At 70.6% G+C, this 48,669-nt stretch carries 35 protein-coding genes, 8 tRNA genes, 1 other RNA gene and 2 pseudogenes; 19 read left to right on the top strand and 27 right to left on the bottom strand.

Features of this window, described 5'->3' with window-relative positions; genetic code table 11:
* The 7 genes from IE198_RS16905 to IE198_RS16875 all read right to left on the bottom strand — a co-directional run.
* Positions 1–2,449 (bottom strand): FlgD immunoglobulin-like domain containing protein (locus tag IE198_RS16905; protein ID WP_189887266.1); only part of this gene is annotated, 2,449 nt, incomplete at its 3' end.
* Between the two features lie 193 nt (positions 2,450–2,642).
* Entirely contained in the window at positions 2,643–6,080 is a 3,438-nt protein-coding gene (locus IE198_RS16900; protein WP_189887265.1) for a FlgD immunoglobulin-like domain containing protein, read from the bottom strand.
* Between the two features lie 224 nt (positions 6,081–6,304).
* A complete protein-coding gene (locus tag IE198_RS16895) occupies positions 6,305–8,428 on the bottom strand; it encodes a DEAD/DEAH box helicase (protein WP_189887264.1) in 2,124 nt (707 codons plus the stop codon).
* 229 nt (positions 8,429–8,657) lie between these two features.
* Positions 8,658–9,290 (bottom strand): hypothetical protein, encoded by a 633-nt coding sequence (locus IE198_RS16890; protein WP_189887263.1) that lies wholly within the window; start codon positions 9,288–9,290, stop codon positions 8,658–8,660.
* A 108-nt stretch (positions 9,291–9,398) separates the two neighbouring features.
* Positions 9,399–9,761, bottom strand: a complete 363-nt coding sequence (locus IE198_RS16885; protein WP_189887262.1) for a fluoride efflux transporter FluC — start codon at positions 9,759–9,761, stop codon at positions 9,399–9,401.
* A complete protein-coding gene (locus IE198_RS16880) occupies positions 9,758–10,261 on the bottom strand; it encodes a fluoride efflux transporter FluC (protein WP_189887261.1) in 504 nt (167 codons plus the stop codon). The genes IE198_RS16885 and IE198_RS16880 overlap by 4 nt, the downstream gene beginning before the upstream one ends.
* Positions 10,258–10,608, bottom strand: a complete 351-nt coding sequence (locus IE198_RS16875) for a metallopeptidase family protein (protein ID WP_189887260.1) — start codon at positions 10,606–10,608, stop codon at positions 10,258–10,260. Before IE198_RS16875 ends, IE198_RS16880 begins: the two co-directional genes overlap by 4 nt.
* A gap of 74 nt (positions 10,609–10,682) precedes the next feature.
* Between IE198_RS16875 and IE198_RS16870 the strand changes: the two genes are divergently transcribed.
* The 4 genes from IE198_RS16870 (at position 10,683) to IE198_RS16855 (ending at position 12,701) form a co-directional block, all read left to right on the top strand.
* Positions 10,683–12,305, top strand: a complete 1,623-nt coding sequence (locus IE198_RS16870; protein ID WP_189887259.1) for a metallophosphoesterase family protein — start codon at positions 10,683–10,685, stop codon at positions 12,303–12,305.
* Between the two features lie 80 nt (positions 12,306–12,385).
* Positions 12,386–12,458: transfer RNA gene (locus IE198_RS16865), tRNA-Glu, on the top strand.
* 38 nt (positions 12,459–12,496) lie between these two features.
* A tRNA-Asp gene (locus IE198_RS16860) sits at positions 12,497–12,571 on the top strand.
* Between the two features lie 53 nt (positions 12,572–12,624).
* Positions 12,625–12,701 (top strand) — tRNA-Phe (locus IE198_RS16855).
* A 263-nt stretch (positions 12,702–12,964) separates the two neighbouring features.
* Here IE198_RS16855 and IE198_RS16850 read toward each other — a convergent pair.
* Genes IE198_RS16850 through IE198_RS16840 form a run of 3 tightly spaced genes read right to left on the bottom strand, consistent with a single transcriptional unit; the run spans position 12,965 to position 14,996 of the window.
* Positions 12,965–13,792, bottom strand: a complete 828-nt coding sequence (locus tag IE198_RS16850) for a cytochrome c biogenesis CcdA family protein (protein ID WP_189887258.1) — start codon at positions 13,790–13,792, stop codon at positions 12,965–12,967.
* Complete coding sequence (locus tag IE198_RS16845; protein WP_189887257.1) at positions 13,789–14,556, bottom strand: DsbA family protein; 768 nt, start codon at positions 14,554–14,556, stop codon at positions 13,789–13,791. The genes IE198_RS16850 and IE198_RS16845 overlap by 4 nt, the downstream gene beginning before the upstream one ends.
* A 56-nt stretch (positions 14,557–14,612) precedes the next feature.
* Complete coding sequence (locus tag IE198_RS16840; protein WP_189887256.1) at positions 14,613–14,996, bottom strand: hypothetical protein; 384 nt, start codon at positions 14,994–14,996, stop codon at positions 14,613–14,615.
* A 120-nt stretch (positions 14,997–15,116) separates the two neighbouring features.
* Between IE198_RS16840 and hrpA the strand changes: the two genes are divergently transcribed.
* From hrpA to IE198_RS16825, 3 genes are all read left to right on the top strand, one after another.
* The gene (hrpA, locus tag IE198_RS16835) at positions 15,117–19,067 is read left to right on the top strand and encodes an ATP-dependent RNA helicase HrpA (protein ID WP_189887255.1); all 3,951 of its coding nucleotides are present in this window, start codon (positions 15,117–15,119) and stop codon (positions 19,065–19,067) included.
* Between the two features lie 94 nt (positions 19,068–19,161).
* A tRNA-Asp gene (locus tag IE198_RS16830) sits at positions 19,162–19,236 on the top strand.
* A gap of 156 nt (positions 19,237–19,392) precedes the next feature.
* A complete protein-coding gene (locus tag IE198_RS16825) occupies positions 19,393–19,620 on the top strand; it encodes a DUF6274 family protein (RefSeq protein WP_189887254.1) in 228 nt (75 codons plus the stop codon).
* Between the two features lie 342 nt (positions 19,621–19,962).
* Here the strand turns inward: IE198_RS16825 and bldC are convergent, their stop codons facing one another.
* Complete coding sequence (bldC, locus tag IE198_RS16820) at positions 19,963–20,169, bottom strand: developmental transcriptional regulator BldC (protein ID WP_003949541.1); 207 nt, start codon at positions 20,167–20,169, stop codon at positions 19,963–19,965.
* A 480-nt stretch (positions 20,170–20,649) separates the two neighbouring features.
* Positions 20,650–21,489 carry a DUF8083 family protein gene (locus IE198_RS16815; protein WP_189887253.1) on the bottom strand — a complete coding sequence of 280 codons (840 nt, stop codon included), beginning with the start codon at positions 21,487–21,489 and terminating at the stop codon, positions 20,650–20,652.
* Between the two features lie 182 nt (positions 21,490–21,671).
* Here IE198_RS16815 and IE198_RS16810 point away from each other — a divergent pair, with 182 nt between their 5' ends.
* Together IE198_RS16810 and IE198_RS16805 are read left to right on the top strand one after the other, a co-directional pair.
* Positions 21,672–22,763: a Leu/Phe/Val dehydrogenase gene (locus IE198_RS16810; RefSeq protein ID WP_189887252.1), complete on the top strand. Its 1,092-nt coding sequence runs from the start codon at positions 21,672–21,674 to the stop codon at positions 22,761–22,763.
* 279 nt (positions 22,764–23,042) lie between these two features.
* Positions 23,043–23,297 carry a DUF3073 domain-containing protein gene (locus IE198_RS16805; protein WP_100107975.1) on the top strand — a complete coding sequence of 85 codons (255 nt, stop codon included), beginning with the start codon at positions 23,043–23,045 and terminating at the stop codon, positions 23,295–23,297.
* A 92-nt stretch (positions 23,298–23,389) separates the two neighbouring features.
* Here IE198_RS16805 and purM read toward each other — a convergent pair whose 3' ends face one another.
* From purM to purS, 7 genes are all read right to left on the bottom strand, one after another.
* On the bottom strand, positions 23,390–24,493 hold the full coding sequence (gene purM / locus IE198_RS16800) for a phosphoribosylformylglycinamidine cyclo-ligase (protein ID WP_189887251.1): 1,104 nt from the start codon (positions 24,491–24,493) through the stop codon (positions 23,390–23,392).
* A 33-nt stretch (positions 24,494–24,526) separates the two neighbouring features.
* On the bottom strand, positions 24,527–26,044 hold the full coding sequence (gene purF, locus IE198_RS16795) for an amidophosphoribosyltransferase (RefSeq protein WP_189887250.1): 1,518 nt from the start codon (positions 26,042–26,044) through the stop codon (positions 24,527–24,529).
* A gap of 328 nt (positions 26,045–26,372) precedes the next feature.
* Positions 26,373–27,191 carry an META domain-containing protein gene (locus IE198_RS16790; RefSeq protein WP_189887249.1) on the bottom strand — a complete coding sequence of 273 codons (819 nt, stop codon included), beginning with the start codon at positions 27,189–27,191 and terminating at the stop codon, positions 26,373–26,375.
* 53 nt (positions 27,192–27,244) lie between these two features.
* On the bottom strand, positions 27,245–28,036 hold the full coding sequence (locus tag IE198_RS16785; RefSeq protein ID WP_189887248.1) for a maleylpyruvate isomerase family mycothiol-dependent enzyme: 792 nt from the start codon (positions 28,034–28,036) through the stop codon (positions 27,245–27,247).
* Between the two features lie 332 nt (positions 28,037–28,368).
* The gene (gene purL / locus IE198_RS16780; RefSeq protein WP_189887247.1) at positions 28,369–30,618 is read right to left on the bottom strand and encodes a phosphoribosylformylglycinamidine synthase subunit PurL; all 2,250 of its coding nucleotides are present in this window, start codon (positions 30,616–30,618) and stop codon (positions 28,369–28,371) included.
* Positions 30,615–31,295 carry a phosphoribosylformylglycinamidine synthase subunit PurQ gene (purQ, locus tag IE198_RS16775; RefSeq protein WP_189887246.1) on the bottom strand — a complete coding sequence of 227 codons (681 nt, stop codon included), beginning with the start codon at positions 31,293–31,295 and terminating at the stop codon, positions 30,615–30,617. Before purQ ends, purL begins: the two co-directional genes overlap by 4 nt.
* The gene (gene purS, locus IE198_RS16770; protein ID WP_189887244.1) at positions 31,292–31,537 is read right to left on the bottom strand and encodes a phosphoribosylformylglycinamidine synthase subunit PurS; all 246 of its coding nucleotides are present in this window, start codon (positions 31,535–31,537) and stop codon (positions 31,292–31,294) included. The genes purQ and purS overlap by 4 nt, the downstream gene beginning before the upstream one ends.
* A gap of 291 nt (positions 31,538–31,828) precedes the next feature.
* On the opposite strand from purS, the gene IE198_RS16765 reads away from it, so the two are divergent.
* From IE198_RS16765 to IE198_RS16730, 8 genes are all read left to right on the top strand, one after another.
* Entirely contained in the window at positions 31,829–32,167 is a 339-nt protein-coding gene (locus IE198_RS16765; RefSeq protein WP_308426815.1) for a histone-like nucleoid-structuring protein Lsr2, read from the top strand.
* 110 nt (positions 32,168–32,277) lie between these two features.
* Positions 32,278–32,349: transfer RNA gene (locus tag IE198_RS16760), tRNA-Gly, on the top strand.
* A 95-nt stretch (positions 32,350–32,444) separates the two neighbouring features.
* Positions 32,445–32,517 (top strand) — tRNA-Gly (locus tag IE198_RS16755).
* A 135-nt stretch (positions 32,518–32,652) separates the two neighbouring features.
* Positions 32,653–33,585, top strand: a complete 933-nt coding sequence (locus IE198_RS16750; RefSeq protein WP_189887243.1) for an ABC transporter ATP-binding protein — start codon at positions 32,653–32,655, stop codon at positions 33,583–33,585.
* On the top strand, positions 33,582–34,400 hold the full coding sequence (locus IE198_RS16745) for an ABC transporter permease (RefSeq protein ID WP_189887242.1): 819 nt from the start codon (positions 33,582–33,584) through the stop codon (positions 34,398–34,400). Before IE198_RS16750 ends, IE198_RS16745 begins: the two co-directional genes overlap by 4 nt.
* A gap of 117 nt (positions 34,401–34,517) precedes the next feature.
* Positions 34,518–35,648, top strand: coding sequence for a sensor histidine kinase (locus tag IE198_RS16740; protein ID WP_229834014.1), 1,131 nt, complete (start codon positions 34,518–34,520; stop codon positions 35,646–35,648).
* A complete protein-coding gene (locus IE198_RS16735) occupies positions 35,645–36,280 on the top strand; it encodes a response regulator transcription factor (RefSeq protein ID WP_189887237.1) in 636 nt (211 codons plus the stop codon). The genes IE198_RS16740 and IE198_RS16735 overlap by 4 nt, the downstream gene beginning before the upstream one ends.
* Before the next feature lie 22 nt (positions 36,281–36,302).
* Positions 36,303–36,375, top strand: a tRNA-Gly gene (locus IE198_RS16730).
* Between the two features lie 114 nt (positions 36,376–36,489).
* On the opposite strand, the gene IE198_RS16725 is transcribed toward IE198_RS16730, so the two are convergent.
* From IE198_RS16725 to ffs, 6 genes are all read right to left on the bottom strand, one after another.
* Entirely contained in the window at positions 36,490–37,389 is a 900-nt protein-coding gene (locus IE198_RS16725; RefSeq protein WP_189887235.1) for a phosphoribosylaminoimidazolesuccinocarboxamide synthase, read from the bottom strand.
* 114 nt (positions 37,390–37,503) lie between these two features.
* Positions 37,504–38,964, bottom strand: a complete 1,461-nt coding sequence (locus IE198_RS16720) for a N,N-dimethylformamidase beta subunit family domain-containing protein (RefSeq protein ID WP_189887233.1) — start codon at positions 38,962–38,964, stop codon at positions 37,504–37,506.
* Positions 38,965–39,196: 232 nt separating this feature from the next.
* On the bottom strand, positions 39,197–40,852 hold the full coding sequence (locus IE198_RS16715) for a M48 family metalloprotease (protein ID WP_189887220.1): 1,656 nt from the start codon (positions 40,850–40,852) through the stop codon (positions 39,197–39,199).
* Between the two features lie 292 nt (positions 40,853–41,144).
* Complete coding sequence (gene purD, locus IE198_RS16710) at positions 41,145–42,395, bottom strand: phosphoribosylamine--glycine ligase (protein ID WP_189887218.1); 1,251 nt, start codon at positions 42,393–42,395, stop codon at positions 41,145–41,147.
* Between the two features lie 61 nt (positions 42,396–42,456).
* Complete coding sequence (locus IE198_RS16705) at positions 42,457–44,691, bottom strand: DNA polymerase III subunit gamma and tau (RefSeq protein WP_189887216.1); 2,235 nt, start codon at positions 44,689–44,691, stop codon at positions 42,457–42,459.
* Between the two features lie 63 nt (positions 44,692–44,754).
* An RNA gene (ffs, locus tag IE198_RS16700) (signal recognition particle sRNA small type) lies at positions 44,755–44,853 on the bottom strand.
* 96 nt (positions 44,854–44,949) lie between these two features.
* On the opposite strand from ffs, the gene IE198_RS16695 reads away from it, so the two are divergent.
* Positions 44,950–45,037, top strand: a tRNA-Ser gene (locus IE198_RS16695).
* Positions 45,038–45,116: 79 nt separating this feature from the next.
* Here IE198_RS16695 and IE198_RS16690 read toward each other — a convergent pair.
* Together IE198_RS16690 and IE198_RS16685 are read right to left on the bottom strand one after the other, a co-directional pair.
* Positions 45,117–45,443 (bottom strand): annotated as a pseudogene (locus tag IE198_RS16690) (tyrosine-type recombinase/integrase); the annotation flags it as partial.
* A gap of 552 nt (positions 45,444–45,995) precedes the next feature.
* Positions 45,996–46,392 (bottom strand): annotated as a pseudogene (locus IE198_RS16685) (DNA-binding protein).
* A 560-nt stretch (positions 46,393–46,952) separates the two neighbouring features.
* Here IE198_RS16685 and IE198_RS16680 point away from each other — a divergent pair.
* Positions 46,953–48,668, top strand: a complete 1,716-nt coding sequence (locus IE198_RS16680; protein ID WP_189887214.1) for a lysyl oxidase family protein — start codon at positions 46,953–46,955, stop codon at positions 48,666–48,668.
* Position 48,669 lies beyond the last annotated feature (1 nt).

Here is a 48,669-nt window from a genome sequence, read left to right as displayed (position 1 = left end):
GCACACCCAGACCCGTGCGCGTGTCCATCAACCGCGTCGGCTGCACCGGCTGGAACGTGCCGGTGACGGCCTCGGTCCCACCGGTGACCTTGAACGTGCCGGAGCCGGTCGCCGCCGGCCCCGTGCCGTCCGCCGGTAGCGCCTTCAGGGTCCAGCTGTACGTGCCGTCGACGACGGTCTTGCCGTCCGTGTCCCTGCCGTCCCAGTTCACCCGAACGGGTCCCCGGGTCTGACCGCCGAGCACGCTGTGCACGGCGGTGCCCGCCTTGTCGTGCACCGTCAGCCGCCAGGAGGAGGCGGGCCGGGAGACCTGCCACTGCGCCGCCCAACCGGCACCGCCGGCCAGGTCGACGGCCGTCGGAACGCCGACCGGCAGGGCCGCCAGGTCGGAGGGCGCCACACCGCCGGGGATGACGTGGCCCTGGAACTCGTCGTCCATGTACGCGATACCGCCACCGAAGCGGTCGACGGTCCAGGAGTACCGAATGGTGGCGTGCCCGCCGTTCCACCCGGGCCGCACCCCCATGTCACGGGTCTCGGCGGTGCCGTCCTGGAACGCGGTGAGCGCGAAGTTGCCGGGGACCGTCACGAAGTAGCCGTCGCCCAACAGGCCCCGGCCGTCCGGCAGCGCCACCTTGGTGCCGTTGTCCCGGTCGATCGCGCCCGAGGACCTGAAGTACGGGCAGGACCAGGAGAGCCAGCGGCCCGCCGTCTGCAGCTCGACCGGTACGCAGCTCGCACCGGTCTGCAGCGTGCCCGTCCTCGTCCCGGTGCGAAGGTCGGTCAGTTCCACCTCACCGGCCGTACCCGTCGCGGTGTACAGGGTGCTGCCCCAGATCGACGCCGCCGTACGGGGCCTGGTCAGGACGACGCCGGAGCCGGAGGGCGCGTCGAAGTCGGCGACGATCAGCTTCCCCTCCGCGTCGGGCTGGCCGACCGACACAGCACCGCTCACGAAGGCCGCGTACCGGCCGAAGACATCGACGATCTCACCGCCCGCCACACCCGTGTTCACGCGCGAGACCTTGTCCGTGGCGCCACGGGCGACGAGCTCGGCGGTTACCGTCCCCGTCGCGTTCGAACGGACCTCGTAGACGGCGCGTCCGTCACCGGAGGCGAAAACGGAATCGCATGCGATCTCGCCGCAGCTCGTGTTGTTGTAGCGGCTCGTCTCTCGGCCGAGCCACTCGGCCTTGCCGGCGGTGGTGGGCGACGTCAGCGGGGCGAGGTCACGGCGGTAGAAACCGGACGTCTCCCTGGCGCCGTTCTCCTCGATCGTGGTCACCGACCCGCCGGCCACGGCAATCGCGTCGACCTCGGCCGTCATCGGTTCGATGTGGTCCAGCTTCCGCAGCAGCGGTGCGCCGTTCTCGACCGTGACCCGGTGGACGAACCAGGCGTCGGACGACTCGCCGCCGATCGCGACCGCCCCACCGCCGGGGAACTGCTCGGTCTCGCGGTCCGCGTTCTCCAGCAGGACCTTGCGCTGCGCGCCGTCCACGGAGATCGCGACGAGGCTCCTTCCGAACGGAGCGGTCGTGCCGTCCTTCTCCGTCGCCATCAGCCAGTCGTCGTCGAGCAGGGCGAACTGCTCGAACTCGAGGTCCTCGGGGAACGGAACGGTCCGCTCGGCACCGCCGAGGTCGGCCCGGTCCCGGATGTGGACGCTGCGGTCTCGGTAGTCCCACCATGCGATCCGCTCGGGGTCCAGGACGGCGCGCGACGAGGCCTTGGCCTCGAAGGAGTGCAGCGCGCCGGTCGCCAGGTCGATGACGCCCAGCCTGTCCGCCTCGTCGTGCTCCTCCGGCGTGGTGTTGAAACCGACCACGACGGACCGGTGGTCGCCGCCGACGACCCGGGCGCCCTTGAGGTCGCTGTCCGTGGGCCAGCCCTCGACCGGCGTGCGGACGGTCGAGCCGTCCTCCCGCGGGCTCAACAGGTACCAGCCCGTGACCTGCGGGAACTCCTCGCCCTCGGGGTTCTCGACGAGTACGGTGGAGCCGAAGACACCCCGGTTGGTGTCGCCGCTCGGGACCTCGACGCGTGTCACCTCGCCGGTGGCCATGTTCTTGAGGTCGACGTTCTCGCTGCTGCCGCCCACACCGCCGAAGGCGACGACGTCCGACCCCTCACCAGCGGAGCCGAGAGCACCGCTACCCGGCCCCCTGCCCCCTCCGACGCCCACGAGCTCGGTGCTCTTGCCGGTCTCGTACGCCGTCCACACCGACGCGTCACCGCTGACGCTGCTGTGGCGCTCGGACCCGTGGAGGTAGCCGGTCGGTCCGAGGTTGTAGATCTCCTCCTCACGGGGCTGCTTGCGCGACGTGGGCGCGAAGTCCACCTGTCCCGCAACGGGTTCGGCGGTTGTGGCCGCGACAGCAGGGACCGTGAGGGGCCCGAGTCCGGCGAGCAGAGCGAAGGCCGCCGTGACGGACACGGCATGACGCATGGATGGGCGTCTGTGCACCCGGTTCCTCCCCAAGGCAGAGCTGGGAAGCGGAGCAGCATCACCCGACGGCTGTCTCCCGGCCAGATCCCCCCGGCCCCTCCCTCAGCACAAGTAGGCGGATCCTAGCAACAGGGCCCGCACGCCACCGAGGTGTCGTACGGGCCCTGCGCCCCGGATGTGCTCGACCTCCGGATCAGCCGGTGTAGTACCCGGCGACATCGGCGACGAGATTCACCGAGCCGGCGTTGTTGTAGAAGCTGACCTTGCCGTTCACCACCGGCACCACCACCAGGTTCGGAGCGGTCTGGCCCGCCACCAGGTTCAGGTTCGACGCACTGGTGCGGGTCGTGCCGTTCGGGTACACGGAGACGTAGGTCGTCCCCGTGACCGTCGTCCCCGTGACGTTCATGACCACGGCCGTGACCCCGGTCGCCGGCACGCCGTTCCTGCCGGTCACCTGGAGCGTGACCGTCTGACCTGCGCCCACCTTCGCCTGCGGCACACCCAGGCCCGTCCGCGTGTCCATGAACCGCGTCGGCGTCAGCGGCCTGTACTCGGAGCCGTCGCCGGCCGAGGTGAAGTAGCCCGCCACATCCGCGATCAGGTTCACCGAACCGGCGTTGTTGTAGAACGACACCTTCCCGTTCACCACCGGCACCACCACCAGGTTCGGGGCCGTCTGGCCCGCCACCAGGTTCAGGCTGGAAGCACTCGTGCGGGTCGTCCCGTTCGGGTACGCCGAGACGTAGGTCGTCGCCGTCGCCGTCGTGCCCGTCACGTTCATCACGACCCCGGTGACCCCGCTCGCGGGCAGACCGTGCTTGCCGGTCACCTGGAGCGTGACCGTCTGACCGGCACCGACCTTCGCCTGCGGCACACCCAGGCCCGTCCGCGTGTCCATGAACCGCGTCGGCGTCACCGGCTCGTAGGTGGAACCGGAGCCCTCCGCCGTGAAGTACCCGGCGACATCCGCGATCAGGTTCACCGAGCCGGCGTTGTTGTAGAAGGACACCTTCCCGTTCACCACCGGCACCACGACCAGGTTGGGACGGGTCTCACCGGCCGTCACGTTCAGGTTCGACGCGCTGGTCCGCTGCGTGCCGTTCGGATACACCGAGACGTAGGTCGTCCCCGTCACCGTCGTCGCCGTCACATTCATCACGACCGCCGTCACACCGGAGGCCGGGATGCCGCTCCTGCCGGTGACCTGGAGCGTCACCGTCTGGCCCGCTCCGACCTTCGCCTTGGGCACACCCAGGCCCGTCCGCGTGTCCATCGACCGCGTCGGCGTCACCGGCTCGTACGTGCCGGCGCCCACCTCCAGGGCCATGCTGCCCTTCAGCTCCAACTCGGGTCCGGCGCCGTCGGCCGGTGCGGCCTTCAGCGTCCAGTGGTACGTACCGGGGTCCGCGATCCGGCCCTCGGCGTCCTTGCCGTCCCACGCGGCGGCGATCACTCCACGGGCCTCGCCGCCCTGCACCGTACGCACCGGGCCGCCGGCCGGGTCCGTGATCTCCAACTGCCAGGAAGCGGCCGGCTTGGAGAGCCACCAGCGCGGTGTCCACGGGGACTTGCCACCGTCCGTGGCCTGCGCGACGGGTACGTCGGCGTCGATACGCGCCAGGGGTGAGGCCGGCACACCGAGGTCGACGACCCTGACATCACCGGCGGCGTTCTCCTGGTAGGCGAGACGGCCGGTGGCGGTGTCGACCGCGTAAGGGCCTGTCTCATGGTTGAACTCGCTGAGCTGATAGGTCCCCTTGGCCACGGGCTCGCTGCCGCGGACGTCGGTGACCGTCACCTCGGATCCGTCACCCTGCACCACATATCCGTCGCCGAGGTCGGAGAACGGCTCCGTGTAGGTGCGGTTGGTGTTCGTGTCGAGGTCGAAGACGCCGCCCCTGGCAGGCAGTCCGGCACAGTTCCAGCTCAGCCAGTGCGCCGTCACCTTGATGGCCTCGGCCCTGCAGCCGCTCTTCAGGTCCACGGTGCGCTTCGCGGCGCCGGTGCGGACGTCGTAGCCGACGACGGTGCCGTTGACCTTGCCCGCGGCCCAGAGGGTGTCGCCGTACAGGTCAACGTCCTGGGGGTCGTAGCCGACGGGAAAGGTACCCAGCCGCTTGCCCGTGTCGAGGTCGACGGCGGTGGAGGGCACATAGGTGTCGTAATCGGGCCCGGTGAATCCTGAACCGACGGCGTAGCGGCCGGACACGTCCGTCACCTGGAAGCTCTCGAAGCCCGGGGCGAGATCGACGCCGTCGGTGCCGTCGGGCGCGACCACCAGCGGCTTGCCCGCGCTCCCCGGCGCGGGCTGAACGACCGTCCGCCCGTCACCCGTGGCGAAGACCTCCGGGCAACCGCTGGACTCCGTGCACTCGTCGAGCGCGACGCCGAAGTCTCCGCGCTCCTTCGTCGCGCCCGCACTCAGCGCGCCCGTCACCGACACCGACCGCGAGAGGAACGAGTTGCTCTCGTCCGGCATGCGCTCCAGCGATTCGAGCTGCCCGTGGCTGAAGCCGAACCGCCGTGGCTTCGAGGTGAGCGGGGCGACGTCCACCAGCTCGGCGTCCGTCGTCCCCGCACCCTCGGGCCGGATGCGCTGGAGGCCCAGGTCGCCGGCGGACGAACCGGCGACGATCAGCAGACCGCCGTCGGGCGCCGCCAGCGCGTGCTTGCGGCCGTACGCGAAGAGGGTGGTCTCCTCCCCTCCCGCCTTGGGAAGGGAGACGACGCGGTACGGGGCCGAGCCGCCCTCGCCCGTGAGCCGCGCGACGATCAGCCGCTCTCCGACGACGCCGAGGAGGACATCGCCGTCGTTGTGGGGAAGCTCGGTCGTCGAGGTCAGTGTGAGCGGGCCGGACGAGCCGGCCTCGCCCTTCGCGTAGAACCGGACCTTGCCGTCCTTCGTCCACTCGACGACCTCGGTCGGGGTGTGGACGAAGTTGACGGTCTCGGCGGTCACGTCGGTGGGCACGGGCCGTGCCTGCCCCGAGGTCAGGTCGATCCAGACCGGGCGGGAGACGCCGTTCACCACATACCGGGTGAGTGCGCCGTCGGCGTCACCGGCCGCCGCCCTGGCGGGCCGGGCGGAACCCTCCGGCCAGCCGGTCACCAGGGTGTCCTGCACCGAGCCGTTCACCAGTCGGAGCACGTGCCACTCGTTGGGCGCTTCCAGGCTGCTTCGGGTGTAGGTGACCACCTTGTCGCCGAAGGTGCCGACGTAACGGTGCTGGTCCGGGATGGTGAGATAGCGGTTCGTTCCTGCGGTGACGTCCCACAGCCGGACATCGCCGTAGATGCTGGGCCCGTCGAAGTCGAGCGCCGCGACGATGTCGGAGCCGGCGCCGTGGACACCGCCGGCCTCCGGGCCTTCCTGGTCGTTGACGACCGGGGTGGTCCTACCGTCCCAGGTGGTCCAGAACTGTCCGGCGCCCTGCTCGTAGCGCAGATAGCCGTTCGGGCCGGCGGCGAGCGGGACGACGTCGCGCGGCTGCGCCGCGGCTGCCGCCGGGAGGACGATGCTGTCGCCGTCGGCGGCTGCCGCCACGGGTGCGAGTGGGCCGATGCCTGCGAAGAGCGCCGTCGCGGCGACGGCGGCGATGGAATGGCGTAGGAGAGCGCTGCGAGGCACTCGGGTCCTCCCCTGGATGCTCAGAGAAACACAGGGGATCAACGGTGCCTGTGACGACAGATGCGTCTGAAACGGCCCCCCGGCCGTGCCCCCCCCGTGCAAGTGGGGAGACTTTAACAGGAGCCACACAGGCGATGGAAGGTCGTTTCGAACTCGTTCAACGCAACAGGGCCCGTACGCCACCGAAGTGTCGTACGGGCCCTGTTTCAACAGGTCACACGGCGTCAGCCGTTGCGCTTCCAGCGCGGCTTGTCGTCGCGGCGGCCGCCGCCGAACGAGCCGGAGCCGGCGCCACCGCGGTGGTCGTCACGGCGGCCGGACGGGCGGTCGTGGCGGTCGCCACCGGAGCGGAAGCCGCCCGAGGGACGGTCGTCGCGGCGGTCGCGGTTGAAGGGGCGGTCGCTGCCGCGGTGACCGGCCGGACGCTCGTCACGGCGCTCGAACGGACGGCCGCCACGGTCGTCACGGCGCTCGAAGGAACGGCCACCACGGTCGTCACGGCGCTCGTCGCGACGGAAGCCGCCGCCCGAGGGGCGCTCGTCGCGACGGAAGCCGCCGCCCGAGGGGCGCTCGTCGCGACGGAAGCCGCCCGAGGGGCGGTCGTCACGGCGGAAGCCACCGCGGTCGCCACCGCGGTCACGGTCGTCACGGCGGTCGTCACGGCGGAAACCACCGCGGTCGTCACGACGCTCGAAGGAACGACCACCACGGTCGTCGCGGCGCTCGTCACGGCGGAAGCCGCCCGAGGGGCGGTCGTCACGACGCTCGAACGAACGACCACCACGATCGTCACGACGGTCACGGCGGTCGAAGTTGCCACGGTCGTCACGGCGGTCGTCACGGGATTCGCGCACCGGCTCGGCCTGGGCCAGGACCGCCGCGAGTTCGGCCTCCGCGGCCTCGGTCACCTCGGCGACCGCGGCCTCCGGGTCCTCGCCGCGCTCGCGGGCGGCGCGGGCGACCAGGCGGTCGGCCTCCTCGCGCAGCTCGGTCGCCCGGCGCTGGATGCGCTCGAGCTGGCGGGTCAGTTCGACGACCTCGCGCTCGGCCTGCTTGGCCGCGTTGTTCGCCGAGTCGGCCTGGACCTCGGTCAGCGAACGGGCGCCGGTGATCTCGGCGACCTCGGGGTCGAACGCGCCCGCTCCGCCGACGATGTGACGCGAGGCGTCGACGCCCGCGTCCTCCATCAGCCGGAAGATCTGGCGGCGCTGGTGCGGCAGCGACAGCGAGACGACGACGCCGGACCTGCCGGCACGGGCCGTGCGGCCGGAGCGGTGCAGGTAGTCCTTGTGGTCACCGGCCGGGTCCACGTTCAGGACCAGGTCGATGCCGTCGACGTGGATGCCGCGGGCGGCGACATCGGTCGCGACGAGCGCGTTGACGTAGCCGTCCTTGAAGTCGGCCAGCGTGCGGGTGCGCGCCCCCTGGGTCATGCCGCCGTGCAGCGCGTCCGCCTTCACGCCCGACTCGCGCAGCTGCTCCGCGATGCGGTCGGCGCCGAGCTGGGTGCGGACGAAGATGATCGTGCGGCCCTTGCGGGCGGCGATGGCGGCCGTCACCGGCGCCTTGTCCTTGGGCTTCACGACGAGCACGTGGTGGCTCATGGTCGTGACGTTGCCCTGGGCGCTGTCGACCTCGTGGCTGACCGGGTCGGTCAGGTAGCGCTTGACCAGGGTGGAGATCTCGTTCTCCATGGTGGCGGAGAAGAGCATCCGCTGGCCGCCGGCCGGGATCTGGTCGAGCAGTTCGGTGACCTCGGGCAGGAAGCCCAGGTCGGACATCTGGTCGGCCTCGTCGAGGACGGCGACCTGGACGGCCTCGAGGGAGCAGGCACCGCGGTTGATGATGTCGCGCAGGCGGCCCGGGGTGGCGACGAGGACGTCGACGCCACGCTCGAGTGCGTAGATCTGGTTGCCCATGGACGTGCCGCCGCAGACGACCTTCATCTTGAGGCCGAGCACGTCGCCGTAGGGCTGCAGCGCGTCCGCGACCTGCATTGCGAGCTCACGGGTCGGGGTGAGGATGACCGCGCGGGGCTTCTTCTTCTCGGTGTGGCCGCCGGCCAGCGTGGCCAGGGTCGGCAGACCGAAGGAGAGGGTCTTGCCGGAGCCGGTGCGGCCACGGCCGAGGATGTCCTTGCCGGCCAGGGCGTCCGGGATGGTCGCGGCCTGGATCGGGAAGGGCGTGGTCACGCCGTTCTGTGCGAGCTTGCGCACGACGCCCTCGGGGAGGCCGAGCTCCGCGAAGGTGACCTGGGGCTCTTCCGGAGCCTCTGCGGCCGCTACGGCCGTCTCGACAATCTCGTCGTTGTCGGGCATGACGGCGTGATCAGTGCTGAAAGTGGACATGCGAAATGCGAAACCTTCCGGAGTCTCGGCACGCGCCCAAACTCCGTGAATTCGCAAATCGACCGCCTCTATGCGGTCAGCCACGGTCAGGGAGAGTACGCGCCACGCGGCGCTCTTCTGTTTCGGCGCCGGGCAATGGGATCAAACGATCTACCACCATACGCACCCACCCCAGGTCGAGGCAAACCGCGACCGAGTGACCCCGCACACACGCCCCAACTCCCCGCCCCTACGCCGCCCACCGCTCGGACGGGCTCGCCTCATCCGGCTCACCCGCCTTGTCCGTCCCGTCCGCCGCGCCGGGACGCGCCTGCGGCGACACGGCCGGCTGCGACCGCGCGTCCAGCGGCTCCGCCCCCCGCCTCGGGCCCATGTGCACCTCGGGCGCGGACGAGGCGCTCGGCGGATCAGAGGGCTGCGACTCGGACGGCGACGGGCTCTCCGACGGCGGTTCCGGCGACTCCTCCGACGGAGTGGCGGACGACTGGGGCGGCGCGGGAGGAGACGCACCGCCGCCGGTGGGCACGGGCGGCTGCGGGGCAGCGGGCTGCCGGCCGGGCCGCATCCGTTTCGCATCAGCGGGCGCCGACCCGCTCGAGCTGGGCGAAGCACTCCGGTCCTTGTCGTCAAGGCCGCCGGAGGCTCCCTCGCCGCCGACCTCCCCGCGCCGTCCGTGCCCGCCCGGCAGCACCTGCCCGCCGTCCGGCTCGGCCGCCGCGCCGCCACGGTCGGCAGACGTGCTGGATGCGGGCTTCCTGCCCTCGTCGTCGCTGACGCTCATGCAGCCTGACGAGGCCAGGACGGCCAGCGAGGCGGCGATCCAGATGGCCGTACGGCGGCCGGGGGCTGAGAACTGGCGCACGGGGGCACCTCCGGGACAGGGACGGGACGCGGGTCGTAGTGCCCAACTCCCGTCACCCCGCCGGGGACACGCCCGCGATCCGGTACCGGAACGGGCCGGCAGCCCGTCTCACGCGGTGAGCGCCCGCGCCAACTCCAGGCCCAGGAAGACCGATCCGAGCCCCACCAGGAGCGAGGCCGCGACATTCGCCACGGCCAGGAACGGCCACCCCCGCTCGGCCAGCCGCAACGTCTCGTACGAAAACGTGGAGTACGTCGTCAGCGCCCCGCACAGCCCCGTACCGAGCAGCGCGTACGTGTGCGACGACACCGACGCCCCGGCTACGGCGCCGAGCACCAGGCTGCCCGCGGCGTTGACCACGAACGTCCCCCACGGGAACACCGAGTCGTGGCGTGCCTGGACCGCACGGTCCGTCAGATACCGCAGCGGGGCACCGACCGCGCCCCCCAGGATCACCAGCAGCCAGTTCACCGCGCCGCCGCCCTCTTCAGCGCGGCCCGGGCCGCCGACGCGGTCAACCACACCGCGCCCAGGGCGGCGACGACCGTGCCTCCCGCGTACGCCAGCGCGGTGCCCGCCTCCTCCCGTTCCAGCAGGTCCGAGAAGTCGAGCGCGTACGTCGAGAACGTCGTGAAACCGCCCAGCACGCCCACTCCGAGGAACGGCCGCAGCAGCGGCGGGGCCGACCGGCCGCCTTCGCTGACGAGCACCATCAGCACACCGATCAGACCGCAACCGACGACATTGACCCAGAACACCGCCCATGGAAAGGCGCCCCCGGGCGTCGGCCACAGCAGGGACGCGCCGTAACGCCCGGTCGCCCCCAGCGCCCCGCCCACCGAGATCGCGGCGAGCACCGGCCACTTGTGCGCGCCCTCGGTCTCCGCCCGCTGCACGGGCACATGGAGATCGACGTCCGGGTCGATCGCCTCCGCTTCTTCGCCGGGGCCGGCGCCCGGTCCACGGGTCACCCGTACCCCAGCTCGTGCAGCCGGGCGTCGTCGATGCCGAAGTGGTGGGCGATCTCGTGCACCACGGTGATCTCGGTCTCCGCGACGACGTCCTCGCGGGACTCGCACATCCGCAGGGTCGGCCCGCGGTAGATGGTGATGCGGTCCGGCAGCACGCCCGCGTACCACTCGCCGCGGTCCGTGAGCGGAGTCCCCTCGTAGAGGCCGAGCAGATCGAGGTCGTCCGCGGCGGGCTCGTCCTCCACGAACACGGCGACGTTGTCCATCAGCCGCATCAGTTCGGGCGGAATCCTGTCCAGGGCCTCGGAGACCAGTTCCTCGAACTCCTCACGCGTCATCTCCAGCACCCGGCCATTGTCACGTACGCCGTGCGAGTGGTCGCCCCGGCATGGCCGCGCGCCCGTGCGGGCATACGGGACCAATGGCCCGCGAAGCCCAGGAACCGCCCCGCTCGCCCATGTCGCCCTCCCCGATCCGCACCGCACTCGCCCGGCTCAGGCACCGCCTGCCGAAGCGCGGCAGCTCCGCGCACCCGGGAACCGCTCCGGCCGTCGCCCCGACCCGTCCGGCACGGCCGTGGGTGCGCGCGCTGGGCCTGACCGCCGTCGTGATGGTCGGTGCCTGGCTCGGGCTGTTGATCGTCGGCAATGTCCGTACGCCGGTCGGGCCCATGGACACGACCATGACGCTGCGCCCGTCCCTGACCGGCGGAACGAAGATCAACGTGTCGCCGCTGGGCGCTCTGGAGCTCGACTCCCACACCGCTCCCGTACGTCTCGACGTCGATGTCGACCGCCTCGACCCCGTCCGCTCCCAGAACCTCGTCGAGCATCCGGAGCTGATCTCCGGTCTTCAGGACGAGATCACCCGCGACGTCCAGGACGGCACCACCGAGCTTGCCGTGCGCTCCTGCGTCGCCGTCGTCTCCGGAGCGACCGCGCTGGGCCTCGCCGTCTACCGCCGCCCCCGCAGGGCACTCGCGGCGGGCGGTCTCGCGCTCGCCCTGCTGGCCGCATCCGGCGTCAGCGCGTACGCCACCTGGAACCCGAAGTCCGTCCTGGAGCCGAAGTTCTCCGGCCTGCTCACCTCGGCGCCGTCGGTCGTCGGCAGCGCACGTTCGATCGTCACCGAGTTCGACGTCTACCAACAGGAGTTGGCGCGCCTCGTCACCAACGTCACCAAGCTGTACGAGGCGACCTCCACCCTTCCCGCGTACCAGCCCGACCCGGGCACGATGCGGGTGCTGCACGTCTCCGACATCCACCTCAACCCGGCGGCGTGGCACATCATCGCCTCACTCGTCGAGCAGTACGACATCGATGTGATCATCGACTCCGGCGACACGATGGACCACGGGTCCGCCGCCGAGAACGGCTTCCTCGACCCGATCTCGGACCTTGGCGCGCCGTACGTCTGGGTGCGCGGCAACCACGACTCGCGCACCACGCAGAAGTACCTGTCCGGTCTGAAGAACGTGCATGTCCTCGACGACGGCAGGGCCGTGACGGTGGCGGGGCTGCGCATCGCCGGCAGCGGTGACCCGCAGTTCACCCCCGACCGGTCGGTCGTGGCCCTGGGCGACCCGGCCGAACGGATGACGGGCATCCGCCTCGCCTCCGCCCTGCGCGACCAGGAACGCGCCGGCACGCCCGCCGACATCGCCGTCGCCCACAACCCGGTCGCCGCCCGCGAGACCGACGGCACGGTCCCGCTCGTCCTGGCCGGCCACATCCACAAGCGCCACACGGAGATCCTCCAGCACGGCACCCGCCTGAAGATCGAGGGCTCCACGGGCGGCGGCGGCCTGCGAGCGGTTCAGAACCAGAAGCCGGAACAGGTCCGGGCGTCGGTCCTCTACCTGGACCGGAAGACCCGCCGGATGCAGGCCTGGGACGAGATCACGCTGGGCGGCCTCGGGCTGACGACCGCCGAGGTCACCAGGCATCTCGCCGAGCAGCCCGAGGCGGAGCCGTCCCCTTCGGCATCCCTGTCCGGCACACCGTCCCCCGGCGCACCCAGCCCCTCTCCCAACCCCACGCCGTAAACCGTTTTGGCGATAGCTCCCCCCATCCCATATGCTTCTCACGTCCCCGACGCGCTGCGAAGCGCCCAGGCGGGCCCTTAGCCCTCATCGTCTAGTGGCCCAGGACGCCGCCCTTTCAAGGCGGTAGCACGGGTTCGAATCCCGTTGGGGGCACGCATCACCGTGTGCGAGACTTGTCTCGCACATTGCTTGGTCCTGTGGAGCAGTTTGGAGTGCTCGCCACCCTGTCAAGGTGGAGGCCGCGGGTTCAAATCCCGTCAGGACCGCTGAGGCTCGAAAGGGCCTCTTCCTCTGGCTCTTCGAGCTGGGGACACCCCTCGGCTGGGTAGCTCAGTTGGTACGAGCGATCGCCTGAAAAGCGATAGGTCGCCGGTTCGACCCCGGCCCCAGCCACCATCGCCCGCAAGGGCGAACACCCCCTCCGGGTCACCGGAGGGGGTGTTCTCGTATCGGCCGGGCAGGGGAGGCTCCGTGATCATCACGCGCGCACAGCCGGACGATCTGCCCCGGCTGCTGACCTTCCGCGACGAGGCGGCGGCCTGGCTCGGTGAGCTCGGTACCGACCAGTGGCGCCGTCCCTACCCGGCAGACCGGCTGCGGGTCAGGGGACGGCGGGCCGCCCGCGCCCCGGGAAGTCCCGGCCCCGGGCGGCCGCGCGCTCAGGACTTCTCGCGCCCGGAGCGGCTGCGTCCGCGCACGGCAAGAGCCACCGCGGCCGCCACCACCGCCGTGAGCAGTGCCCAGTCCGGTACAGCCTCGCCCACCCCCGACACCCACTCCTCGACCGCGAACGAGTCGTCGACCGACAGCAGGCCCGGAAGAGCGGCCGTGCCGTCGAAGGCCAGGAAGAGCGTGCCGAGGACGATGAAGAACAGGCCCGACAGCAGCGATGTCGTGTGCACCTCGAACCGGCCCGCCCGCAGCGCCCGGCCGCGCAGCCACCCACGGCGGGCCAGGTCGAAGCGTTCCCAGAGCAGTGCCAGCGCAAAGAGGGGGACCGCCATGCCCAGGGCGTAGACCGCCATGAGCAGGCCGCCGTAGACCGGGCTGCCGCTCACCGCCGCCACCGTCAGCACGCTGCCCAGGATGGGGCCGGCGCAGAAGCCGGCCAGGCCGTGGACCAGGCCGAGGGCGTACACGGACATCGCCGTCGTCGGGCGGATGCGGCCGACGACCGAGGCGATGCGGCGCGAGGCGATGCCCATGCCGAGGATCTGGGCGACGCCCAGCGTGACGATCAGCCATCCGCCCACGGTGACCAGCAGGTCACGGTGGCCGTAGAACAGCCTCCCGGCGAACGACCCGGCCGCGCCGAGCGGCACGAGTGTGGTGGCCAGACCGGCGTAGAAGATCCCGGTGCGGGCCAGCAGTCCGCCCGCCGAGCCGATTGAGTACGCGAAGAAGGCGGGGAGCAGCAGCGCGCTGCAGGGGCTGATCAGCGCGAGCAGGCCGCCGAGAAAGGCGGCCAGGTAGCCGATGTCGCTCACCGGCCGGCCTCGCCCGCGGCCTTCTTCCCCGTCTTCTTCCCTGTCTTCTTCGCCGTCTCGATCGCGTCGGTGAACGTCTCCGTCGGCTGCGCGCCGGCGACGGGACGTCCGTTGATCAGGAAGGACGGCGTGGAGGTGGCGCCGAGCCCGTACGCCTCCTCCTGGTCCTTCTTCACGGCCAGCCGCGCGGCGTCACTGTCCAGGTCGCGGGTGAAGCGCTCGAGGTCGGCGACGCCCGCCTCGTCCGCAAGGGTCCGCAGCCGGTCCTTGCCGAAGCCCTTCTCCTTGGCGCCCTCCGCGTAAGCGGCGGCATGGAACTCCCAGAAGCGGCCCTGCTGCCCGGCCGCCCACGCGGCGCGCGCCGCGGACTCCGACTCCTCGCCGAAGATCGGGAAGTTGCGCCATTCGATGCGCAGGGTGCCGTCCGCGACGTACTTCTTCACCAGCTCGGGCTCGGTGTCGCGGGCGAACTTGCCGCAGTAGCCGCACTGGAAGTCCGCATATTCGATCATGACGACGGGTGCGTCGGTACGGCCCCGGGCCAGCGGGTCGGCGGCGTCGCGGCGGGCGAGCTTCTCGAGCTCGGGATACATGCCGGCCTGCAGGTCCGCGGAGGCGTCGGCCACGGGCGACGAGGGGCCGGCGGACGGTGCGTCCGGCTTGGTGGCCGTGTAGGAGGCGAAGCCGAGCAGCAGGGCCGCGACGAGGACGCCCGCCCCGACGGCGAGCGGCTTGCGCGAGGTACGTGCGGTGGAAGAAGGCATGGTGGTGCTCCTGAGCGAAGGTCTGACGGGTCCAACCGGATGAGGGGCCGTCGGGCCTAGACGCGCAGGACGGAGAGGTCGACCGGAGAGGGCGGTGCCGGCGGCGGCTCGGTCAGCGGCGACACGTCGAGGAATACCCGGCCGTGCCCTGCCGGGAGGGCGGGCCCGCCCGTCTGGTGCGGTGCGGGCAGCAGCTCGTACACGGAACCGCCGCGCGGCGTCGTCCCGGGGTGCGCGCCGCTGTCGTTGCCGGCCGCGCTCCTGCCGCAGCCCGGTGACTGCACCGGACCGGTGGCCGCGGCGACGACCGCGGCGTCCCAGTCGGCCGCGGTCGCGGCCGGCGCCGTCCCACCGAGGCACCCGAGAAGCGCTCCGAGAAGTCCCAGCAGCAGGCTCGCGGTCACCACAAGGCGGTGTCGGCGGTCGCGGCCGATCAGCATGGACGCGCTGTCCCTTCGGAGTCCGGGCGGGCGGAGGAGGAGGATCGCTCCATACTGCACCAGCTCGCGGGCGAAATGGGTTCGCCAGTCGTTTCCCGGGGGTGCGATCCTGGACTCCGTATGTCTACTTCCCTCGCCGAGATCCAGAGCCTGCTGGCCGGGGCGTCCCTGCGCGACGCCCACCGGCTCGGCCGTCGTCTCGAAGGCGCCCGCCGCATCCGTAAGCCCGAGGCACGGCAGGCCGTGCTGGACGAGATCGCCGTAGAGGCGGAGAAGTCCGCGGCCCGCACCACCCGGCGCGCCGGGTGCGTGCCCGAGATCACCTACCCCGCGCAGCTTCCCGTCAGTCAGAAGAAGGACGAGATCCTCAAGGCGATACGGGACCACCAGGTCGTGATCGTCGCAGGTGAGACCGGGTCGGGCAAGACGACCCAGATCCCGAAGATCTGCCTGGAGCTCGGCCGGGGCGTGCGCGGCATGATCGGCCACACGCAGCCCCGCCGTATCGCCGCCCGGACGGTCGCCGAGCGCGTCGCGGAAGAGCTGAACACCCCGCTCGGCGAGGCGGTCGGCTGGAAGGTCCGTTTCACCGACCAGGCGAGCGGCGACACCCTCGTCAAGCTGATGACGGACGGCATCCTGCTCGCCGAGATCCAGACGGACCGCGAGCTGCGCGCCTACGACACGATCATCCTCGACGAGGCGCACGAGCGGTCGCTGAACATCGACTTCCTGCTCGGCTATCTCGCGCAGCTGCTCCCGAAGCGCCCCGACCTCAAGGTCGTGATCACCTCCGCGACGATCGACCCGGAGCGCTTCTCCCGGCACTTCGGCGACGCCCCGATCGTCGAGGTGAGCGGCCGTACGTATCCGGTCGAGGTGCGCTACCGGCCGCTGCTGGAGGAGGACTCGGAGGCTGTCGACAGTCAGGAGAGCGACCGTGACCAGATCACCGCGATCACGGACGCCGTCGAGGAGCTGATGGGCGAGGGGAAGGGCGACATCCTCGTCTTCCTCTCCGGCGAGCGCGAGATCCGCGACACGGCGGACGCGCTCAACAAGAAGCAGTACAGATTCACCGAGGTGCTCCCCCTCTATGCGCGCCTGTCGCACGCCGAGCAGCACCGCGTCTTCCAGCCGCACACCGGCCGCCGGATCGTCCTCGCGACGAACGTCGCGGAGACGTCGCTGACCGTCCCCGGCATCAAGTACGTGATCGACCCGGGCAACGCCCGCATCTCCCGCTACAGCCATCGCACCAAGGTGCAGCGGCTGCCGATCGAGGCGGTCAGCCAGGCCAGCGCCAATCAGCGCAAGGGCCGCTGCGGCCGTACGTCGGACGGCATCTGCATCCGGCTCTACTCGGAGGACGACTTCAACGCCCGTCCCGAGTTCACGGACGCGGAGATCCTGCGGACGAACCTGGCGTCCGTCATCCTGCAGATGACAGCGGCCGGTCTCGGTGACATCGAGAAGTTCCCGTTCATCGACCCGCCGGACCATCGCAACATCCGCGACGGTGTGCAGCTCCTCCAGGAACTGGGCGCGTTCGACCCGGCCGAGAAGGACCCGCGCAAGAAGCTGACGCAGATGGGCCGCAAGCTCTCGCAGCTCCCGGTCGACCCGCGTCTGGCCCGCATGATCGTCGAGGCGGACAGGAACGGCTGTGTCCGCGAGGTCATGGTGATCGCGGCCGCGCTGTCCATCCAGGACCCGCGGGAGCGCCCGGCGGAGAAGCAGGCGCAGGCGGACCAGCAGCACGCCCGCTTCAAGGACGAGACGAGCGACTTCCTCGCCTTCCTCAACCTGTGGCGATACGTCCGCGAGCAGCAGAAGGAGCGCGGCTCCTCGAGCTTCCGCAGGATGTGCAAGCAGGAGTATCTGAACTTCCTGCGTATCCGCGAATGGCAGGACATCTACTCGCAGCTGCGCACGGTCGCCAAGCAGATGGGCCTCCATCTGAACGAGGAGGACGCCCCCGAGCAGTCCGTGCACGTCTCGCTGCTGGCCGGCCTGCTGTCCCACGTCGGCATGAAGGACGTGAAGGACGGCGCGAAGAACGAGTACCTGGGCGCCCGCAGCGCCAAGTTCGCGGTCTTCCCCGGCTCCACCCTCTTCAAGAAGCCTCCGCGGTTCCTCATGTCCGCCGAGCTGGTGGAGACCTCCCGCCTGTGGGCGCGGGTCAACGCCAAGATCGAACCGGAGTGGATCGAGCCGCTCGCGCAGCATTTGCTGAAGCGTACGTACAGCGAGCCGCACTGGGAGAAGGACGCCGCAGCGGTGATGGCGTACGAGAAGGTGACGCTCTACGGCGTGCCGATCGTCGCCCAGCGCAAGGTCAACTACGGGCGGATCGACCCGGAGGTCTCGCGCGACCTCTTCATCCGCAACGCACTGGTCGAGGGCGACTGGCGCACGCACCACAAGTTCTTCGCGGACAACCGCAGGCTGCTGACCGAGGTCGAGGAGCTGGAGCACCGGGCCCGGCGCCGCGACATCCTCGTCGACGACGAGACACTGTTCGACTTCTACGACCAGCGGGTGCCCGAACACGTCGTGTCCGGCGCACACTTCGACTCGTGGTGGAAGCACAAGCGCCGTGAGCAGCCCGAACTGCTCGACTTCGAGCGCGAGATGCTCATCAACGAGAAGGCCGGTGCGGTCACCAAGGACGACTACCCGGACTCGTGGCGGCAGGGCCGGCTGAAGTTCAAGGTGACGTACCAGTTCGAGCCGGGCGCGGACGCCGACGGCGTCACCGTCCACATCCCGCTGCAGGTGCTGAACCAGGTCACGGACGAAGGCTTCGACTGGCAGATCCCGGGCCTGCGGGAAGAGGTCGTGACGGAGCTGATCCGTTCCCTCCCCAAGCCCATCCGCCGCCACTACGTCCCGGCGCCGAACTACGCGAGCCGCTTCCTGGACACGGCGGCCCCTCTTCAGGAGCCGCTGCCCGTCACGCTCGCGCGCGAGCTCCAGCGGATGGTCGGGGTGCCCGTCACGGCGGACGACTTCGACCTCTCGCGCGTACCCGATCACCTGAAGGTCACGTTCCGGATCGTCGACGAGCGGCGCAGGAAGCTCGCGGAGGACAAGGACCTGGAAGCGCTGCGGCTCCGGCTGAAGCCGAAGGCCCGCCAGGCGCTCTCCATGGCCGCCGCGGCCGCCACTTCCGGCCCGTCCGGCTCCGGGGAGTCCCTGGAGCGCACGGGCCTCACGGACTGGACCATCGGCACGCTGACGAAGGTCTTCGAGACCCGGCGCGCCGGTCAGCCGGTCAAGGCGTTCCCGGCACTGGTCGACGAGGGGACCACGGTCTCGGTACGGCTCTTCGACACCGAGGCCGAGCAGGCGCAGGCCATGTGGCAGGGCACCCGCCGTTTGATCATGCTCAACATCCCGGTGAACCCGGCGAAGTTCGCCTCCGACAAGCTGACCAACCAGCAGAAGCTGGCGCTGTCCCGCAATCCGCACGGCTCGGTCCAGGCCCTTTTCGAGGACTGCGCCCTGGCCGCGGCCGACCGGCTGATCGCGGAGCACGGCGGTCCGGCCTGGGACGAGGAATCGTTCCGGAAGCTGTACGACAAGGTCCGCGCCGACCTCGTCGACCTCACCGTCCGCACGATCGACCAGGTGCAGCAGATCCTGGCGGCATGGCAGGCCTGTGAGCGCCGCCTGAAGGCGACGAACAGCCTGGTCCTGGTCGACAACGTCCGGGACGTACGCGAGCAGTTGGCGGCCCTCGTTCCGGCCGGCTTCGTGACCCGCACGGGGCTGCGCAGGCTGCCGGACCTGATGCGCTACCTGGTCGCGGTGGACCGCCGACTGCAGCAGATGCCGACGGCCGTCCAGCGCGACACGACGCGCATGGAGAAGGTCCACGAGATGCAGGACGAGTACGCGTGGCTGCTCGAGCAGCTGCCGCAGGGCAGGCCGGTGCCGCAGGCGGTCCTGGACATCCGCTGGATGATCGAGGAGCTGCGCGTGAGCTACTTCGCGCACGCGCTGGGCACGGCCTACCCGGTGTCCGACAAGCGGATCGTGAAGGCGATCGACGCGGCCGCGCCGTGACATGCCGGTCGCCAGGAGTGAGTTCGACCTGATGGTCGTACCTGCTGTACAGTCTCTCTCGCAGCCAAGAGAGTAGTCACCGGCTGCGAAACCTGGTCCTGTGGAGCAGTTTGGAGTGCTCGCCACCCTGTCAAGGTGGAGGCCGCGGGTTCAAATCCCGTCAGGACCGCGCGTATGACCGAAGGCCCGCATCACTCGATGCGGGCCTTCGTCGTGCCCGGGAACCGCGCCGGCGTCGGCCCCGTCGTGCCGGGCCGTCTTGACGGAGTCATCTGCCGCAGGTACCTAGTCATTAGGGGACGGCACACACCCGGAGGTGACGTGCATGGCGGCGTCCACGGCAAGGCGGTACGAGACCCGGGCGCTGCTGCGCGCCCATCTGTCGGCCATTTCCGGCTATCGGCACCTCACACGGTCCTGCCCCATCTGCCATCGCCTCCTGAGGCTGGCCATGGAGCGCCCGGAGCACGAACCCCGGACACAGCCGCCGAGCCCTCACGGGCAGGTGCCCGAGGGGCCGCCGGCCGAGGACAGCGGTCCCGCCGAGGAGTGACCAACAGCCGCTCGGCCGCGCTCTCTTGCGTCACAGGCCGGGCTTTGGCAAGTGGCCTGCAGTGTGACGGGTGTCACCGAACGGGTTTTCAGAACCGTCGCGCTCAACCCCTCCCTGCACCCGGCCGATTTAATATGTGCCATTGCACTCCCCTCGGGGCGGTCCGGCACAGGTCGGCACAAGGCACCCGCAACCGTCCCCGGGCAACGAAAATCGCGCTGGACCCGGCGGAGTCCAGCGCGATCGATGACGAGGGCCTGTTGGGGCAGACACCGTCGGTGGAGCTATGGGTGGGCGGTCCGAGGTGGGGGCCCCGGAAATGCCCGGTCAAACGGGGTGTGTTCAGGCCTCGCTGCGCTGCTGCGGGATTCCCGCAAGCAGTGCGCGGACCTCTGCCTCGCGGTACCGGCGATGTCCTCCGAGCGTGCGGATGGACGTGAGCTTGCCTGCCTTGGCCCAGCGAGTGACCGTCTTCGGGTCCACGCGGAACATGGTGGCAACCTCAGCCGGGGTCAGCAGCGGCTCGGCATCAGGGGTGCGAGCGGTCATGAGCGGCCTCCTCGGGAGAACCGAACCTTCTCGGTTCTTTCCTCTAAATTCTGCACCTTGACCCGCGTTGCCCGAAATGGGCGGACGCGGGCCGAGTCGGTTATAGGACGAACGGCTTGTCCTCGGCACTACAACTACACCATCTGTCCAGCCACGTCGGCCAAACCGATGGAATTGCCCTCTCAGGTGTCCATCAGCGGCCGAAGCCCGATGGACCATGCCATAACGGACAGTCACGTCACAGTAACGATCAGTCACAGAGCGATCAGGAGTCGCCAGACCCCCCATAGAGTGCAATGCTGAGCATTCCGCCCTTACTTGGACGGAAGGAACCCTCCCCGGACTCCTTGTCCTATTTTGACACGAGGGTGGGCGATGGACGCAAGGGCGTGGTTAGTGCTGTCCGTCACGCTTGAGGCAAGTGCCCGGATCGGGGCCTACGTCCTGTACCCGGTGCAGCCCGGACAACGAAGTCGGCCTTCAATTGGCGAACTGACGGTCCCTGACGGCCCGCCAGCGCTCGGTCAGCCGCGCGTACGCCTCGGCCGCCCCCTCCCCGTCACCGGCCCTCAGCGCCGCGATGCCCTCGGTCACATCGGCGGCCGACCGGTCGTCGGCGAGCTGCTCACCCGGAAGCGCGTGCACCAGGCCGCCGTAGTCGAGCTCGACGAGCGAGCGCGGGTGGAACTCCTCCAGCCAGCGCCCCACGTCCAGCAGCACGTCGGTCAGCGGCCCCTCGTCGATCGTCTCCCGCAGCGTCCGCAGCGCCCGCGCCACCCGCCGGCGGGCCTGGACCATGGGCGTCCGGTAGCGCAGCACGGGCGCGGCCGGGCCCTGCGCCTCGTACTCCCGCTCCTCGTCGGCGAAGAGTGTGAACCAGCCCACAGGCACATGCCAGACCGCCGTCCTGATCCACGGCCGCGCGTCCGGGTTGTGCACCCGCCACTGCTCGAAATCCGCCGCCGCCTGGCCCCGTACGACCGGCGGCAGCGCCGCGTCCAGCAGCGGCGCCGGCAGCTGCTGCGCGAGCTCCTCCAGGGCCAGCCAGCCGCGCAGCCGGGTCCGCCACGGACAGACGCAGACCACGCCGTCCACCTCCGCCACGAACGCGTCGGCGCTCTCGTGGACCGGGACGGGAACCGGCGGGGTCGGCAGCAGATCGGCCAGGGAGCGGCGCAGTTCGTCCTGCGCGGTCGGTGTGGCGTCCCGGCGGGCGTAGCGGGTCCAGTGGCCGCGCTCCGGCTCGGGGAAGGCCGCCAGCGGTTCGTAGATCCGCAGATAGGACGCGTAAGGGACGAGAACCGAGGACAGCGCTGGCATGCCGCGATCCTTCCACGCCGGTACTCCGCGAGAGGGTGATCCTCGGCACTGCGTCGGATCTACGCACGCGTAGGACTTAATCTCTTGCCCAACTGGACCTTCCCCGTCCCTCCCCTGCCAAAAGCGACCGGGAGGCCCGGGGGCGGCCCTCCCCCGCCGCTTCGTACTTGGGAGTCACCACCGTGACCGATGTGACCGGCGCCAATGCCGACGTTCTGCACACCCTGTTCCGATCGGAGCAGGGGGGCCACGAGCAGGTCGTGCTGTGCCAGGACCGCGCCAGTGGCCTGAAGGCCGTCATCGCCATTCACTCCACCGCCCTGGGTCCGGCCCTCGGCGGCACCCGTTTCTACCCGTACGCCTCCGAGGCGGAGGCCGTCACCGACGCGCTGAACCTCTCCCGCGGGATGTCGTACAAGAACGCCATGGCCGGCCTCGACCACGGCGGCGGCAAGGCCGTGATCATCGGCGACCCCGAGCAGATCAAGTCCGAGGAACTGCTGCTGGCCTACGGCCGTTTCGTGGACTCGCTCGGCGGTCGCTACGTGACCGCCTGCGACGTCGGCACCTACGTCGCCGACATGGACGTCGTCGCGCGCGAGAGCCGCTGGGTCACCGGCCGCTCCCCCGAGAACGGCGGCGCGGGCGACTCGTCCGTGCTGACCGCCTACGGCGTCTTCCAGGGCATGCGGGCCTCGGCCCAGCACCTGTGGGGCAGCCCGGCGCTGCACGGCCGCAAGGTGGGCATCGCCGGCGTCGGCAAGGTCGGCCACCACCTGGTCGAGCACCTGATCTCCGACGGGGCCGAGGTCGTGATCACCGACGTACGCGAGGAGTCCGTACGCCGGATCCGCGACCGGCACCCTCAGGTCACCGCCGTCGCCGACACCGCCACCCTGATCCGTACGGAGGGCCTGGACGTCTACGCCCCCTGCGCCCTCGGCGGCGCCCTGAACGACGCCACCGTCCCGGTGCTGACGGCCAGGGTCGTCTGCGGCGCGGCCAACAACCAGCTCGCACATCCGGGCGTGGAGAAGGACCTCGCGGACCGCGGGATCCTCTACGCCCCCGACTACGTGGTGAACGCCGGCGGCGTGATCCAGGTCGCCGACGAGCTGCACGGCTTCGACTTCGACCGGTGCAAGGCGAAGGCGTCCAAGATCTTCGACACCACGCTGGCAATATTCGCACGTGCGAAGGACGACGGTATTCCGCCGGCCGCGGCAGCCGACCGGATCGCCGAGCAGCGCATGGCGGAGGCGCGTCGTCGCTGACCGTGTGCGCACGGCCCGCCGACCGGGGGGAGACAAGACTCACCCCGGTCGGCGGGTCGAACGCCGGGAAGAGGTTAAAATCGCAGTTGACCAGCGAGGATGGGGCACCTCGCCGGTCCTGTGAAGTGGCACGTGATGCGGGCGGCGTACCGTATGGCCGCGGAAGCAGGTACCGTTGAAGCCCTACGGACCGGTCTCTCCGAGGAGAGCCCGTTCCGACTCATGAACGCGTGTCAAGACTCTGGGGCCGTCGAGCCCCGTCACCGAGGGGGTCGAGCCATGGGGCGCGGCCGGGCCAAGGCCAAGCAGACAAAGGTCGCCCGCCAGCTGAAGTACAACAGCGGCGGGACTGACCTGTCGCGTCTGGCCAACGAGCTGGGCGCTTCGACTTCGAGTCAGCCTCCGAACGGCGAGCCGTTCGAGGACGACGACGAGGAAGACGACCCGTACGCACAGTACGCGGATTTGTACAACGACGACGATGACGAGGACGACGAGTCCGGTCCGGCGTCGCAGCAACGCCGCGGCGCTTGACGCTGTACTGACACCGACCCGGTCCTGGGGCGACCCCGGACCGGGTTCTGTGCTGTCGGCTCCCAGCCGTGCCGCCCAAGGCGGCACGGCTGCTACGACGCGTAGTCGCCGGTCAGCTCGGCGCCCGTGCGCCCGTCACCGGTCCGCTCGACGATGCTGCCGGCGACCCAGGCGTCGACCCCGCGGTCGGCCAGGGTGGTCAGCGCCACATCGACGGACTCCTGCGGGACGACGGCCATCATGCCGACCCCCATGTTCAGGGTCTTCTCCAACTCGAGCCGCTCCACCCGGCCCGCCCTTCCGACGAGGTCGAACACCGGCCCCGGCGCCCAGGTCGACCGGTCGACGACCGCGTGCAGCGAGTCCGGGATCACCCGGGCCAGGTTGTTGGCCAGACCGCCGCCGGTGATGTGGCTGAACGCGTGCACCTCGGTGGTCCGGATGAGCGCGAGACAGTCCAGCGAGTAGATCTTGGTGGGCTCGAGCAGTTCCTCGCCGAGCGTCCGGCCGAGCTCCTCGACCTGCTGCTCCAGCGACATCTTCGCCCGGTCGAACAGCACGTGCCGGACCAGCGAGTACCCGTTGGAGTGAAGCCCGGACGACGCCATCGCGATGACCGCGTCACCCTTACGGATGCGATCCGCTCCCAGCAGCCGGTCCGCCTCGACCACGCCGGTACCGGCGCCCGCGACATCGAAGTCGTCGGGGCCGAGCAGACCGGGGTGCTCCGCGGTCTCGCCGCCGACCAGCGCGGTGCCGGCGAGCACACAGCCCTCCGCGATGCCTTTGACGATCCCGGCGACCCGCTCCGGGTGGACCTTGCCGACACAGATGTAGTCGGTCATGAACAGGGGCTCGGCGCCGCAGACGACGATGTCGTCCATGACCATTGCCACCAGGTCGTGGCCGATCGTGTCGTACACACCCATCTGCCGGGCGATGTCGACCTTCGTGCCGACACCGTCGGTGGCGGAGGCGAGCAGCGGGCGCTCGTAGCGCTTGAGCGCGGAGGCGTCGAAGAGGCCGGCGAAGCCGCCCAGGCCGCCGAGGCCTGCGACTTCGGGGCGCTGCGTCTTCTTCACCCACTCCTTCATCAGCTCCACCGCGCGGTCGCCCGCCTCGATGTCGACGCCCGCGGCCGCGTAACTGGCACCGGTGCCCGCGTGCGGAGCACGCTCGGAAGATTCAGCAGACATGCTGGAGAACTTTCGTGTCGTACTGCAGGGGGATCACGGGCGACGGAGCGCGTCGGCGGCGTCGGAGCCGCCCGCCAGCTCGGTCTCCAGAAGCTGCTTGCCGAGCAGCTCCGGGTCCGGCAGCTCCATCGGGTACTCACCGTCGAAGCAGGCGCGGCACAGGTTCGGCTTGGCGATGGTGGTCGCCTCGATCATGCCGTCGATGGAGATGTACGCCAGCGAGTCGGCGCCCAGCGAGGTGCCGATCTCGTCGATCGTCATGCCGTTGGCGATGAGCTCGGCGCGGGTCGCGAAGTCGATGCCGAAGAAGCAGGGCCACTTCACCGGCGGGGACGAGATCCGGATGTGGACCTCGGCGGCGCCTGCCTCGCGAAGCATCTTGACCAGGGCCCGCTGGGTGTTGCCGCGGACGATCGAGTCGTCCACGACGACCAGCCGCTTGCCCCGGATGACTTCCTTGAGCGGGTTCAGCTTGAGGCGGATACCCAGCTGGCGGATGGTCTGGGACGGCTGGATGAAGGTGCGGCCGACGTAGGCGTTCTTCACCAGGCCGGAGCCGTACGGGATGCCGCTGGCCTCTGCGTAGCCGATGGCCGCGGGCGTGCCGGACTCGGGCGTCGCTATGACCAGGTCGGCGTCGGCCGGTGCTTCCTTGGCCAGTTTGCGGCCCATCTCCACGCGGGAGAGGTAGACGTTCCGGCCGGCGATGTCGGTGTCGGGGCGGGCCAGGTAGACGTACTCGAAGACACAGCCCTTCGGCTTCGCTTCTGCGAAGCGCGAAGTGCGGATGCCGTTCTCGTCGATGGCGATGAGCTCGCCCGGCTCGATCTCGCGGACGAAGCTGGCGCCGCAGATGTCGAGGGCGGCGGACTCGGACGCGACGACCCAGCCGCGCTCGAGACGGCCGAGGACCAGCGGGCGGATGCCCTGCGGGTCACGGGCCGCGTAGAGGGTGCCCTCGTCCATGAAGACGAGCGAGAAGGCGCCCCGCACGTCGGGGAGGACCTTGGCCGCCGCGTCCTCCACGGTCAGCGGCTTGCCGTCGTCGTCGACCTGGCCGGCGAGCAGCGCGGTGATCAGATCGGTGTCGTTGGTCGCGGCGACCTGGGTGGCCCGGCCGTTCTCCTTGGGGAGTTCGGCGACCATCTCGGCGAGCTGCGCCGTGTTGACCAGGTTTCCGTTGTGGCCGAGCGCGATGGAGCCGTGGGCGGTGGCCCGGAAGGTCGGCTGCGCGTTCTCCCACACCGAGGCGCCCGTGGTCGAGTAGCGGGCGTGACCGACCGCGATGTGACCCGTCAGGGAACCGAGGGAGGTTTCGTCGAAGACCTGGGAGACCAGGCCCATGTCCTTGAAGACGAGGATCTGGGAGCCGTTGCTCACCGCGATTCCCGCGGATTCCTGGCCTCGATGTTGGAGGGCGTAGAGCCCGAAGTAAGTGAGCTTCGCGACCTCTTCTCCCGGAGCCCAGACACCGAAGACGCCGCAAGCGTCCTGGGGGCCCTTCTCACCGGGGAGCAGGTCGTGGTTGAGTCGTCCGTCACCACGTGGCACGCCACCGAGTGTAGGCGAGATCGACCACTGGTCCGAATTGGGGACACCACGGACCCGGGTCTCCGGGGACGCGCGGGGTGCGCCGGGGGCCCGATTCCGGGCGCCTGCCGGTGTGCTCGCGACCTCGTCGGACACCTGGAAATTCATCCATCGCCGCGTCCACGATCCGGGACGACCGGCCCGTACCCCGCGCGGGCCATGGGGTTCGGCCCCCGGTCCGGGCGCATCGGCGTGATCACGCTCCGTCAAGCCGGGCCGAAGCGAGGTCCGGTCCGCGGCTCGGCGGGCGGCGCGGGCGGGGTGTGGGGGCGTGTGCTAGTTCACACGGTCACTTCGCGCCGGAGGTGTCCGCGACGACCGCGGCGAATCCTTCGCCGTCGGCACGGGTGAGCGTCAGGGAGCGGTGATCCAGCTCGTACGTCACCGTCCCCTTGAGCGACTCGACCAGCTTGCGTTCCAGGTCCATCTCCGGGCCCTCGCACAGCTTCCTCGTGGAGGCGAGGCGGCCGAAGGTGATCGAGTCCTCGGAGATCTCGGCCGTGCTGGTGAAACGGTTGCAGCCGAGGCTGCCGCGCACGGACCCGTCCTTGCCGAAGGTGAGATGCGCCTTGTTCTCCGTGCCCGCGGGCAGCGATTGCGCCGTCTCGCCGGAGATCAGACTGTTCACCGACCACTTGGTGCCGACCAGCGGCGGTGACGGCTGCGAGGTGAGGGCGACCAAGTCGCCCTTCTGCGTCGTGAGGGTCAGCCTGCCGTCGGTCAGCTTCGCCGTGAGCCGGCCGGTGAGGGCGGCGCGCAGGGTGTCCTCGAAGTTCTGGACCTTCTCCTCGCAGGCCATCTCGGTCATCTCCGCGGGCCGCACGGTGATCGTGTCTCCTTCGACCTCCACATCGGCGCCGAAGTGGTTGCACCCGTAGCTGCCCTGGGCCCTTCCCTCGTCGGTGATCTCGACATGCGCGTCGGCCGGGGCCACGGTCCTTCTGCCGTCGACGGTGACGCTGTCGACGGACCAGTGGACGCCGGTCACGGGCACGTCGGGCTGCACGGAGCCGGAGCCGGAAGCGGAGCCGGAGCCGGACTCCGTGCCGCAGGCGGCTAGCGCGAGGACGGCCAGTGCGGTGACTGAGATGCTCAGCTGGGTGCGCATATCGGTGGGACGGAGCGGCCCGCGTGCCGGTTCCGCCGCCTCACCCGCGCGGCTCAGCCCAGGATGGGCAGCAGCGCCCCGAGGTCGGCGCGCTCCCCGCTCGCGCTGACCTTCGCCGACTCCAACGCGTCCCCCCATCCCGTACGGCCGGTGGCCAGGCGGATCCAGGTCAGCGGATCCGCCTCGACGACGTTGGGCGGGGTGCCGCGGGTGTGCCGGGGGCCCTCGACGCACTGCACCACGGCGAACGGCGGGATCCGCACCTCCGTCGACGCCCCCGGCGCCTTGACCGCCAGGGCATCGGCGAGCAACCGCGTGCACGCGGCGAGCGCCCGGCGGTCGTAGGGGACGTCCAGCCCGGTCGCGGCGTTCAGGTCGTCGGTGTGGACGATCAGCTCGACGGTACGGGTGACCATGAAGTCCCCGAGTCGCATGCCGCCGAACCGCATGGGTACGAGCCGCTCCGCGGACGCGGCCGGCAGCAACTCCTCGAGGTCCGCGGCCGTACGGGCGAAGAGCTCGACGACCGAGCCGCCGTCGGCGAACGCTCTGGTGTCCTCGTCGACCCGATCGGCCGCCGTGACCGTTGCGAAGGGCCAGTCGAGCAGCGCCAGATCCTGCTTCTGCGGCTCCGGCAGTCGCAGATACCCGGCGACGAGCCCGGAGACCATCGCAATGTGCGCGGCGAGTTCCCGTACGGTCCAGTCCCCCAGCCGCGTCGGCAGCGCGAACTGCGCCTCGGTGAGGGTGCCCACAGCCTGCCGCACCTGCCCGAACTGGGAGAGGACGGCGGCACGGGTGGTCGCGGGGTCGTAGGCGCGAAGGCGCTTCCTGGCCGGTGGCATGAGCCGACCCTACGGGGTGCGCAGGCCCCCGGGCACGGGGTTGTCGACGGCGTACGCCTCGCCGCTCCCGAGGACTTCGATGCGGGGCCGGCGGAACGGGATCCACCCTCGCGGCGTCCGCGTCCGGGTCGCCCTCCTCCGCGTGGAACGAACGGCGGCGGCTCCCTGAAAGCCAAAGGAGTCCTCGCTGCGGGCGCATGAGCGGCGACAGCGCACCGAAGCCCGGCCGCGGGGCTGCCTCGTCGGCCTCGGCCACGATGTGTCCCGACGGGGACCAGCGCGAGTAAGCCCCCGCTCCGGCGAGGCCGGAGCGGGGGCTTCCTCGCGGCGTGTCAGACGAGCAGACCCGGGATGGTCTCCTCGTGGGCCGTGCGCAGCTCGCTCAGCGGGATGCTGAACTGGCCCTGCACCTCCACCGCGTTTCCGTCGACGACACCGATGCGGGTCGCGGGCAGACCGCGCGCGCCGCACATGTCGGTGAAGCGGAGCTCCTCGCTGCGCGGGACGGCGACGACTGCACGGCCGGCCGACTCGCTCAGCAGCAGCGTGAAGGCGTCAAGACCGTCCGGTACGACCAGCCGCGCGCCCTTGCCGCCGCGCAGGCAGGACTCGACCACGGCCTGGACCAGGCCGCCGTCGGACAGGTCGTGCGCCGCGTCGATCATGCCGTCGCGGGAGGCCGAGATCAGGATGTCCGCGAGCAGCTTCTCCCGGTCGAGGTCGACCTGCGGCGGCAGACCGCCGAGGTGGTTGTGCACGACCTGGGACCAGGCGGAGCCGCCGAACTCCTCGCGGGTGTCTCCGAGCAGGTAGAGCAGCTGCCCCTCCTCGGCGAACGCGATCGGCGTACGGCGGTTGACGTCGTCGATCACGCCCAGCACGGCAACGACCGGGGTCGGGTGGATCGCGGTCTGGCCCGTCTGGTTGTAGAGCGAGACGTTGCCGCCGGTGACCGGCGTGCCCAGCTGCAGACAGCCGTCCGCGAGACCACGCGTGGCCTCGGCGAACTGCCACATCACGTCCGGGTCCTCCGGGGAGCCGAAGTTCAGGCAGTCGGAGATCGCGAGCGGCTTCGCACCGGAGGCGGCGACATTGCGGTACGCCTCCGCCAGCGCGAGCTGCGCGCCCGTGTAGGGGTCGAGCTTCGCGTACCGGCCGTTGCCGTCCGTCGCCATGGCCACGCCCAGGTTCGACTCCTCGTCGATCCGGACCATGCCGGCGTCCTCCGGCTGGGCGAGCACGGTGTTGCCCTGCACGAAGCGGTCGTACTGGTCCGTGATCCACGCCTTGGAGGCCTGGTTCGGGGAGGCGACCAGCTTGAGGACCTGCTCACGCAGCTCGTCGGCGTCGGCCGGGCGGGCCAGCTTGTTCGCGTCGTCGGCCTGCAGCGCGTCCTGCCAGGACGGGCGGGCATAGGGGCGGTGGTACGTCGGGCCCTCGTGGGCGACGGTGCCGGGCGGCACGTCCACGATCAGCTCGCCGTGCCAGTAGATCTCCAGGTGGTCGCCCTCGGTCACCTCACCGATGACGGTGGCGATGACGTCCCACTTCTCGCAGATCTCCAGGAAGCGGTCGACGTGCTGCGGCTCGACGATCGCGCACATGCGTTCCTGCGACTCGCTCATGAGGATCTCCTCGGGCGAGAGCGTCGCGTCGCGCAGCGGCACGGTGTCCAGCTCGACCCGCATACCGCCCGACCCGGCGCTCGCCAGTTCGGAGGTGGCGCAGGACAGTCCGGCACCGCCGAGGTCCTGGATGCCCGCGACCAGCTTCTCCTTGAAGATCTCGAGCGTGCACTCGATCAGGAGCTTTTCCTGGAACGGGTCACCGACCTGGACGGCAGGGCGCTTGGTGGGCTTGGTGTCGTCGAAGGTCTCGGAAGCGAGGACCGATACGCCGCCGATGCCGTCACCGCCGGTGCGGGCGCCGTACAGGATGACCTTGTTGCCGGGGCCGGACGCCTTCGCGAGGTGGATGTCCTCGTGCTTCATCACGCCGATGCATCCGGCGTTGACCAGCGGGTTGCCCTGGTAGCACTCGTCGAAGACGACCTCGCCCCCGATGTTCGGCAGGCCCAGGCAGTTGCCGTAGCCGCCGATGCCGGCGACGACGCCCGGCAGCACCCGCTTGGTGTCGGGGTGGTCGGCGGCGCCGAAGCGCAGGGGGTCTACCACGGCGACCGGGCGGGCACCCATGGCGAGGATGTCGCGGACGATGCCGCCGACGCCGGTGGCCGCGCCCTGGTAGGGCTCGATGTACGAGGGGTGGTTGTGCGACTCGACCTTGAAGGTGACCGCGTAGCCCTGGCCGACGTCGACGACGCCCGCGTTCTCGCCGATGCCGACGAGCATGGCGTCGTTCTCGGGGACCTTTTCGCCGAACTGCTTCAGATGGACCTTGCTGCTCTTGTACGAACAGTGCTCGGACCACATGACGCTGTACATCGCGAGCTCGGCGCCGGTCGGCCGGCGGCCGAGGATCTCGCGGATGCGCGCGTACTCGTCCTCCTTGAGGCCGAGCTCCTTCCAGGGCTGGTCGGCCTCGGGGGTCTCGGTTGCGTGCTTGACGGTGTCCAGGGTCATGCTGCGACCAACTTCTTCAGGATCGAGGTGAAGAATCCGAGTCCGTCGGTACGGCCCGTACCGACCAGCGGCTCCACTGCGTGCTCGGGGTGCGGCATCAGGCCGACCACGTTGCCCGCGGCGTTGGTGATACCGGCGATGTCGCGCAGCGAACCGTTCGGGTTGCCGTCGAGGTAGCGGAAGGCGACACGGCCCTCTGCCTCCAGCTCGTCGAGCGTGCGCTCGTCGGCCACGTAGCGGCCGTCGATGTTCTTCAGCGGTACGGAGATCTCCTGGCCCGCCTCGTAGTCGGCGGTCCATGCGGTGTCCGCGTTCTCCACCCGCAGCGTCTGGTCGCGGCAGATGAAGTGGAGGTGGTTGTTGCGCAGCATGGCGCCCGGCAGCAGATGCGACTCGGTGAGGATCTGGAAGCCGTTGCAGATGCCGAGGACCGGCATACCGGCCTTCGCCTGCTCGATGATCGTCTCCATCACCGGCGAGAACCGGGAGATCGCTCCGGCACGCAGATAGTCGCCGTAGGAGAAACCGCCGGCGAGTACGACCGCGTCGACCTGCTTGAGGTCCTTGTCGCGGTGCCACAGCGGAACGGGCTCCGCACCGGCGAGACGGGCGGCGCGCAGCGCGTCCCGGTCGTCGAGCGTGCCGGGGAAGGTGACGACTCCGATACGAGAGGTCACGACTCCACCTTCACGACGAAGTCCTCGATCACGGTGTTGGCGAGGAACGTTTCAGCCATCTCATGGATGCGGGCGAGGGCGGCGTCGTCGACCGGCCCGTCCACCTCCAGTTCGAAGCGCTTTCCCTGACGTACGTCCGCGATCCCGGCGAATCCCAGACGAGGCAGTGCACGCTGCACCGCCTGTCCCTGGGGGTCGAGGATCTCGGGCTTGAGCATGACGTCGACTACGACGCGAGCCACGGGCACTCCCGGTGGTGTGTTGCGAGGGCGGTTCCCTCAGCGTACCCGGCTCGAAAATCTACGCGGGTAGATATACGGCTGCCCCAACCAGGAAAACCGGAGAAAGAATCCCGGCGTCATTGCGAGGGACACGCGGAGGCAATTGCCAGGGCTTCACAATGCGCCACCGTCCGCTGTACAAAGGAATACGGAGGAAAGCAGCATTGCTCCTCGACGGCCGAATAGCCGGTATCACCCCACGTCAGAACCTACGTCGTAACCGGTGATACCGCAGGGAAAGGACCGATATCCGTGGCTCAGCGAGTGGTGGTCACGCTCTCCGACGACATCGACGGCGGAGAAGCGGCGGAAACGGTCGAGTTCGGCCTCGACGGGAAGTCGTACGAGATCGACCTCAATCTCTCCAATGCAAAGAAACTGCGCAAGGCGCTGGCGCCGTACATGGCGGCCGGCCGGAAGCAGGCGAGCAGTGGCAAGCGCGACAAGTCCCGCACCGTCACCTACCGCCACACCTCGGTCGAGCCCGCGCCGGCGGCGGTCCGGGCGTGGGCCCAGTCCAACAAGATGGACGTGCCGGCCCGCGGCCGCATCCCCAAGCGCGTCTACGAGGCGTTCCGCGAGGCCAGTTGAGCCACAGCCGGCCACGCCGCGGCCGAACGGAGTTGCACCGCCCCCCTGGTGATCGGCTACAGTCTGGAGCACGCCGAAGGGCAGGCCGAAAGGCCCGCCTCGAGCAGCGTGCGGGTGTAGTTCAGTAGTAGAACATCCCCCTTCCAGGGGGAAGGCGCAGTGTGCAATTCCTGTCACCCGCTCTGCATCGCTTTACCGTCCACCGGTGTGGATCAGGTACAGTGGTGAACGCACCGCACGGTGGCCCCTCCAACAAGGGGTCGACTCGCGGAGCAATGCGGACGTGGCTCAGTTGGTAGAGCATCACCTTGCCAAGGTGAGGGTCGCGAGTTCGAATCTCGTCGTCCGCTCAGCATCGAAGGCCCTGGTCGATATGACCGGGGCCTTCGTCGTTTCCCCGGTGGATCACGGCCGATGACATTTGTCATGGCAGGTGGTGACACCGCGCACTGCCAGGTCCTTTCCGTCGGCGGAAGCCTTGAGGCATGACCGACGACGACTACGTGATCGAGGCCGAGGACCTCCGGCGCACCTACGCCGGCGGCTTCGAAGCCGTGACCGGAATCACCTTCCGCGCCGCCCGCGGTGAGATCTTCGCGCTGCTGGGGACGAACGGCGCGGGCAAGACCTCCACCGTCGAACTGCTGGAGGGCCTCGCCCGGCCGGACGGCGGCTCCGTGCGGGTCCTCGGCCATGACCCGTACCGCGAACGGGCCGCTGTCCGCCCCCGCATCGGCGTGATGCTGCAGGAGGGCGGTTTCCCCGCCGAGCTGACCGTCGCGGAGACCACCCGGATGTGGGCGGGGTGCACCAGCGGCGCCCGGCCGGTCGGCGAGGCCCTGGAGACCGTGGGGCTCACCCGGCGGTCCGACGTGCGGGTGAAGCAGCTGTCCGGCGGCGAGAAGCGCCGGCTCGACCTGGCGCTGGCGCTCCTGGGACGGCCGGAGGTGCTGTTCCTCGACGAGCCGACGACCGGTCTGGATGCCGAGGGCCGACGCGAGACGTGGGAGCTGGTGCGCACCCTGCGCGACGCCGGCACCACCGTTCTGCTGACCACGCACTACCTGGAGGAGGCGGAAGGCCTCGCCGACCGGCTGGCGATCATGCACGAGGGGCGGATCGCCGCGGAGGGCCGGGTCGACGAGGTCGTCGCGGCACAGCCTTCGCACATCTCCTTCGAGCTGCCCGAGGGCTTCCTCGCCGGCGATCTGCCGCCGCTGGCACCGCTCGGGATCCGCAGCCACGAGACGGTGGGCCGGACGATCCGGCTGCGCACCTTCGAACTCCAGCGGGCAGCCACCGGGCTGCTGCTCTGGGCCCAGGAGCAGCGCGTCGAACTGCGCGGCCTGGGCGTCCGTTCCGCCTCGCTCGAAGAGGCCTTCCTGCACATCGCGAAGGACCAGGAGACCACCCGATGAGCTCCACGGACACCGTCCGGCACCCCATAGCCGCGCAGTCCACGCGGACGGTGACGACCGCCGGCGCCAGGATGACCGCACTCGCCCGCGCCGAGCTGGCCCTCCTCGGCCGCAACAGGGCCACCATGTTCACCGCGCTCGTGCTGCCCGCGATGCTGACGTTCGCCATGTCGTCCGCGGTCAAGGAGATGGAGCTGGAGGACACGGGCCTGTCGGTCGGGACCGTGCTGCTCCCCGGCGCGCTCGGCTACTCACTGCTCTTCGCCGTCTACTCGACGCTCGTCGGGGTGTTCGTCGTACGGCGCGAGGAGCTGGTCCTCAAGCGGCTGCGCACCGGCGAACTGCGCGACACCGAGATCCTGGCCGGCGCTTCCCTGCCGGCGGTGGCGATCGGGCTGGCCCAGTGCGTCGTGCTCGCCGTCGGCTGCACGCTGGCGCTGGACATCCCGGCTCCGCGCGCCGGGTGGCTCGCCCTCGCGGGAATCCTGCTCGGTGTGGTGATGAGTTGCGCGCTCGCCGCCACGACGGCGGCGTTCACCAGGTCCGCGGAAGGCGCGCAGATCTCGGTCATGCCGCTGATGCTGGTCTCGATGGCCGGCTCCGGCATGGTCGTGCCGCTCGACGTGATGCCGGAACGCATCGCCTCCGTCTGCGAACTCCTGCCCCTGACACCGGTGATCGGCCTGATCAGAGACGGCTGGACCGGCGGCGCGAGCGCCGGAGAGACCTTCGGACAGCTCGCGGTCGTCATGGCCTGGACCATCATCTCGGTGTTTGCTGTGCAGAGGCGGTTCCGCTGGGAGCCGCGTCGCTGAGAGAGCCGACGGGGGCGCAAGACGGTGTTGGCGGGGGTACGCGGTTGGCGCCGGCGATGGCAGGAGCGCAGCAAACTGCAGAAGATCGACCTCTATTCGCGGGCCACGCTCTGCGTCATGGTCTGGTTCCTGATGGCGAGCTGGGGCCTCCTGCCGCTGATCGGGAGCGTGGGGCACCAGCCGCTGCCCCTCGCCCTCGGGGCGGTACTCACCGTGGTGAGCGTCGCGCAGTGCGTCGTCTCCAACCGCATCACCGGTCCGGCGCTCGACCACTATCTCGGCAAGGCGGTCCTCCCCCGCCGACGGCTGGCGCTCCCCCTGGCCCTGCTGGCCGTTGCGGTGGCGCTGACCGCCTCACTGCGGGCGGTCGACGGCGTCGGGGACGGCATGATCGCCTTCTTGCTGATGCAGGTCCCGCTGGCGTTCACCATCCCGTACGCGCTGCTGGTGTCGATCCGGGTCCTGTTGCTTCGGTACGCGGCGTTCACGGCCGTACTGTTCATGGTCTTCGCGGCAGCCGGGATGCGCGGCGGCGAGCTGGCGGGGCTGGCACTGATGGCGTTGATCACCTGCGCACTGACCCTGGTCACCGTACGGCCGTGTGCCTGGAGCCTGCAGGTCATGTGGCAGGCGGAGGAGGCGAGGGACGTGCAGGCACGGCTTGCGGTCGCCGAGGAGCGGCTGCGGTTCGGGCGGGACGTGCACGACATCCTCGGACGGAACCTGGCCGTGGTGGCCCTGAAGAGCGAGCTGGCCGTGCAGTTGGCCCAGCGGGGACGGCCGGAGGCGGTGGACCAGATGCTGGAGGTGCAGCGCATCGCACAGGAGTCGCAGAGAGAGCTGAGGGAAGTGGTGCGCGGGTACCGGGACGCCGACCTCGCGGTCGAACTCGAGGGAGCGCGCAGCGTGCTGACGGCAGCGGGGATCAACTGCGCCGTCTCGGGAGCGGCTTCGGCGGACGGCCTGCCGGCCCGGACACAGTCGGCGCTCGGCTGGGTCGTCCGCGAGGCGGCGACCAATGTGCTGCGGCACGGCGACCCCCGCACCTGCGCGGTACGCCTCTCCGTGTCGTCGGCGGCCGCGGTGCTGGTCGTCGAGAACGACGGGCTGAGCGGCGGGTCCCCCACCTGCGGCGGTGGCTCCGGGCTCGCGGGCCTGCGGGAGCGGCTGGCCGCGCTCGGCGGCACCCTGGACGCCGGCCCGGTCGGCGGCCGGATGTTCCGGCTGACGGCGGAGGTGCCTCGATGACGGGAGGAGGGCCGGGCCAGGGTGCGCCCGTGCGACTGCTGCTCGCCGACGACGAGCACCTGATCAGGGGGGCGCTGGCCGCGCTGCTCGCCCTCGAGGACGACCTCCTCGTCGTCGCGGAGGCGGCCACCGGCCCCGAGGCGCTGGCCATGGCGCGGGCCCACCGACCGGACGTGGCCGTGCTGGATCTGCAGATGCCCGGCGCGGACGGTGTGACAGTGGCCACAACGCTGCGGGACGAACTGCCCGGCTGCCGGACCATGATCGTGACCAGTCACGGGCTGCCCGGGCACCTGAAAAGGGCCCTCGTGGCAGGTGTGCGGGGCTTTGTGCCCAAGACCGTGAGCGCCCAGCGGCTCGCCGAGATCATCCGTACCGTGCATGCCGGAAACCGGTTCGTCGACCCGGAGTTGGCGGCCGACGCGATCTCGGCGGGCGACTCGCCGCTGACCGCGAGGGAGGCCGAGGTACTGGGCCTCGCGGCGGACGGAGCCCCGATCGCGGAGATCGCCGAGCGGGCCTCGCTGTCCCAGGGGACGGTACGGAACTACCTCTCCTCGGCCGCCGCCAAGCTGGGTGCGGAGAACCGTCACACGGCAGTGCGTCTCGCACGCCGCCGAGGTTGGGTATAGTGGTTTCCGCGCTACGGCGCATGCGGACGTGGCTCAGTTGGTAGAGCATCACCTTGCCAAGGTGAGGGTCGCGAGTTCGAATCTCGTCGTCCGCTCAGTGTGAAGCCCCCGGCGATCTCGCCGGGGGCTTCTTCGTGTGCGGCCGCGATCCGTCCGGCCGGACCAGGACCGGGCTCGTGCTCGGGCGCCCTGGTCCGCCGGACAGGCTGCTAGTGCCAGGCTGTGCCGGTCAGCAGCTCGTACGCCTCCACGTACTTGGTGCGGGTCGCCTCCACGACCTCCTGGGGGAGGGCGGGCGGCGGCTGCTCGCTCTTGCGGTCCCAGCCGGAGGCGGGGGACGTCAGCCAGTCGCGTACGAACTGCTTGTCGTACGACGGCTGGGCACGGCCCGGCTCCCAGCTCGCGGCCGGCCAGAAACGGGACGAGTCCGGGGTGAGCACCTCGTCGGCGATGATCAACTCGTCGCCGTCGAAGCCGAACTCGAACTTGGTGTCGGCCAGGATGATGCCCCGGTCGCGCGCGATGTCGCGGGCCAGGGAGTAGACGGCGAGGGTCGACTGGCGCAGGTAGGCGGCGGTCTCGGCACCGACCTGGCGGGCCACCTCCTCGTAGCTGACGTTCTCGTCGTGTTCGCCGACGGCCGCCTTGGTGGCGGGCGTGAAGATCGGGGCGGGCAGCTCGGAGCCGTCACTCAGCCCCTCGGGGAGCGCCAGACCGCACACCGTGCGGGTCTGCTCGTACTCGGCGAGGCCGGAACCGGTGAGATAGCCGCGGGCCACGCACTCGACCGGGACCATGCGCAGTGACTTGCACACCATGGTGCGGCCGGCCCAGTCGTCGGGCGCGCCGTCGGGCACGTCGGTGGAGATGACGTGGTTGCCGATCAGGTCCTGCAGGCGCTCGAACCACCACAGCGAGAGCTGGGTCAGCACCCGGCCCTTGTCGGGGATCTCGGTGGGGAGCACCCAGTCGAACGCCGACATGCGGTCGCTGGCGACCATCACGAGGTCGCCCGCCTCGTTCTGGTACAGCTCGCGCACCTTGCCGGTGTGCAGATGCACCAGACCTGGCACCTGCAGCGGCTCGGGCTTTTCGACGAATCCGGACACGGTTCCTCCCGTGGCTGTGAACAACAGCTCCGATTGTCCCGTATGCGGGCCGGGACCACCCGATCAGGGGTGGGAGGAGGTCCGGTGACGGCTCGGACCGTCCGCCGACGCGGCTCAGTCCCGCTTGCAGATCCGGTCCAGCAGATTGGCCGTCGCGCGCTGGACACGGGTGTCGACATGGCCGGGGCGGTCAAGGGCGGGGGACCAGGCGAACGTCCCCGACGCGAAGACCAGCGCCCCCGAGGGCGCTCGATAGAGCGACGTCTCCTGGTGCCGGAGGGCGCCGTCACCGTCCCGGTAGGGCGAATGGGCGAGCAGGATCCTGCCCTCGTGCTCGGGCAGCGCGGTGCGCGGGAAGTACCGGTCGGCCTCTCCGGCGACCAGGCCCGGCAGCTCGTCGCCCTCCAGCGCCCCGGTGGCCTCCCACAGCCAGTGGTCCGCGTTCCGTACGACCAGGGGGGACGGTTCCGGCACACGGCCCGCGTACTGGATGCCCAGCAGCTGCTGCTCCGCCCGGTCCACCTCGCGCCACAGCGCGGGCTTGCCGGGTCCGCGACGTTTGCGGCAGGTCAGGAGCCGGTCGGGCATCCCGGAGGGCGAGGGGCCCAGCTCGACCCGCCAGTACATGGTGTTCGCCGAGAGGAACACGAGCGAGGTGCCCCGATCGCGGGCCAGCTCCGCGGAGCGGCGCATGGGCGCCGACCAGTACTCGTCGTGGCCGGGGAACACCAGGCCCCGGTACCGCGCGGGGTCGATCCGGCCGGCGTGCAGATCGCGGGTGTCGGCGTAGGCGAGGTCGTAGCCGTACCGCTCGGCCCAGCGGATGAAGTCGTAGGCGTGGCCGACATGGAGCGGGAGGCCCGCGCCCGCGTACGGGCGGTCGAAGGAGACCGTGATCGCGGCGTTCTCCTCGCCCAGCAGCCTGCCTTTCTCGTCCCAGGCGTGGTAAAGACTCGCGCCGGTGCGGCCGTCCTCGGGGTAGAGGTTGTAGGCCTGCCATGTGAGGTCGGGCAGCAGCAGCAGGAGGTCTGCGGGATGGTCGCCGCGGACCGTGAAGGGGATGTGGGATCGGTATCCGTCGAGGGTGGTCAGCACGGCGACGTATGCGCCGATCGACCAGTACGAGGGGATCTGCAGCCGCCACGAGAGCCACCAGTGGTGGCAGGAGACCGTGCGGTCGGCGGTGAGCGGCGGCGGCTGGACGATCCCGGAAAGACGGGGGCTCGTGGTGATCTTTGCTGCACCGTCACCGCCGTAGTGGCCGATGCGGTAGATGTCCACGGAGAACTGCTGCGGCGGGTCGACCGTGATGTGGAAGTCGATCGCCTCGCCGGGTGCGGCGGCGCCGGGACTCGCGAACCCTTTGATCTGGCGGCGTACGTCGTCCGCGGTGCGGGGGCCGCCGGAACCGCCCCGGGCCAGATGGGGGTCTGCGTACCAAGGAACGACGTGGCCGGTGTCGTCGAAATACTGCTCGCTGCCACGCAGCCAGGGCAGCGGTCCCTGGCCGAAAGGGTCGGAGACGGCGTGCGCCAGAGCGCCCGACTCCCATCGCCGGATCTGGTCCGCCCCCATGTCTGGCCCCCTCCCTCGGTGCCCCTGTGACAACCGCCATGCGCCGACCTGTCAGCGCCGGTCTCCAGGACATCACATTACGCATGCACCCCGTCACCGTTCGTCGCGAATTGACGACAAGGAGACGGCAAGGGAAAAGATCGTTCCCGATGAGGCGCCGCATCGTGAACACAGGTACGGGTCGCAGGGGGCGCGTTCGGCGGACGGAGCCGTCCCGGCACGAGGCGACCCGTCAGACGAGGCGGACCGGTTTCTCCGGGCGCACCCCGAGGGAACCGAGCCAGACCCGCAGTGGCTGCGCATCCCCTTCCTCCACCAGGCTCAGCACCGGCGCCCCCAGGTCCGCCAGGCGCTCGCCGTCGACCAGGAGCGCCGGGCCGTCGAGCCAGTCCAGACCGGGCACCGCCCCCACGGTGTCGACCGCGGTGCAGCACACCATCGCCACGACATGGTCGGCGAGCAGCTCACGGCCGGAGCGCGGCGGCTGGAGCGGCATGAGCGGCAGCGGATCCCCGCCTCCCCAGAGGGCCAGCGCGTCCTCCGAACCGTCCGCAGCGGCCTGCGCCGCCGGGGCGGGCTCCGAGGTCGCCTCCTCACGTGCCATCCGGGCGGTCAGAACGGCGGCCAGCACATCGCTCGCCTCTCCGCCCGGCCGCGCCGAGAGATGGTCGATGACCCGGGCCAGCGTCGGGCCCTGCGGTCCCCTCGACGGCGGCACACCCAGCTCGTCGAGGACCCGGTGGATACGGGCCGCCTCCGTACGCCACTTACGGTCGACGACCTCCTCCGGGTAGTGCTGCCAGTCGACCGGCGCCCAGTCCGGGCCCTGTCCGGCAGGACCGCCGTGGAAGAGCCGCGCGGCCAGCAGCGACGCCGCCTCGTCCACGGCACCAGGCTCCTCCAGCAGGTCGCAGGCGGGACGTTCGCCCAGCCGTGAGGTGAAGCCCTCGGCCAGGCGGTCGCGGCGGGACAGCTCCGTCAGCGCCGATACGACCCCCGCGTCCAACCGCGACGGCCAGCGGCCCATGCGCCATGCGGGCAGCGCCACCCTCGTCAGCAGCCGGTCCCAGCCCGCGTACGCCAGGCCGACCTGCTCCTGGGCGACGATCCGCAGTCCGTAGTCGACGGCCTGTGCGCGCTCGGAGGCCGCGGCCGCGACCCAGCGCTCCATGCCCGCGGCGTGCTCCTGACAGCCCCGCAGCAGCTGCCGCGCGGTCCTGCCGACGAACCGCGCCACCACCTTGCCCATGAACCCCCGGCCGGGGCGGGCGGCGTCGGCCACCGCCGCGTCCAGCCCCCGTACGTAACGGCGGGCCGCGGCTATGTCGGGGTCGGCGGCGGACCCGGTGCCCGCGACGACCGGCGCGAGCACGGCGCGCAACTCGGCCACCCGCATCCACCACAGGAACGGCGATCCGATCACCAGCACGGGAGCCTCTCCTGTGCGCCGTCGGCCGCCGGATATCGAATGTGCCGGATGCGACCGGTCCTCGAGCCAGCTGTCGCAGTCAGGGGTGAGCGCCAACGCGGACGGCGCCGGCACCTCGAGGCGCTCCGCCAGATCCCGCACCAGCCGGTAGAGATCCGGGGCGGAGCGCTCCGACAGGTCGACGGTCGGGCTGAGCGCCGGAGTGGCCCGCACGATCACCGCGGTGACGGCAGCGGCGGTCACCAGCACGATCAGCGCGCAGACCGCGACGACCCACCGGGCGATGTCCCAGGCGGCGCCCTCCATGTGCCCCGCCGCAGCGCCGGCGAACAGAACGACGGCGACGGCCACCGGGAGGAGCGCCGCGGCGACCGCCCTGCTGCGGATACGCAGCACGGCCAGCGCCTTGGCACGCGCTCCCCTCGCGCCCATCGATTCACCGATACCGGTACCGGACACGGCCGGACCTCACCCCCTCTGCCCTGCGACGGTGTTGGTCACTCCCCCACTGTGGCACCGCCCACTGACATCGCAATGCCGGTGGGCCAAGTGCCGGAATGCCTGCGCCGCACCATAGTTGGGGCTTCGGCGGCCGTCATCCGGATGGGGCAGCCGTCACTCGATGGAATGGCTTTGGACAAGGGATCGCCCGCCCGGACGGACCGTCGGGGCGGGCGGGACGCGGCAGCGGGGCGCGGGCTCGGGGCGGGCTCGAAGCGTGCTCCGGCCCCCGGGCTGTGGCTGACGCGGATCAGGCCTTTGCGGCCTTGCGCGCGATGTCCGTGCGGTGCTGGGAGCCGTCGAGACGGATCCTGCCCACGGCGCGGTACGCCCGCTCGCGGGCCTCGACGAGGTCCTTGCCTGTCGCCGTGACCGACAGCACCCGGCCGCCCGCGCTCACGACGGCGTCACCGTCCCGCTTCGTACCGGCGTGCAGGACGTACGCATGGGGCGCGTCCTCGGCGGCGACCGCGTCCAGGCCCTCGATGGGGTCGCCGGTGCGCGGGGTGTCCGGGTAGTTGTGCGAGGCGACCACGACGGTCACGGCGGCGTCGTCGCGCCAGTTGAGCGGCGGCTCCGCGTCCAGGGTGCCCTTCGCCGCGTGGAGCAGAACCCTCGACAGCGGGGTCTTGAGGCGCGCCAGGACCACCTGGGTCTCCGGGTCGCCGAAGCGGGCGTTGAACTCGATCACACGCACACCGCGGGAGGTGATGGCGAGCCCCGCGTACAGCAGGCCGGAGAACGGCGTACCGCGGCGGCGCAGCTCGTCGACGGTCGGCTGCAGCACGCTCGCCATGACCTCGTCGACCAGCTTGGGGTCCGCCCAAGGAAGCGGCGAGTAGGCACCCATACCGCCCGTGTTGGGGCCCTCGTCGTCGTCGAGGGCGCGCTTGAAGTCCTGCGCCGGCTGCAACGGGAGGACCGTCTCACCGTCGGTGATGGCGAAGAGGGAGACCTCGGGACCGTCGAGGAACTCCTCGATCACGACGCGGCCGCAGGCCAGCGCATGCTCGCGGGCGGCCGCGAGGTCGCCCGTGACGACGACGCCCTTGCCGGCCGCCAGACCGTCGTCCTTGACGACGTAGGGGGCGCCGAAGGCGTCCAGCGCCTCGTCGATCTCCGCGGCGGTCGTGCAGACGTAACTACGCGCCGTGGGCACTCCGGCCGCCGCCATCACATCCTTCGCGAAGGCCTTGGAGCCCTCCAGCTGCGCAGCCTCCTTGCTGGGGCCGAAGCAGGGGATGCCCGCCCTGCGCACGGCGTCGGCCACGCCGGCGACCAGCGGCGCCTCGGGGCCGACCACGACGAGCTCGGCACCGATACCGGTGGCCAGCTCCGCGACGGCCGCGCCGTCGAGCTGATCGACCGGGTGGAGCTCGGCGACCTCCGCGATGCCGGCGTTTCCGGGCGCGCAGTGCAGAGCGGTGACGTCGGGATCGAGGGACAGAGAGCGGCACAGGGCATGTTCGCGGGCGCCGCCGCCGATGACGAGGACCTTCACGGCAGCCAGCCTAACCGCCGACCGCCGAAAGCCGTCGTACGGGCCTCCGAGGACGTGCCCCCTACTCGTTCGTATATTCCTCCACCACCGTGGCGCCGAGCTCGCGCACGATCAGGTCGTGGCCCGACAGCGCGGAGTCGACCAGGTCCGGATCGTCCGCCTCCGGTACGTCGTCCTCGAGAGAGACCGGCGGCGGCGCATACGCCTCCGGCGGCCGGGGCGGCTCAGGCGCTGCGGACCGCGGTGCGGAAGCGGCGGCAGCCGGAGCGGGGGCTGCCTGGTGCGACGGCTGCGACGCGGGCTGGGCGGGACGCGGTGCCGGTGGGGCCGCGGGCGCGGGGGCAGGGGACTGCGGCCGGCTCTGGCCGTAGCCGCCCTGGGCGGGCTGGTTCCCGTAACCGCCGGGGCCGGCAGAGGGGGACGGCGCGGTGCCGGGCCCACCGGAGCCGCCGGACGGGTCGATGATCGCCTCGACCTTCCACTGCACGTTGAACTGCTCGGCGAGCGCCTGCTTCAGGACGTCCTCGCTGCCGCTGCTCGTGAAGGTGTCCCTGGCACCGGCGTTGAGGAACCCGAGCTGGAGGGTCGTCCCGTCGAAGCCCGCCACCTGTGCGTTCTGGCTGAGCAGGATCCAGGTGAAGCGGCGGCGGTTCTTCACCGCCTCCAGGATCTCCGGCCACATGTTCCGCACCTGGCCGGCGCCCTGAGCCATGCCCTGACCCGGAGCCGGCGACGCGGGCGCCGCCGGAGCGGGGGCGGGGGCCGGCGCGGCAGCGCCGGGCTGCGGCACGCCTTGGCCCGGGGCGGAAGCCGTCGGCCAGCCGCCGGGCCGGCGCCCGGCCTCAGCCGGTCCGCCCTGCCGGGTGGCGCCGGGCCACGCACCGGGCCGGGGTGCGGTGGGCTGCTGGGCCGGTGGCTCCTCGATCGGCGGTTGCGGCTGCTGCTGAGCCACAGACGTCGCGGGCGGTGCGGTCGCCGGGGCGGCAGGGGGCTCCGGGGGGCCGACGGGCGCGGCGTCGCTGCGCGCCGCGGCACGGGCGGCAGCCGGACCACCGCCGGGCGGTACGGGCGCATGTGCCTGGACGTCCGGCCCCGGTACGTATCCCATAGCGGGCCCCGGACCGCCGGCCGAGAACGACGCACCCCGCTCCAGACGGTCCAGCCTGGCCTGCACCGACCGCTCGTCGTCGAACGCCGCAGGCAGCAGCACCCGGGCGCAGATCAGCTCCAGCTGCAACCGCGGGGACGTGGCTCCGCGCATCTCGGTCAGCCCCGTGTTGACCAGGTCGGCCGCCCTGCTGAGCTCGGCGGCGCCGAACACCGACGCCTGCGCCTGCATCCGCTCGACCACGTCGGCCGGGGCGTCGATCAGCCCCTTGGTGCCGGCGTCCGGCACAGCGGCGAGGATCACCAGGTCCCGCAGCCGCTCCAGCAGATCGGCGACGAAACGGCGGGGGTCGTTCCCGCCTTCGACGACACGGTCCACGACCTCGAAGGCCGCGGCGCCGTCGCCGGACGCGAAGGCATCCACGACGGAGTCGAGGAGCGACCCGTCCGTGTAACCGAGAAGGGCCGTCGCCATGGCGTATGTCACACCGTCCTCGGCGGCGCCTGCGAGCAGCTGGTCCATGACGGACATGGAGTCGCGCACGGAGCCCGCGCCCGCCCGGACGACCAGCGGCAGCACGCCGTCCTCGACGGGGATGCCCTCCCGGCCGCACACCTCGCCCAGGTACTCCCGGAGCGTGCCGGGCGGCACCAGCCGGAACGGATAGTGATGCGTCCTCGACCGGATGGTCCCGATGACCTTCTCGGGCTCGGTGGTCGCGAAGATGAACTTCAGATGCTCCGGCGGCTCCTCGACCACCTTCAGCAGGGCGTTGAACCCCGCGGAGGTGACCATGTGGGCCTCGTCGATGATGTAGATCTTGTAACGACTGCTCGCCGGGCCGAAGAACGCCTTCTCGCGCAGTTCACGGGCGTCGTCCACGCCGCCGTGCGAAGCGGCGTCGATCTCGATGACGTCGATCGAGCCCGGCCCGTTGCGGGCCAGGTCCTGGCAGGACCGGCACTCCCCGCAGGGCGTCGGCGTCGGCCCCTTCTCGCAGTTCAGACAGCGGGCGAGGATGCGGGCACTGGTCGTCTTGCCACAGCCACGCGGCCCGCTGAACAGATACGCGTGATTGACCCGGTTGTTCCGCAGGGCCTGCTGGAGCGGGTCAGTGACATGCTCCTGACCGATGACCTCTGCGAACGACTCGGGGCGGTAGCGGCGGTACAGCGCAAGGGACGACACACCTACGAGGTTATCGGGGCCCACCGACAACCGGATCCGCCCCGCGATCGCCCACCCCCGGCAAACGCAAGCGCCCCTCACGCACCCGCCAGAGCCGACCTACCCTTGCTGCCTTCCGGCCCTGGGGGAGTTCAGTCAGATAGCGCCACGTGAGGGGCTGCGCCCAGGTTACCCGATGCCCGGGGGTGATCGGGCCGCCGGGACGAAGATCGCGAACAGGTTCGCGAGCACTCCTCGACGTCTTGTATTGTTTGCGGCGGAGGATTCGCCTAGTGGCCTAGGGCGCACGCTTGGAAAGCGTGTTGGGGGCAACCCCTCACGAGTTCGAATCTCGTATCCTCCGCCAGTGCCTCACCGGGCACGATGTCGAAGGGCCCCACCGTTCACGGTGGGGCCCTTCGTCGTGCGTGGTCTCATTTTTGGTCTCAATTGGGTCCGGAGTAGCCCCACAGCTTCTCGCCGACCTGGTCGGCCACCTTCCGCAGCATGGGCCCAGTCACATGCATGTAGCGAGCGCGCATCCGCGCGGCACCGCCCGGCTCCCAGCCCATGATCGCGTCCACGATCACGTCCGGGACGCCGAGCAGGAGGAGGACCGTGCCCGCCGTGTGCCGGGCATCGTGCAGCCGCCCGTCACGCACTCCCGCGTCCCGGAGAAGCCGCTTCCAGAGGTGGTAGTCGGTGTTCGGGCTCAGCGGCCCGCCAGTCGGTGAGGCGAAGACGTAGCCCTTGGCCTCCCAGTCGCCCCCGGCTTCTTGGAGCAGCATCGGCCAGGCGAAGGCGGCGATGGCCTCGTCCCGGGAGAAGTCGCCGCCGTCCAGGACTTCGGCGACCGCCGAGACGGTGGCGGCGCCGGGGCGGCGGGTCTTTTCGCTGCACCGCAGTTTCCCCGTCATACACACGCGCAGCACCGCCAGCAGGTTGGCCTGCGCCTCGTGCTCGGTCTGCCGGACTCGTGGGGTGCCGGTGGTCTCCTGTCGCTGTTCGACCGGTCTCACTGCTCGTGTTCCCCGCTTCGTGCCGCCCGCGTCCCGTTCCTCGGCCGAGGGGGTCGGCCGCCGCCCAGTGGGGCTTCGCCATGTCCAGTCCCGCGCTCCAGCCCGCGTTGACCCAGCAGCCCGCCACCGGCCGCTCATCCGGGGCGGTGTTCGTCAGTGCCGCCTCGGCGACCCGTCTGACCAGCGCGGTGGCCTGGGCCGGGCGCAGCCCCAGCGCCTCCGCGATCTGCTGCGGCGCGCTGCCGCGCGCTCTCATCTCCCGGACCCGGGCCGGCAGCTCCCGACGTTCAGGTCTTGGGCGTACCACTACACGGCGACGAGGCGCATTCTGTCGCCGCAGAGCTTCGTCATGTCGTCGATGTCCGAGGTAAGCATGACGACCGGGCGGCGCTGCCGCAGCGCCATCTCGGCCACGGCGGCGTCGATGGCGTGTTTGTGACCATGAAGCCCAGCATTGATCAGCATGGCTGAGGCGGCCTTGCCTCCTCGTCGCCGATGTGCACGATCCGCACGCGGGACAGGATCCGGGCGAGCGCGCCTTCTCGGTCCGACGATGCACCGCTTCGATGATGGTGAGTGCGCTGATGACCACCTCCATGCCCCGCTTGCGGGCTTCGGCGATGAGGGCGACGACGGGCTCGTGATCACTGACGAACTTCGACAGGCCCTCGCAGTCGAGAACGAGGGTGCCTTCGTGGCTCAGCTTGCGGCGCGCACACTGCCCCTCCTCGGCGAACGCATCGTCGAAGACCCGGTGTGCCCGCTCCTGCTCAGGTTCGGAGATCAGCCCCTGGCGGCGTTCGTAGTCCGCCAGGTACTCATCCAGGATCTGACCGCGCAGCTCGCGCTCCACCGCTTCGGTGAAACGGCCGTCTCGGGCAACCGCATGCCGAGGCGGACGCTTCCAGAGGCGTAGTTCGGTGTTCGGGCCCACGGCCCACCGACCGGCAAGGCGAAGACGTACATCTCGCCCTCCCGCCCCGCGCCCTCCCGCCGCGCGCCCCGCGCCCCGTGGGCCTGGGCTTAGCACATGCATGCGCCTGCCGGGCGGGACCGGGAGAAGGTCGGCCGAAACCGGCGCGGAGGCGCGTTTTCAGGCCAACCACGTGCCCCTCCGCAGGCGCCGGACAACCCATGGGGCCGTCCGGCGCCTCTCACAGGCGGGAGACAGCTTCGCGACGGGGGTCGCCTCGTTCCGGCGGGGCCGGTTCCGCGGGCTGTTGATCCAACCGTCCCATCAGGCACTTTGGACAACGAGGATTCATGACCAGATCCCACCATGCCCGCCTGTGGCGTTCCGCGATCGCCGCAGGAGCGGCGATCGCTGTCACCGCCGGCGTCGTCGCCGCAGCTCCCGACGCCCGTAAGGCGCAGACCAAGCCGACGTTCAGTCTGATCGCCGCCTCCACGTCGGTGACACTCGACTCGTGGAAGGAGGAGCCCGGCGTCTATCTGGACCTCGGGACCTACCTCACCGCGGAGAACGGCCCCCTCGAACTCAAGGTGACCCGCAAGTCCTACAAGGACCCGGTCGTCGCCACCCAGATCATCCGCCAGGGCAACAAGGCACCCCGCACCAGGACCCTGCCCGCCGGTCTGGTGAAGGACTTCTCTGGGCTGCCCGGGTTCGTCCGGGTCACGATCACCGACTCGGCCGGCAAGACCGTGCTGACCAAGGACGAGTCGTTCTGCCCGAACAACGCCTCCGGCCGGGTACGCCCCGACGCCCCGGCGAAGTCGCAGTATCCCGAGAGCTGTCCGGTGAATCCCTTCACGCTCGGCTCGGTGTGGGGCGTGGAGAAGGGCTGGGCCTCCAACACGTACTCGGGCTACTACTCCGCCCCCGTGGCCCTCAAGGCCGGCAAGTACACCGCCAAGGTGTCCGTGGCGAAGCGCTACCGCGATCTCTTCGGCATAGCCGACAAGCCGCAGACGATCAAGCTGACCGTACGCGAGCGCAGTTGGGAGGAGGGCGGCGGGCGAGCGGCGGCCGCCACAAGGCACGAGGGTCACGCTGCCGGGCACTCCGCGGCCGGCGGACACAGCGGTCACGGCGCGATGCGCACCGACGCGCCCGCGGCCCCCACGAGCGGCGCCGGTCCGGCGTACAACGTGGGTCACGGCCCCTACCCGTCCGCGCCGCCCGCCGTGCCGTGGGCCATGAAGCAGGCCGGCCTCAGGGCGGCCCAGTCCAAGGACGGGTTCGGGCAGACCGACGGTTCCCGTCAGGCGCCCGCGCTCGAGCCCAACGCCAAGCGGCCGAAGGGCAAGGCATCCGTGCCGAACGTGCCGAAGCCCGACCTCCGCTCGTTGCCGGCCTACGGCATCCAGATCAGCGACGGCGGTGACGACGTCCCCGGCAAGGACTACCTGGCCTTCAGCGCAAACGTGTGGAACGCCGGTCCCGCGCAGCTGGTGGTGGACGGATTCCGCTCCCCCGGCAAGAAGCTGATGGACGCCTATCAGTACTTCTACGACGCGAAGGGCAAGCAGGTCGGCTACACACCGACCGGCACCATGGAATGGGACCCGCGGCCGGGTCACGAGCACTGGCACTTCACCGACTTCGCCAGCTACCGCCTTTTGAAGGCCGACCAGAAGGAAGCGGTGCGCAGCGGCAAGGAGGCCTTCTGCCTGGCCAACACCGACGCCGTCGACTACACGGTGAAGAACGCCAACTGGCACCCGCAGAACACGGACCTGGCCACCGCGTGCGGCCAGGAGAACTCGATCTCCGTCCGTGAGGTGCTGGACGTCGGCTCCGGCGACACGTACACCCAGGACCTGCCCGGCCAGTCCTTCGACATAACCGGCCTGCCCAACGGCACCTACTACATCCAGGTGCTGGCCAATCCGGAGAAGCGTCTGAAGGAGACCAACCTCAACAACAACAGCGCGCTCCGCAAGGTCGTGCTGGGCGGCACGCCCGGCGCCCGCACCGTGAAGGTGCCGGCCCACCATCTGGTCGACGCCAACTGAT

The sequence above is a fragment of the Streptomyces xantholiticus genome, assembly GCF_014651015.1.
Lineage (GTDB): Bacteria > Actinomycetota > Actinomycetes > Streptomycetales > Streptomycetaceae > Streptomyces > Streptomyces xantholiticus.
Note: the sequence above shows the minus strand (reverse complement) of the source record. Positions and strands in the feature narration are given on the sequence as shown.

Excerpts from the sequence above, each read along its gene's own strand:
- bldC (WP_003949541.1), bottom strand. The coding sequence starts at position 20,169 with ATGACCGCTCGCACCCCTGATGCCGAGCCGCTGCTGACCCCGGCTGAG.
- IE198_RS16870 (WP_189887259.1), top strand. The coding sequence starts at position 10,683 with ATGGCCCGCGAAGCCCAGGAACCGCCCCGCTCGCCCATGTCGCCCTCC.
- IE198_RS16785 (WP_189887248.1), bottom strand. The coding sequence starts at position 28,036 with ATGCCACCGGCCAGGAAGCGCCTTCGCGCCTACGACCCCGCGACCACC.
- IE198_RS16825 (WP_189887254.1), top strand. The coding sequence starts at position 19,393 with ATGGCGGCGTCCACGGCAAGGCGGTACGAGACCCGGGCGCTGCTGCGC.
- IE198_RS16815 (WP_189887253.1), bottom strand. The coding sequence starts at position 21,489 with ATGCCAGCGCTGTCCTCGGTTCTCGTCCCTTACGCGTCCTATCTGCGG.
- IE198_RS16845 (WP_189887257.1), bottom strand. The coding sequence starts at position 14,556 with ATGCCTTCTTCCACCGCACGTACCTCGCGCAAGCCGCTCGCCGTCGGG.
- IE198_RS16740 (WP_229834014.1), top strand. The coding sequence starts at position 34,518 with ATGGTCTGGTTCCTGATGGCGAGCTGGGGCCTCCTGCCGCTGATCGGG.
- IE198_RS16805 (WP_100107975.1), top strand. The coding sequence starts at position 23,043 with ATGGGGCGCGGCCGGGCCAAGGCCAAGCAGACAAAGGTCGCCCGCCAG.
- hrpA (WP_189887255.1), top strand. The coding sequence starts at position 15,117 with ATGTCTACTTCCCTCGCCGAGATCCAGAGCCTGCTGGCCGGGGCGTCC.
- IE198_RS16840 (WP_189887256.1), bottom strand. The coding sequence starts at position 14,996 with ATGCTGATCGGCCGCGACCGCCGACACCGCCTTGTGGTGACCGCGAGC.
- IE198_RS16790 (WP_189887249.1), bottom strand. The coding sequence starts at position 27,191 with ATGCGCACCCAGCTGAGCATCTCAGTCACCGCACTGGCCGTCCTCGCG.
- IE198_RS16750 (WP_189887243.1), top strand. The coding sequence starts at position 32,653 with ATGACCGACGACGACTACGTGATCGAGGCCGAGGACCTCCGGCGCACC.
- IE198_RS16680 (WP_189887214.1), top strand. The coding sequence starts at position 46,953 with ATGACCAGATCCCACCATGCCCGCCTGTGGCGTTCCGCGATCGCCGCA.
- IE198_RS16720 (WP_189887233.1), bottom strand. The coding sequence starts at position 38,964 with ATGGGGGCGGACCAGATCCGGCGATGGGAGTCGGGCGCTCTGGCGCAC.
- IE198_RS16745 (WP_189887242.1), top strand. The coding sequence starts at position 33,582 with ATGAGCTCCACGGACACCGTCCGGCACCCCATAGCCGCGCAGTCCACG.
- purM (WP_189887251.1), bottom strand. The coding sequence starts at position 24,493 with ATGTCTGCTGAATCTTCCGAGCGTGCTCCGCACGCGGGCACCGGTGCC.
- IE198_RS16895 (WP_189887264.1), bottom strand. The coding sequence starts at position 8,428 with ATGTCCACTTTCAGCACTGATCACGCCGTCATGCCCGACAACGACGAG.
- IE198_RS16735 (WP_189887237.1), top strand. The coding sequence starts at position 35,645 with ATGACGGGAGGAGGGCCGGGCCAGGGTGCGCCCGTGCGACTGCTGCTC.
- purL (WP_189887247.1), bottom strand. The coding sequence starts at position 30,618 with ATGACCCTGGACACCGTCAAGCACGCAACCGAGACCCCCGAGGCCGAC.